Genomic DNA, 56,536 nt, shown 5'->3' with positions numbered 1-56,536 from the left:
GAGCAGCAGCCCGACCTGCACGACCGACACGACCAGCACCTGCCCGACCTTGCCGAGGAAGTACGCTGCCGCCGGCAGCGGGGTGCCGCCGAGCCGCTTGAGGCCGCCCTCGTCGCGCTCGACCGGGATCGAGACCGCCAGCGACTGGAACGACGAGAGCAGCACGCCCGTCGCGATCATCCCGGGCAGGAAGTACTGCGCGAACGGGACGCCGTCGGCGACCTCGGCGCCGTCCTGGCCGAACACCGTCGCGAAGATCGCCAGCATGATGATCGGGTACGCGAAGATGAAGATGATCGCGTCCCGCTCGCGGAAGAACCCGCGGATCTCGTACCGGGCGCGCTCGACGCCGAGGCGCAGCGTCCCGGGCAGCGGTGCCGCGGTCCGGGGGGTCAGGGTCGTGGCGGTCATCGCGAGGCCTCCGTGGTCACGAGGGCGGGCGCCGGGTGCGCCGCCGGGGTGGCCGCGTCACCGGCCTGGTCGTCGGCGATCAGCGAGAGGTAGACGTCCTCGAGCGTCGGGCGGACCACCTGCAGGCCCGGCACCTCGCCCCCGAGACGGCCGGCGAGGGCCGCGACCAGCGCGGTGGGCGCGTCGGTCTGCTCCTCGCGGTGGGCACCGGCCTCGACCCACCGGACGACCGCGCGCCGGGCGGAGCGCCCCCCGAGGTCCGCGGGGGTGTCGACCGCGACCACGCGGCCCGCGCTCACCACGGCGACCCGGTCGGCCAGGTGCTCGGCCTCCTCCAGGTAGTGCGTGGTGAGCACGATGGTCGTGCCGCCGTCGCGCAGCCCGGCGATCAGGTCCCAGAACGCGTGCCGCGCCTCCGGGTCGAACCCGGTGGTCGGCTCGTCGAGGAACAGCAGCTCGGGGCGCCCGACGATGCCGAGCGCGACGTCGAGGCGCCGCCGCTGCCCGCCGGAGAGCTGTCGCGACCGGGTGCGGGCCTTTTCCCGCAGGCCGACGGCGTCGATCACCTCGTCCGGGTCGCGCGGGTCCGGGTAGTACCGGGCGAAGTGGTGCACCAGCTCGGAGACCGAGGCCTCCGCGAGGTCGTTCGTGCTCTGCAGCACGATCCCGATCCGGGCGCGCCAGTCGCGGCCGGCCGTCTGCGGGTCCACGCCGAGCACCCGCACGTCGCCCGCGTCCCGGTGCCGGTAGCCCTCGAGGATCTCGACGGAGGTCGTCTTGCCCGCGCCGTTCGGCCCGAGCACGGCGACGATCTCGCCGCGGGCGACCGTGAGGTCCAGCCCGTCGACGGCGCGCTTCTCGCCGTACCGCTTGTGCAGCCCGGTCACCCGGACCGCGAGGTCGTTGTCGTCCATGCGGCCCAGCCTGGCCGCCGCCCTCGCGTCGCCGCGACGACCGGCGGACGGGGCCGGGGGTCCACCGGTCGGTGGACGGGAGCCTCAGCCCTGCCGCCCCGCTCAGCCCTCGGCGAGCAGCGCCTGGATCCGCCCGACACCCTCGACGAGGTCGTCGTCGCCCAGGGCGTACGACAGCCGCAGGTACCCGCTGGGCCCGAACGCCTCGCCGGGCACGACCGCGACCTCGGCCTGGTCGAGCAGCAGGGCCGCGAGCTCCGCGGAGGTGGTCGGGGTGACGCCGCGGTAGGTGCGCCCGAGCAGCCCGTCGACCGCGGGGTAGGCGTAGAACGCGCCCTCGGGCGCGGGGAGCACGACGCCCTCGACCGCGGTCAGCATCTCGACCATCGTGCGCCGTCGGCGGTCGAACGCCTCGCGCATCGTCGCGACCGCGGACAGGTCCCCGGTGAGCGCCGCGACGGCTGCGCGCTGCGACACGTTGGCGACGTTGGAGGTGAGGTGCGACTGGAGGTTGGTCGCGGCCTTCACGACGTCGGACGGACCGACGAGCCAGCCCACGCGCCAGCCGGTCATCGCGTAGGTCTTCGCGACGCCGTTCAGCACGACCGTGGTGTCCGCGAGCTCCGGGACGACGCGCAGCACCGGCGTGGCGACGACGCCGTCGTAGGTCAGGTGCTCGTAGATCTCGTCGGTGACGACCCAGATGCCGTGCTCCAGCGCCCAGCGGCCGATCTCCTCCGTCTGCTCCGGCGAGTAGACGGCGCCGGTCGGGTTGGACGGCGAGCAGAACAGCAGCACCTTGGTGCGCGGGGTCCGGGCGGCCTCGAGCTGCTCGACCGTGACCTTGTAGCCCTGGTCGACGCCGGCGAGCACCTCGACCGGCACGCCCCCGGCCAGGCGGATCGCCTCGGGGTAGGTGGTCCAGTACGGCGCGGGCAGCAGCACCTCGTCGCCCGGGTCGAGCAGCGTCGCGAACGCCTGGTACACGGCCTGCTTGCCGCCGTTGGTGACGAGCACGTCGGCCGGGGAGATCGCGTAGCCGGAGTCGCGGAGCGTCTTCGCGGCGATCGCCTCCCGCAGCACGGGCAGGCCGGCGGCGGGGGAGTACCGGTGGTTCGCGGCGTCGCGGGCGGCGGCGACCGCGGCCTCGACGACGTAGTCCGGCGTCGGGAAGTCGGGCTCGCCGGCGCCGAAGCCGATCACGGGGCGGCCGGCGGCCTTGAGGGCCTTGGCCTTGGCGTCCACCGCCAGCGTGGCGGACTCGGCGATGCCGCCGACGCGTGCGGAGACGCGGCGGGGCTCGTGCGGCTGCTGACTCGGGGCGTGCGCGCTCACGCGTCCCATCCTGGCAGAACCGGGGCGCCACGGCGGTGCGACGACGGGTCGTCCGGGGCGGGTTCGATAACTGCCCGTCGGTCGCGTACAGTGGTCCACCGGTGGTTGACGTCCGCCATGATGAGCCGTGCCCGCGAGGGTCGCGCTCCGCATGTCGGTCACGGACGCCGCCGTAGGGTAGTGGCGCAATTGGTAGCGCACCGGTCTCCAAAACCGGCGGTTGCGAGTTCGAGTCTCGCCTGCCCTGCGCGTGTGGTCACGGACCGCGAGCACCCCCGAGGTCCCCCTCGGGCGGGACCGCGTCCGACGAAAGGCGCCCGGCGACGGTCGGCGTCGCGAGACGTAGGGGAACGAATCAGGTGAGCGACTCGGCACCCGTGGCGGCGTCCGGCGCGGACGAGCCCGTCCGGCCGTCCGGCAGCGGCAAGTCCGGCCAGCCCGAGAAGCGGCGCGGCCTGTTCGCCCGCATCGCCCTGTTCGTCCGCCAGGTCGTGGCCGAGCTCAAGAAGGTCGTCCGCCCGACGCGCAACGAGCTCGTCACCTACACCGCCGTCGTGCTGGTGTTCGTGGCCGTCGTCATGGCGTTCGTGACCGTCGTCGACCTCGGCATCGGCCGCGCGACGTTCTGGATCTTCGGGGGCTGAGCCCTCCGCGCGCCCCCGCCGGCGCACGTCCTCAGCACCACCTTCCGCAGCAGAAAGCAGGTTCGCCCGTGTCGCAGGAATCGCAGGAGCCCGGTCTGGGTGCCGCCGAGTCCGAGCTCGACGACGCCCTCGCGTCGGTCGAGGCGGTCGAGGCCCCCGCAGCCGGTGACCTCGAGGACGCCGACGTGACGGACGAGGTCGCGCAGGACGAGGCCGACGCGCCCGCCGAGGACGCGGCCCCGGAGGTCGAGGACACCGAGGTCGAGGCCGACGAGCCCGACGTCGACGAGGACCCGGTCGCGGCGTTCAAGGCCCAGCTGCGCGCGCAGCCCGGCGACTGGTACGTCATCCACTCCTACGCGGGCTACGAGAACCGCGTGAAGACGAACCTCGAGAACCGCACGCAGAGCCTCAACATGGAGGACTACATCCACCAGGTGGAGGTCCCCATGGAGGAGGTCGTGGAGATCAAGAACGCGCAGCGCAAGGTCGTGCGCCGCGTCCGGATCCCCGGCTACGTCCTCGTCCGCATGGACCTCACCGACGAGTCGTGGGGCGCCGTCCGGCACACCCCGGGCGTCACGGGCTTCGTGGGGCACACCCACCAGCCGGTGCCGCTGACGCTCGACGAGGTCTTCTCCATGCTGGCCCCGACCATCGAGGCCAAGCCGACCGCCTCGTCGGCGCAGGCGCAGAAGTCCGCGACCCCGATCGAGGTCGACTTCACCGTCGGCGAGTCCGTGACCGTCACCGACGGCCCGTTCGACACGCTGCCGGCGACGATCTCCGAGATCACCCCCGAGAACCAGAAGCTCAAGGTCCTCGTCTCCATCTTCGGCCGGGAGACCCCGGTCGAGCTGTCGTTCAGCCAGGTCGCCAAGATCTGATCCCTGCTCGACGGCACTGCAACCGGGTCATCGCCCACGGCGTCGGCCCACGAACACGATTGGACGGCTCATGCCTCCCAAGAAGAAGGTCACCGGCCTCATCAAGCTCCAGATCAAGGCCGGCGCGGCGACCCCCGCCCCGCCGATCGGTCCGGCGCTGGGTCAGCACGGTGTGAACATCATGGAGTTCTGCAAGGCCTACAACGCGGCCACCGAGTCGCAGCGCGGCAACGTGATCCCGGTGGAGATCACGGTCTACGAGGACCGGTCCTTCACCTTCATCACGAAGACCCCGCCGGCCGCGGAGCTCATCAAGAAGGCTGCGGGCGTCGACAAGGGCTCGCCCACGCCGCACACCGTCAAGGTGGCGTCGCTGTCGGCCGACCAGGTCCGCGAGATCGCGCAGACCAAGCTCGAGGACCTGAACGCGAACGACCTCGCGGCCGCCGAGAAGATCATCGCCGGCACCGCGCGCTCGATGGGCATCACCGTCAAGTGACGCCCCGGTTCGACCCCCGCCCGGGAACGTCCCGGGCGGGGCAGTGGCAGGGCCCTGTGCGGCCCGACGACCACGACTGCTGAGAAGAGAAGAGAAGCAGATGGCGAAGCACAGCAAGGCCTACCGGGCCGCGGCGGAGAAGATCGAGGAGGGCGTGGTCTACAACCCGCTCCAGGCGGTCCGTCTCGCGCAGGCGACCTCGACCACGAAGTACGACGCGACCGTCGAGGTCGCGATGCGTCTCGGCGTCGACCCCCGCAAGGCCGACCAGATGGTCCGTGGCACAGTCAACCTGCCCCACGGCACCGGCAAGACCGCCCGCGTCATCGTGTTCGCGACGGGCGAGCGTGCCGAGCAGGCCCGCGCCGCCGGTGCGGACGAGGTCGGCGGCGACGAGCTGATCGAGAAGGTCGCGGCCGGGTACACCGACTTCGACTCCGCGGTCGCGACCCCGGACCTCATGGGCAAGGTCGGCCGTCTCGGCAAGGTGCTCGGTCCCCGTGGCCTCATGCCGAACCCGAAGACCGGCACCGTGACGATGGACGTGGCCAAGGCCGTGTCCGAGATCAAGGGCGGCAAGATCGAGTTCCGCGTCGACAAGCACGCGAACCTGCACTTCATCATCGGCAAGACGTCGTTCTCCGACGTCCAGCTGGTGGAGAACTACGCCGCGGCGCTCGAGGAGATCCTGCGTCTCAAGCCGTCCGCGTCGAAGGGTCGCTACATCGCGAAGGCGACCGTCTCGACCACGAACGGCCCCGGCATCCTGGTCGACCAGAACAAGACCCGGAACCTCACCTCCGAGGAGGACGCGGCCTGACGGCTGGCGTCACCGGTTCACGACCGCAGGCCCGGTCCCCCTCGGGGGGCCGGGCCTGCGGCGTTCCCGCCCTGGCGTCCGGGGGCGGGTCCGCACGGCGCCGGGGGAGCCGTCCCGGCCGGCACCGCGCGGGTCTGGGGGCGGCGGGTCAGTGCCCGCCGTGGTGGCCCTGCTCGGCGGGCAGGCCGTGGGAGCCGTGCGGCACCGCGTGGGCGCCCGCCTCGGTGGCGGCGAGGCCCGGCACGGTGACCAGGGCGACGAGCAGGGCGCCGGCGGCGAGGACGCCCGCGGTGGCGCCGGGGCCGACGGGCCGCCGGGGCCCGGGTGCGCTCGCCTCGCGCCGGGCGAGGGCCAGCAGGATCGCGGCGCCGAGCGCGAGCACGAGCGCCGCGCCGTGCGCCGCGGTGACGGCGGTCGCGGTCAGAGGGGCCGTGGCGAGCACGGCGGGCCCGAGGAGCACCAGGCCGGCCACAGCCGCCCGGGGGGCCGGCGCAGGCCCGCGCAGGGCGGCCAGCGACCACCCGACGGCGACGAGCCCGGCCGCCGAGAGCGCCAGGCCCACGGCCAGGTGGTGCGCGAGGTGCCCGGAGCCGGTGGCGGCCGTGACGAGCCCGAGACCGAGGGCCGCGGTCGCCGCCCACAGCCTCGCGGTGAGCTCGAGCGCACCCTCGACGGCCGCGTGCGTGGTGGAGCCGGCGCCCGCCGGCCGGGCGAGCGGCACCCGACCGGCGAGCGGGGCCCGGCCGACCAGGTGCGTCCGGCCGGCGAGCGGGGCGGTCATGCCCGGCGCGCCGCGGTGCGGGTCGCGCCCTTGTCGGCGGCGAGACCGACGCCGAGCAGCAGGACCGCGCTGGCGAAGTGCAGCACGTTGTCCGCGCCGTTCAGGGCGAGGATGTTGGCCGACGAGCCCACCAGGAACAGGCCCAGCAGGCCGACGAGCAGGTAGACGGCGCCGACCGAGGTGTTCGCGGCCCGCGCGGCCCGGACGGACGACGTGGCCGCGCCCAGCAGCACCGCGCCGATCAGCAGGTGGACGATGTTGTGCAGGGGGTTGACCTCGAAGAAGATCAGCGTCCCGCCCTCGGTGCCCGCGAAGTCCGCACCGGAGCTCACGAAGAAGCCGGCGATCCCGACGAGCAGGTAGACGGCGCCGAAGATCCCGCCGATCAGACGGTTGGCAGACTGGCCCATGGTGATCTCTCCTCCCGGGGTGACGTCCCCGCTCACGCTGCGTGCCGTGCGGCACGCACGACTGGTTCGGAGCCGGGGGCGGGCCGGATGGGTGGTGATCGGGACCGATCGGGGCCGATCGGGCCGAGGGGCTGGACTCCTGCGCGGGCCTGCACCAGGGTGGGAGGCATGCTCGTGGCCTTCTCCGTGTCCCCGCTCGGCGCGGGCGAGTCCGTGACCGAGGCCGTCGCCGACGCCGTGCGGATCGTCCGCGAGTCGGGCCTGCCGCACCGGACGGACGCGATGTTCACGACCGTCGAGGGCGAGTGGGACGAGTGCATGGACGTGGTCCGGCGCGCCACCGAGGCCGTCGGACGGCACGCGGGACGGGTCAGCCTGGTGCTCAAGGCGGACATCCGCCCCGGGCACACCGGTGAGCTGACGGGCAAGGTCGAGCGCCTGGAGGAGCGGCTGTCCTCCTGAGCGTCCGCGCCGACGACGCGCACCGCGTCGCCGCGTGGACATCTGGTGCAGATGGGTGGGTCCCGGGCCGCAGGCGCCCGGGCGGATGACAGACTTCCGACGGCGCGGGTCGGCCAGGCGGTGGCCGGTGCGTGCGACGGACCTTGGGGAAGGGGCGCAGCGGAACTGATGGCGATCTTCGAGCTCGACGGGGGCCGTGGCTCCGTGGTCCAGCCGATGCGGCCCCGCCCCGACTCGTTCGAGGTCGACTCCGCGACCCTGGTGGGTGACCACGCCGCTGCGCTGCTCGGCGAGCCGGTGCTCACGGTCCGTGAGGGCGGTCCCGGTGGGCCGCACCTGCTCGCGCTCGACGCGGCGTCCCGGCCCGTGGTCGTCGAGGTCGCCCAGCTGCTCGACGAGGCTGCGCTGGTCCGTGCGCTGCGGCACGCGGGCAGCGCGACGCGCCTGAGCCGCGCCGACCTCGCGCGGATGTACCAGGGCGGCGCCGAGGCGTTCGAGGCGGATCTCGCGGTGTTCCGCGACCGGGCCCCGATCCTGGCGTCCCAGCGCTCCGGCGGCGTGCGGCTCGTGGTGCTGTGCGCGGAGGTCGCCGAGGGCGTCCTCGACGCGGTCGACTTCCTCGCCGCGGGCACGCAGGTCGAGGTGCAGCGGCTCGGGGTCACGCAGGGCCCCGGCGGCCGCCGCTACGTCGAGGTCGCGCCCGTCCGGCCCGGGGGTCCCGGCCCCGCCGAGGCGCGCCGCGCCGTCGAGCCCGGGCCGCGCACCGGCGCGATCCAGGTGGCCCCGCGCGCCTCCGGCGCCGCGGTCACCGACCCGACGCCCGTGGTCCGCCGGACGACCGGGGTGCCGACCCCGCACGCGGACGCCGCGCACCGGCACGTCGCCGCCGAGCCGGCCGGGTCGTCCGGGACGCCCGCGTCCGTCGAGCCGCCCGTGCCCGCCGAGCCGCCCGTGCCCGCCGAGGCGCCGGCGCCGGCCTGGGCGCCCCTGTCCGCCGGGCCGCGCGCGGACGAGACGACGCTGCTCGCCCCGGTCGACCCCGCCGCCCCCGCACCCGACGCCGGTGACGCGACCGGTGACGGTGGTGCGCCGCTGCCCGAGCTCGCGGCGCTGGCGGCGGCCGAGCGGCAGGCGCTCGAGCTGGTCTGGCACCGGGTGCGCCGGGGGCAGCGCTTCGTGGCGACCCTGCGCGCGGACGGGTTGATCGAGCTCGAGGACGGCAGCGTGCACGCCGACCCCGGCGCGGCGGCGACCGTCGCGGCGGACCTGGAGTCGCCCGCGGACGGCTGGCGGGTGTGGCGGTTCGGCGACGACGGGCCGACGCTCGGCGAGGCGGTCGGGCTGCACGCCTGACGCGTGGCGCGTGGTCGGAGGGGCGGGCGGTCCGGGCCGGTCAGGACCAGCCGTACGCGGCCGTCCACCGGCTGATCTCGGCGTAGAGCCGCGCGCGGACCGGCGGGGCGGACAGCGTCAGGTCGTGCACGCCGCCCGCGATCCGCACCACCGACACGACCGGGCCGAGCTGCACGGACCGGCGCGCGAGCAGCTCGACGTCGAGCACCACGTCCGCGGACCGCATGTCCTCGCTCCAGCGCGGGCTGATGACGGTCCGGTCGGACGCGAGCATCAGCACCGGGGCCGCGATGTGCAGCCCGCGGGCGACCTCGGCGTGCCCCGCGAGGATCGCGGCGAGCCACCCGGCGCGTGCCGGGAACGACGGCACCGGCCGCCACGCCTCGTCGTACGTCCACTCGCCGCCGTCGGCCGCGCGCAGGGTCCGGGCGTAGAACCCGGGGTCGATGTTCGGCAGCGGCACCTTGGGCTGGATCCGCGCGAGCCGCTGCACCGCCGGCGCGCTGACGTGCCGGACGACGGCCGCGCCCTGCAGCTCCAGCCACGGGGAGTTGAGCACCAGGCCGTGCAGCCGGCCGGGGTGCCGGTTCGCCCACAGCGACGCGACGAGCCCGCCGGTGGAGTGGCCCATCAGCATCACGCGGGCCCGGGTGCCGAGGTCGCGGTGGACCTGGTCGAGCGCCGCCTCGATGTCCTCGTCGTAGGTGCGCAGGTCGTCGACGTAGCCCGGGGTCTGGTGCGGGCGCAGGCTGCGGCCGTACTTGCGCAGGTCGAGGGCGTAGAACGCGGCGCCCTGCGCGTGCCAGAACTCCGCGAGCCCGGTCTGGAAGAAGTAGTCCGACCAGCCGTGCAGGTACACCACGGCGCGCGCCGGGCGGACGGGCTCGGGCGTCGGCGGCGCGTAGCGCACGAGGCTCGCGACCACCTCGCCCTCGTCGTCGGGCGCGAGGTCGAGGGTCCGCACCCGGTAGTCCTCGCCCAGGACGTCGGTCCGCCACCGGCCGGCCATGCTGCCCCCTCAGACCTCGGCGACGATCTTGCCGAACTGCCCGCCGCCGGCCAGGCGGGCCAGGCCCTCGCCGACCCGGGCCAGCGGGACCGTCGAGTCGACGACCGGCCGCACCCCGGTCCGCGCGAGGAACGCCAGCAGCTGCTCGAGGTCCTGCTTGCTGCCCATCGTCGCGCCGAGCACCGCGATCTCGAGGAAGAAGAGCCGCTGGATCTCCATGCGCTCCGGGTCGCCGGTGGTGGCGCCGGCGACGACGATCGTGCCGCCGGGCCGGACCGACCGCACCGAGTGCGACCAGGTGGCCGCGCCGACCGTCTCGATCACCAGGTCCACGCGGTCGGGCAGCCGCTCGCCGCTGGGTACCGCGGCGGCCGCGCCGAGTGCCAGCGCGCGGGTCCGGCGCTCCGCGTCGCGGCTGGTGACCCAGACCTCGAGGCCCGCGGCGGCGGCCAGCCGGATCGCCGCCGTGGCGACGCCGCCGCCCGCACCCTGCACCAGCACCCGCTGGCCCGGCTGGGCGCGGCCGGTGGTGAACAGCATCCGGTAGGCGGTGAGCCAGGCGGTCGGCAGGCACGCGGCCTCGGCGAACGTCATGCCGGCGGGCTTGTCGACCAGGTTCCAGGTGGGGACCGCCACCTGCTCGGCGAGCGTCCCCGGGTACCGCTCGGAGAGCAGCGACCGCGGCTCGGCCGGGCCGACGCCGTGGCCGCTCGCGCCGCCGACCACGGCGTGCACGACGACCTCACGCCCGTCGGCGGTCACGCCGGCGGCGTCGGTGCCGAGCACCATCGGCAGCTGCTCCGCGCGCAGGCCGACCCCGCGCAGCGACCACAGGTCGTGCTGGTTGAGCGCGGCCGCGCGCACGTCGACCGTGGTCCAGTGCTCGCGCGGCTCGGGGGCGGCGTGCTCCCCGACGGTCAGCCCGGCGAGCGGGTCGTGGGGCGAGAACCGGGTCACGGTGGCAGCGAGCACAGCCCCCACCTCACCACCCACGACACCCTCCGCGCCACCCCATCCCCCGCGCGCCCCCGCGGGGGGAGGGGCGTCAGAGGAGGGGGAGCATGCGGCCCAGGTCGGGGACCGCGTCCGAGGGGAAGCGGGGGGCGAGCGCCGCGGCCAGGACGTCGACGTCGTAGGGCACCCGCCCGGCGGCCAGGCGCACCCAGGTCAGCGGCTGGACGATCTCGAGGTCCCAGCCGCCGCGGGCGCGGACGATCCGCAGCAGCTCGGTCGCGACGACGTCGAGCGCGTCGCCGTCCAGCGGGCCCGCGGCGGTGACGCCGTCGCCGAGCCCGCCGGACCCCACCGCCTGACCGGGCACGCCGGGCCGCGGGCCGGCGCCCGTGCCGAGCTCCGCGCGGGAGCCGGGCGCGGCGCCACGGGCCCGGGCCAGGGAGCGCTGCAGGTCGTCGGCGTGCACGACGAGCTCGGTGAGCCGGGAGGTGACCATCGTGGACAGCAGCACCGGGCCGCGCCGGGCCTGGACGACGCGGTCCGCGGGGCCGAGCTCGTCCAGCCGGGCGAACGCCTCCGCGACCAGGGCGTCCACGTGGGCGAGCAGGTCGTCGGCGATCTCCGCGGCGAGCTCCCGCGTGACGCGGTCGATGTCCGCGGCGCGGCCCGCGTACGTGCCGAGGTACTCCGCCAGGGACAGCGGGACGGTCCCGGCGGGCACGGGCTCGCAGGCGGCGAGCGCGCTCATCGCGCGCCCGAGGTGCGCGACCAGGTCCGCGACCGACCAGCCGTCGAGCACGCTGGGTGCGGTGCCCGCGCCCTCGCGGACGGCCTCGCCCACCCACGTGCGCAGCGTCTGCCACTGGCGGCGCAGCACCTCGGCCTGCGCGGCGACGTCCCCGGTTCCCGTCATGGGGTCAGACTGCCACGCCGGGTCAGCCCGCCAGGTGCGCGCGGACCAGCGGGCCGAGCTGGTCGTGCTCGATGAGGAACCCGTCGTGCCCGTAGGGGGTGCGCAGCGTCGCCAGCGGCCGGGCGCCCGGCACCCCCGCGGCGATCCGCCCGGACTGCGCGGGCAGGAACAGCCGGTCGCTGTCGACCGCCACCACCAGGGTGTCCGCGGTCACCGTGGCGAGCGCGGCCTCGACCCCGCCGCGGTCCCGCCCGAGGTCGTGGGTGATCATCGACCGGGTCAGCACGGCGTAGGTGTTCGCGTCGAACCGCCGGGCGAGCTTGTCGCCGTGGTGGTCCAGGTAGGACTGCACCGCGAACCGGCCGCCCGCCAGCGGCTCCTCGCCGCCCTGCGGGATCCGGCCGAACCGCTGGTCGAGCTCGGCGGCGCTGCGGTAGGTCTGGTGCGCGATCTGCCGGGCCAGCCCGAGCCCGGCGTGCGGGCCCTCGCCGTCCGGGGCGTCGTAGTAGTCGCCGCCCCGGAACCGCGGGTCGGCGGCCAGCGCCGCGAGCTGGGTGTGGAACGAGGCGATCTGGTCCCCGGAGGTCTGCGCGGTGGTGGCGATCGCGGCGAGCCGGTGCACGCGGTCGGGCGCGGTGACGGCCCACTCCAGGGCGCGCTGCCCGCCCATCGAGGCCCCGACGACCAGCGCCCACGACCCGATGCCCAGCGCGTCGGCGAGCCGGAGCTCGGCGGCGACCTGGTCGCGGACGGTGAGCTGGGGGAACCGGCTGCCCCACGGCGCGCCGTCCGGGGCGGGGCTCGCGGGGCCGGTGCTGCCCTGGCAGCCGCCGAGCACGTTCGGCGCGACGACGAACCAGCGGTCCGTGTCGATCGGCGCCCCGGGGCCGACCAGCGTCGACCACCAGCCGGGCGTGGGGTGCCCGGGACCGGCGTCCCCGGTGACGTGGGAGTCGCCGGTCAGCGCGTGCAGGACGAGCACCGCGTTGGACCCGTCGGGCGCGGGGGTGCCCCAGGTCTCGTAGGCGAGCCGGACGCCGGGCAGCCGGCCGCCGGCCTCGAGGTCCAGGGGCCCGAGGTCGCGGAACTGCCGCCGGCCCACGGGGTCGCCCGCGCGCCAGGCGGACGACGCGCGCGGTGGCGCGGGGTCCGGGACGCGGCGGCGGGGGGTGCTGGTGCGGTGCTCGGGCACGCGGTGGGGTCCTGACGTCGGTGCGCCGACGGGCGCCGTGGGGGTCACGGCGCCCGTCGGGGTGGTGGCGGGGGTCACGGGAGCGGTCAGGCCCCCTTCGCGGCGCGGAAGCCGGCGTCGAGGTCCGCGAGGATGTCCTCGATCCCCTCCAGGCCGACCGCGAGCCGGACCAGCCCGGGCGTGACCCCGGACAGCGCCTGCTCCTCGGGGGTGAGCTGGCTGTGGGTGGTGGACGCCGGGTGGATCACGAGCGAGCGGACGTCGCCGATGTTCGCGACGTTCGAGTGCAGCTCGAGGGCGGACACGAACGCCTGGCCGGCCTCGGCGCCGCCGGCGATCTCGAACGCGAGCACCGCGCCGGTGCCGCGCGGGCCGTACTTGCGGCCGAGCGCGTGCTGGGGGTGCGACGGCAGGCCGGCGTAGGTCACGGACAGCACGTCGTCGCGGGCCTCGAGCCACTCGGCGACCTGCTGCGCGTTGGCGACGTGCCGCTCGATGCGCAGGGACAGCGTCTCCAGGCCCTGGGCGATGAGGAACGCGTTGAACGGGCTGATCGCCGCCCCGAGGTCGCGCAGGAGCTGCACCCGGGCGCGGAGCACGTAGGACAGGTTGACGCCGAACGCGCCGCCGGAGCCGAGGTCGCGCGCGAACACCAGGCCGTCGTAGGACGGGTCGGGCTGGTTGAACGAGGGGTACCGCTCGGGGTCGGCGCCGTAGTCGAACGTGCCGCCGTCGACGATGACGCCGCCGATCGCGGTGCCGTGGCCGCCGAGGTACTTGGTGGCGGAGTGCACGACGACGTCGGCGCCCCACTCGAGCGGGCGGATCAGGTACGGGGTCGCGACCGTGTTGTCGACGATCAGCGGCACCCCGGCGGCGTGCGCGACGCCCGCGACCGCCTCGATGTCGAGGACGTCCTGGCGGGGGTTCGGCACGGTCTCGGCGAAGAACGCCTTGGTGTTCGGACGCACCGCGTCGCGCCACGCCTGCGGGTCGGTCGGGTCGGTGACGAACGTCGTCTCGATCCCGTACCGGGGCAGGGTGTGCCGCAGCAGGTTGTAGGTGCCGCCGTACAGGGACGGGCTGGCGACCACGTGGCTGCCGGCCTCGGCGACGTTGAGGATCGCGTAGGTCTCCGCGGCCTGGCCGGAGGCGACGAGCAGCGCGCCGACTCCGCCCTCGAGGGAGGCGATCCGGTCCTCGACGGCCTGGACCGTGGGGTTGCCGATGCGGGTGTAGATCGGGCCGAGGTCCTTGAGCGCGAACCGGTCGGCGGCGACGCCGGCGTCGGGGAACACGTAGGACGTCGTCTGGTAGATCGGCAGCGCCCGGGCGCCGGTGGCGCTGTCGGGGGTCTGGCCGGCGTGGATCTGGCGGGTCTCGAAGGACCACTGGGGCTGGGTCACGGGTGTCTCCTGGTCGGGCGGCGGTGCGGGACGGGGGGAGCGCACGCGGGTCGTGCCAGGAGCGGCCGGGCCGTCAGGTGCCGGTGTGCGGCTCCCGGCCGGCGTGGAGCCTGGCGGCGGGGGAGCCGGGTCCGCGGGGCCGGGTGGACCGGTCAGCGGGCACAGCCGAGCGTGCGCTGGTCAGCGACACATTCGGCAGGACATGTCGCCCACAGTACGGAGGGGGGTCGCGGTCGCGGAACGGCCGTCTCACTGGGTGGGACGGACTGTCCATTTTCGAGGCGCGGTCGGCGCTCGCGGCGGCCGTGGCCTGCTCGTGCGGGTGAAACGTGACCCCCGATGTCCGGTTCGTCCCGAACCACGCCGCTGTGACTCATGTGAACGGTGTGACTGGTGTTCACTTCTGTGAACCCAGCCGGTAGCGTTCCCGCGGGGCGAGCCGGAGGACCGGCTCCCGAGGGTCGCCGAGCGAGCCACCGCGGTGCGGTGCGCGGTGCCGGCGCCGCGGGCAGCCCGACGACGAAGGGTGTGCATGGTGCGGACGAACACACGGGCGCGAGCAGCGCGCGGAGCAGCCGCGGTGGTCACGGCGGCGGTGCTCCTCGTGCCCGCGGGCGGTGCCGCCGTCGCCGACCCCGACGTCAGCGACCAGGACGTCCGGGACGCCCGCCGCGCCGTGACCAGCGCGTCCGGCGCCGTGGCCCAGATGGAGGTCCGCCTCGCGGAGCTCAGCACCCAGGCCGAGACCGCCGAGATCGCCGTCCAGCAGGCCGGTGAGGAGTACGCCCGCGCGCAGGCCGACCTCGCCGCCGCCCAGCAGGACGCGCAGCGCGCCGCCGAGCAGGCCGCGACCGCCGCCGAGCAGTTCGAGTCCGCCCGCGCGACCCTCGTCGCGATCGCCCGCGAGGCCGCGCGGTCCGGCGGGTCGATGGACACCCTCCAGGCGCTGCTCTCCGCGGACGGGTTCCAGGACGTCGTCGAGCGCAGCGAGGCGCTGTCGCACGTCAGCACCAAGGCCGACCAGGCCGTGCAGCGCTACCTCGCCGCCGAGCAGGTCGCCACCACGCTCCAGGCCACCGCCGACGCCGCCGCGGCGACGCAGGCCGAGGCCGCCACCCAGGCCGAGTCCGCGCTCGCGGCCGCCGGGGACGCGCAGGACGCCGCCCAGGCCGCCGTCGCCTCCGCGCAGACCGAGCGGCAGGGCCTGATCGTCCAGCTCGCCGCCGCGCGCGCCACCAGCACCGAGGTCGAGCAGGCCCGGCAGGACCAGGTCGACGCCGAGCGCCGCCAGCGCGCCGAGGCCGCCGCCCAGGCCGCGCGCACCGCGACGCCGCCGCCCGCGACGGGCACGCCGGCCGCCGGCGGCACGGGCGCGGGCACCACGACGCCCCCGGCGACGAGCACGCCGCCCGCCACGTCGACGCCGCCCGCGACGTCGACCAGCACGCCCCCGGCGACCAGCACGCCGCCGGCCACGCCGACCCCGCCGCCCGCGAAGCCCGTCACCCCGCCCGCGGCCACCCCGCCGCCCGCGGCCAGCGGCGCGCAGACCGCGATCGACTGGGCGAAGGCCCGCCTCGGCCTGCCCTACCTGTGGGGCGGCACCGGCCCCAACGGCTACGACTGCTCCGGCCTGACCCAGGGCGCGTGGCGCGCCGGCGGCAAGGCGCTGAACCGCACCTCCCGCGACCAGTACCGCCAGGTCACGAAGATCGCCTACGCCGACCTCCAGCCGGGCGACCTCGTGTTCTGGGGCACGAACCAGAACGACGCGTCGTCGGTCTACCACGTCGCCATGTACATCGGCGGCGGCCAGATCATCGAGGCGCCCAGCGAGGGCAAGCCCGTCCGGATCGCCGCGATGCGCTACGCCAACACGATGGCCTACGCCGGCCGGGTCTGACCCGCCGACGACGAGAGCCCCGGCGCACCTGGACCAGGTGCGCCGGGGCTCTCGTCGTGCGGGGAGTCAGTGCTGGTCGTAGCCCGCGTCGATCGCGCGCTGGCGGGAGCGCTCGATCTCGGCCTCGGCCTCGGCGCGGCCGGTCCAGTGCGCGCCCTCGACGGACTTGCCGGGCTCCAGGTCCTTGTAGACCTCGAAGAAGTGCTGGATCTCGAGGCGGTGGAAGTCCGACACGTCGTCGATGTCCTGGCGCCACGCGGCGCGCTGGTCACCGGTCGGCACGCACAGGACCTTGTCGTCGCCGCCGGCCTCGTCGCGCATCCGGAACATGCCGAGCGCGCGGCACCGGATCAGGCAGCCCGGGAACGTCGGCTCCTCGAGCAGGACCAGGGCGTCCAGCGGGTCGCCGTCCTCGCCGAGGGTGCCGTCGATGAAGCCGTAGTCGTCCGGGTAGCGGGTCGAGGTGAACAGCATCCGGTCCAGCCGGATGCGGCCGGTGGCGTGGTCCACCTCGTACTTGTTCCGCTGGCCCTTCGGGATCTCGATCGTGACGTCGAACTCCACACCCGCTCCTTCGTCGCCGCCCGGCCGAGGCCGTGGCGGGCAGCTGCTCACGACGGCGTGCCAGGTGCCGGCACACCGCTCTCCAGCCCCTAGTGTGACGCACGGACGACGCGCGGCGGGCGTGCGACGCCGACGAGAGTGCGGAAGCGGGTGGTCCGGTGGCGGGCGCGGGCCGGGCGGTGGGCGTGACGGCGCTGGTGCTGGTGCTGGCAGGAGGCGCGTACGTCACCGCCGACGCCTACGACGTCGTGCCCGGCGTGGTGACCCTCGCACCCGAGCCCGCGCCGGCGGCCCCGTTCCCGACCGCCCCCGGGGCGAGCACGGTCCGGACGTCGGCGACGGTCCTGCCGGAGCTCGACGCCGCGGCGGCGACACCGGGCGCCGCGCAGGTGCAGGCGCTCGTGCAGGGCCTCGTCACCGACCCGCGGGTCGGCCCCACGGTCGGCGTGGTCGTCGCCGACGCGCTCACCGGCGACGTGCTCGCCGCGAACGCCCCCGAGCAGGCCCGGACCCCGGCGTCCACCGCGAAGCTCGTCACCGGCGTCGCGGCGCTCACCCGGTTCAGCCCGGACCGGACGTTCGACACCACCGTCCGCCAGGGCGCGGGCGACCAGATCGTGCTGGTCGGCGGCGGGGACATGATGCTCGCGGCCGGCACCGGCGACCCCGCGGCCGTCAACGGGCGCGCCGGGCTCGCCGACCTGGCGGCGCAGGTCGCGCTGCAGCTGCGGCTCGTCGGCCGGGACACCGTGACGCTCGCGCTGGACGACACCCTGTTCAGCGGGCCGTCGGTCTCGCCGGGCTGGAGCCCCTCGGACCTGTCCAACGGGTTCGTCGCCCCGGTCGCGCCGGTCGCGGTCGACATCGCCAAGATCACCGCCGGCGAGTACCCGCCGCGCCGCACGGACCCGGCGATGCACGCCGCCACCGAGCTCGCCGCGCGCCTCGGGGAGGTCGGCATCACCGTGACCGGCACCCCGACGCGGGTGCGCGAGCCCGCGACCGGCGACGTGCTCGGCGTGGTGTCGTCCGCGCCGGTGTCCGAGGTGACCCAGTACTTCCTCGACACCTCGGACAACACGATCACGGAGGTCGTCGCGCGGATGGTCGCGCTCGACCTCGACCTGCCCGGCTCCTTCGAGGGCGCGACCCAGGCGGTGCTGCGGACCGTCGGCACCCTGGGCGTCCCCACGACCGGCGCGGCGCTCGCGGACGCCTCGGGCCTCGCCGACGGCTCCGCACTGCCCCCGGACCTGCTGCTCGGGCTGCTGGAGCGGGTCGTCGACCCCGCGCACCCCGAGCTCCGCGAGATCGGCACGGGCATGCCCGTCGGCGGCCTGACCGGCACCCTCACCGACCGGTTCCGGGACGGCGCCGGCGCGGGCCTGGTCCGCGCGAAGACCGGCAGCCTCGCCGGCGTCACCTCGCTCGCGGGGTCGGTGCTCGACGCCGACGGCCGGCTGCTGCTGTTCGTCGTGATGGCCGACCAGACCGGCGCCGTCGGGCAGTACCAGCCGCGGCAGGCGATCGACGGGTTCGTCACCGCGCTGGCGGGGTGCGGCTGCCGGGGGTGACCGACCCCGTCGCCCGGCCTGGTTACGGTGGTCGGGTGCAGCCGGCCGTCGACTGGGACCTGGCCGCCCGGCTCGCCGCCCGCGCGGTGCGGCCCGGGCCGGTCGCCACGCGCGCCGAGCGCGAGGACGTCGTCGCGGCGCTCCGCGCGGCCGCCCCGGTCGCCGCCGAGCACGTCGCGCGGATCACCCGGCTCGGGCCGCCGGCGCGCGACCTGGACGTGCGCGTGGTCGACCGGTCCTCGTGGGCACGTGCCAACGTCCGCTCGCTCGCGGCGCTCACCGGCCGGATCGGCGTGCCCGAGCGGCGCGGGCTGCGCGGGGCGGCGGGCGCGGGGGAGGTCGCCGGGGTGCTGGGGCTGCTGTCCGGCGCGGTGCTCGGGCAGTACGACCCGTGGGCGGGCCGCGGCACGCTGCTGCTCGTCGCGCCGAACGTGCTCGTCGTCGAGCGCGCGCTCGGGGTGGACGCCGCGGACTTCCGGCTCTGGGTGACGCTGCACGAGCAGACGCACGCGCAGCAGTTCGCCGCCGCGCCCTGGTTGGCGCAGCACCTCGCCGACCGCGTCGGGACGCTGCTGGCCGAGGAGCGGGGAGGTCGGTCCGCGCGGGGCGACCGGTCCGCGCGGGGCGGCCGGTCCGTGCTGCCCCGGTCTCTGGTCGACCTGCTCGACCCGCGGCAGCGCGTCGTCCTGGACGAGGTCGGTGCCGTGATGGCCCTGCTCGAGGGGCACGCGGACGTGACGATGGACGCGGTCGGGCGCGCGGTCGTGCCGTCGGTGCGCCGGATCCGCCGCCGGTTCGAGGCCCGGCGCGGTGGCGCCCGCGGTGGCGCCCACGGTGGCGCCCAGGGCGGGGGTGGCGCCGGCGGGATGCGCCGGGTGCTGCGGGCCGTGCTCGGCACCGACGTCAAGCTCGCGCAGTACCGCGACGGCGCGCGGTTCGTGCGCGCCGTCCGCCGCGCGGTGGGCACCGACGGGCTGAACGCGGTGTTCGCGGGCCGGGACGTGCTGCCGACCGCCGCCGAGATCGCCGAGCCGGCCGCCTGGGTGCGCCGGGTGCACGGCTGACGTGGCCGGCCCGCACCCCGCGGTCGCGCAGGTCCGCGGCGCCGTCGAGGCCGCGCTGGACGACGTCCCCGAGGGCGCGCTCGTGCTGGTCGCGTGCTCGGGCGGCGCCGACTCCCTGGCGCTCGCGGCCGGCGCCGCGTTCGTGGCGTCCCGACGTGGCCGCCGGCGCTGGCGGGTCGGCGCGGTGGTGGTCGACCACGGGCTCCAGCCGGGCAGCGACGCCGTCGCCGCGCGCGCCGCGGCGGCGTGCCGGGGGCTCGGCCTCGACCCGGTCGAGGTGGTGCGGGTCGACGTCGCCGGCGCGGGCGGGCCCGAGGCCGCGGCCCGGGACGCCCGGTACGCCGCGCTGGACGACGCGGCCACCCGGCTCGGCGCCGCCGCGGTGCTGGTCGGGCACACCCGCGACGACGAGGCGGAGGGCCTGCTGCTCGGGCTCGCGCGGGGGTCCGGGGCCCGGTCGCTGGCCGGCATGGCCCCGGTGCGCGGGCTGCTGCGCCGGCCGCTGCTGACCGTGCCGCGGGCCGCGACCGTCGCGGCGTGCGCGGCGCAGGGGCTCGACCCCTGGCACGACCCGACCAACGCCCCGGCCGAGGACGACCCGACGGCCCCGCAGCGGTCGCGGGTGCGCACGCGGGTGCTGCCGGTGCTGGAGCGCGAGCTCGGCCCCGGGGTCGCGGCCGCCCTGGCCCGGACGGCCGCGCTGCTGCGCGAGGACGCGGACGCCCTCGACGCGCTCGCGGCGGAGCTGCTGCGGCGGGCGCTGGTGCCGGCGGCGGCGGGTGCGGCCGTGCCGGCGGCGGCCGGCGCGCCCGTGCCGACGGCCCCCGGGTCGGCCGTGCCGGCCGACGGTGCCGTGCTGCTCGACGTGGCCGCGCTCGAGACGGCGCCCGCGGCGCTGCTCGGACGGGTGCTGCGGTCCGCGGCGGTGCTGGCGGGCGCGCCTCCGGGCGCCGTCACGCGGGAGCACGTGCGCGCCCTCGCGGGCCTCGTCGTCGACTGGCACGGTCAGGGCCCGCTGCACCTGCCCGGCCGGGTGGGCGCGTCGCGGACGTGTGGCAGGCTTGCGCTGCGCGTCGAACCCCCGTCGACCTGACCGGGAGCGGCGTGCCCGAGGCCGCGCGGACCAGCCGGTCGCGGGGGGCGGGACCACCAGCGAGCACGAGCGAGACCACGAGGGAGACCGCAGCGGTGAACGCGGACGACATGGGCCGGGACCTGGAGCGCGTGCTCCTGACCGAGGAGCAGCTCGGCACCCGCCTGGACGAGATCGCGGCGCAGATCGACGCCGACTACGCGGGCCGCGAGGTGCTGCTGGTGGGGGTGCTCAAGGGCGCCGTCATGGTGATGGCCGACCTGGCCCGCCGGATCAGCACCCCGCTCGCGATGGACTGGATGGCGGTGTCGTCCTACGGCTCCGGCACCAAGTCCTCGGGCGTGGTGCGCATCCTCAAGGACCTCGACGCCGACCTCACCGGCCGGCACGTGCTGATCGTCGAGGACATCATCGACTCCGGCCTCACGCTGTCCTGGCTGCTGGCGAACCTGCGCAGCCGGGGCCCGGCCTCGGTCGAGATCGCGACCATGCTGCGCAAGCCCGACGCCGCGAAGGTCGAGGTCGAGGTCCGCTACGTCGGCTTCGACATCCCGAACGAGTTCGTCGTCGGCTACGGCCTGGACTACGCGGAGAAGTACCGCAACCTCCCGTTCGTCGGGACGCTCGCGCCGCACGTCTACTCGTCCTGACGGGTCCGGCGGCGCGGGGCGGTCCAGCCCTGGGCGAACAGACCCGCTGCGGCCCAGGTCCAGCGTGTAACTTCACAACCTCCACCCCTGCGACCGGAGGGACGAGGGGGCACGCCCCCGTCTGCCCATGACTCTCAAGCGCCTCACCCGCGGACCCGTCCTGTGGATCATCGTCGCCGTCGTGATCCTGTGGATCGGCGCCAGCGCCTTCATGTCCTCGGGCGTGCAGCGGATCGACACCTCCGACGGCCTCGAGCTGATCCGGGACGGGAAGGTCGAGCAGGCCAAGATCACCGAGGGGTCGCAGCGCGTCGACCTCACGCTGGCCGACGACTTCGTCAAGGACGACGAGAACCTCGGGAAGAGCGTCCAGTTCTTCTACGTGGCGCCGCAGGGCCCGTCGGTCGTCGAGGCGATCGCGGACGCCGACCCCGAGGGCGGCTACACCTCGGACGTCCCGCAGCAGTCGTGGTGGGCGAGCCTGCTCACGCTCGTGCTGCCGTTCGTCATCATCCTGGGCCTGTTCTGGTTCCTGATGTCGTCCATGCAGGGTGGCGGCTCGCGAGTGATGTCGTTCGGCAAGTCCAAGGCGAAGCTCGTGTCCAAGGAGTCGCCGCAGGTCACCTTCGCGGACGTCGCCGGCGTGGACGAGGCCGTCGAGGAGCTGCAGGAGATCAAGGAGTTCCTCTCCGAGCCCGCGAAGTTCCAGGCGGTGGGCGCCAAGATCCCCAAGGGCGTGCTGCTGTACGGGCCGCCCGGGACGGGCAAGACGCTGCTGGCCCGTGCGGTCGCCGGCGAGGCGGGCGTGCCGTTCTACTCGATCTCCGGCTCGGACTTCGTCGAGATGTTCGTCGGCGTGGGCGCCAGCCGCGTCCGCGACCTGTTCACGCAGGCCAAGGAGAACGCCCCCGCGATCATCTTCATCGACGAGATCGACGCCGTGGGCCGGCACCGCGGCGCCGGCATGGGCGGCGGGCACGACGAGCGCGAGCAGACCCTCAACCAGATGCTGGTCGAGATGGACGGCTTCGACGTCAACGCGAACGTCATCCTCATCGCGGCGACCAACCGCCCCGACATCCTCGACCCCGCGCTGCTGCGCCCCGGCCGGTTCGACCGGCAGGTCTCCGTCGAGGCGCCCGACCTCAAGGGCCGCGAGCGGATCCTGCACGTGCACGCGCAGGGCAAGCCGATGGCGACCGACGTCGACCTCGAGGCCGTCGCCCGCCGCACGCCGGGCTTCACCGGCGCGGACCTGGCGAACGTGCTCAACGAGGCCGCGCTGCTGACCGCCCGCTCCAACGCGCAGATCGTCGACAACCGCGCGCTGGACGAGGCGATCGACCGCGTCATCGCCGGCCCGCAGAAGCGCACCCGGGTCATGAAGATCAAGGAGCAGAAGATCACCGCGTACCACGAGGGCGGCCACGCCCTGGTCGCGGCGGCGCTGCGGTACACCGACCCGGTGACCAAGGTGACGATCCTGCCGCGCGGCCGCGCCCTCGGCTACACGATGGTCATGCCCACGGAGGACAAGTACTCCACGACGCGCAACGAGCTGCTCGACCAGCTCGCCTACGCGATGGGCGGCCGCGTCGCCGAGGAGCTCGTGTTCCACGACCCCACCACCGGCGCCAGCAACGACATCGAGAAGGCCTCGGCGACGGCCCGCAAGATGGTCACGCAGTTCGGCATGAGCGAGCAGGTCGGCGCGGTCAAGCTCGGGCAGGACTCGGGCGAGGTCTTCATGGGCCGCGACATGGGCCACGGCCGCGAGTACTCCGAGTCGGTCGCCGCGACGGTCGACGTCGAGGTGCGCCGGCTGATGGACGCCGCGCACACCGAGGCGTGGGAGATCCTCGTCGAGTACCGCGACGTCCTCGACGCGCTGGTCCTCGAGCTCCTCGAGAAGGAGACGCTGAACCAGGCCGAGCTCGCCACGATCTTCGAGCCGATCACCAAGCGCCCGCCGCGCGAGGTGTGGCTGTCCAGCGAGCAGCGCGCCGTGTCGCACCGCCCGCCGGTGCTCACCCCCGCCGAGCAGGCCGAGCAGAACGGCCACCCGGTCGTCCCGCAGGACGAGGCCGCGGCCGCCAAGGACGAGCACCCCGCCGTGGGCGTCGTCGAGGTGCCGCCGAACCAGACCCCGGACGCCTGACCGTGCCCGAGGACCGCGCCCCGCGGGACGTGCCCGCGTACGACGCGCCGCGCGTCGAGGCGGCGATCCGCGAGCTGCTGCTCGCGGTCGGCGAGGACCCGGACCGCGACGGGCTCCGCGACACCCCGGCGCGTGTCGCCCGGGCGTACCAGGAGATCTTCGCGGGCCTCCGGCAGGACCCGGCCGAGGTGCTGAGCGCGAGCTTCGACATCGGCCACGAGGAGATGGTCCTGGTCAAGGACATCGAGGTGTACTCCACCTGCGAGCACCACCTCGTGCCGTTCCACGGCGTCGCGCACGTCGGCTACATCCCCGGGCCGGGCGGGCAGGTCACCGGGCTGAGCAAGCTCGCGCGGCTCGTCGACGTGTACGCGCGCCGGCCGCAGGTGCAGGAGCGGCTGACCGGGCAGATCGCCGACGCCCTCGTCGAGGTGCTCCAGCCGCGCGGCGTCCTCGTCGTCGTCGAGTGCGAGCACCTGTGCATGTCGATGCGCGGCGTCCGCAAGCCCGGGTCGCACACCGTGACCTCCGCGGTCCGCGGGCAGATGCGCGACCCCGCCACCCGGGCCGAGGCGATGAGCCTCGTCATCGGGCGCTGACCGGCCTCCCGACCGGTCCCGACGACCCCCTAGGCTGACGACGTGCGTCCCCCCTCGCCGCTCCCGACCGCGCTGACCGCCGCCGGCCAGTCCGGCCGGACGCTGGTCATGGGCGTCGTGAACGTCACCCCGGACTCGTTCTCGGACGGGGGCCGGTGGTTCGCCCCCGATGCCGCGGTGGCGCACGGCCTCGCGCTGCTGGCCGACGGCGCCGACCTGCTCGACGTCGGCGGGGAGTCCACGCGGCCCGGCGCGGAGCGCGTGCCCGTCGCCGAGGAGCTCGACCGCGTGCTGCCGGTGGTGCGCGAGCTCGCCGGACGCGGTGCGGCCGTGTCCGTGGACACCACGCGGGCCGAGGTCGCCGCGGCGGCCGTCGCCGCCGGGGCGGTCGTGGTCAACGACGTGTCCGGCGGACTCGCCGAGCCGGAGATCCGCGACGTCGTGGCCCGGACCGGGGTCGTGTACGTCGCGATGCACTGGCGCGGGCACGCCGACGTGATGGACACGCTCGCCACCTACGACGACGTGGTCACCGACGTGCGGCGCGAGCTCGCGGACCGGGTCGCCGAGCTCCGGGCCGCCGGGGTCGCGGACCACCAGGTCGTGCTGGACCCCGGGCTGGGGTTCGCCAAGCCCGGTGCGGCCAACTGGCCGCTGCTCGCCCGGCTGCCGGAGCTCGTCGCCGACGGGTTCCCGGTGCTGGTGGGCGCGTCCCGCAAGCGGTTCCTCGGCCACCTGCTGGCCGGGCCTGACGGGACGCCCGCGCCCCCCGACCGGCGCGACGGGGCCACGGCCGCGGTGTCCGCGCTGGCCGCGGCGGCGGGAGCCTGGTGCGTGCGGGTGCACGAGGTGCGGGGAACGGCCGACGCGGTGCGCGTCGCGGCCCGGTGGACGGCGACGCCGTCCGGGAAGGACGACCGATGAGCGACGAGGACGTGCGGGGCCAGGGCGGTCAGCGCCTGGACCGGGTGCGGCTGACCGGCGTGAGTGCCACGGGGTACCACGGGGTGTTCGCGCACGAGCGGCGCGAGGGGCAGACCTTCGTCGCCGACGTCGTCGTGCACCTCGACACCCGTCGGGCCGCCGCGACCGACGACCTCGCGCACACGCTGAACTACGGCACGCTCGCCGAGCAGGTGGTCACCGTGCTCGCCGGCGAGCCCGCCGACCTGATCGAGACCGTCGCGGAGCGGATCGCCGCGACCGTGCTCGCGTACCCGCAGGTGCAGGCCGTCGACGTCGCCGTGCACAAGCCGCAGGCGCCCATCACCGTGCCGTTCGGCGACGTCGTGGTCGAGGTCCGCCGCGACCGCACCCGCCTGCCCGCCGCCGAGCCCGTGCCCGCCGACGCCCCGCGCTGGGTGCCGGAGGGCGGCAGCGGGTCGGTGCCGGCGGTCGCGGCAGCGCCGTCCGAGCCGCTGCCCGCGGTGCCGGTGCCGCCGGTGCCGGTCGCGTCGGTGCCGCTGTCGTCCGGTCCCGAGGCGCCGGTGCCCGTGCCGCCCGTGTCCGACGCGGCCGCCACCGCGGTGCTGCCGCTCGGCGCGCTGCTCGCGGCGCCCGGGTCGGACGCCGTCGCCGAGGCGCCCGCGCCGCCCGTCGGGGACCGCGTCGTCCCCGACCGCGCGCCCGAGGACGCGTCCGACGAGGTGGTCGACGTCGAGCTGGTCCAGGACGCCCTCGACACCGCGCCCGACGCGCCCGTGGAGGTCGTCCTCGCGATCGGCTCGAACCTCGGGGCCGCGCAGGACACGCTCCGTGACGCGGTCGCCGACCTCGCGGAGTCGCCCGGCATCGAGGTGCTGGACGTCTCGGCGCTGGCCCGCACCGCCCCCGTCGGCGGGCCGGACCAGCCCGACTTCCTCAACGCCGTCGTCATCGCCCGCACCACGCTGTCGCCCCGCGACCTGCTGCGGGCGACCGCCGAGGTCGAGCGGCGGCACGGCCGGGAGCGCACCGTGCACTGGGGGCCGCGGACCCTGGACGTCGACATCGTGGTCTACGGGCAGGTCTCGGCCGTGACCGACGACCTCGAGCTGCCGCACCCCCGGGCCCACGAGCGCGCCTTCGTCCTGCAGCCCTGGGCGCAGGTGCGCCCGGACGCCGTGCTGCACGGGCTCGGCGGCGGACCCGTCTCCGTCCTCGCCGCCACCGCGCCCGACCGCGACGGGGTGCGCTGGCTCGCGCTCGACTGGCTGACCGCGCCCGTTCCGGCGGCGCAGCACGACGCCGACGCCGCCGCGGGCGCCCCGGACGGCGCGCGGCTGGACGCACCGCTCGACGCCCCGCTGGACGCGCCCCTCGACGGGCCTCTCGACGCCCCGCTGGACGTCGGCACCGGCCCGGGCGTTCCCGGCGACCGGTACGACCCGCTCGACCGGGGGGCCCCCTGATGCAGCGGACCCGGGTCCGCACCCTGGTCCTGATCGCGGTGCTCGCCGCCGGGGCGGGGTGGTTGCTCGTCCGCGTGCTCGGCAGCCGCGGCCTCACCCTGCCGCAGGTGCCGTGGCCGATGGTCGCCGTGCTGGTCCTCATCGCCGCGGTCGTCCTCGGCATGGGCTGGTCGGTGCGGCAGTACCTGCGCGGCAAGCACCCGACGCTCGACCCCGTGCGCGCCGCGCGCACCGTCGTGCTCGCGAAGGCGTCGTGCTACACGGGCGCGCTGCTCGCGGGCTGGTACGCGGCGCAGGTGCTCGACGTGGTCGGGGACCTCGCCATCGAGGCCCAGCGCGACCGCGCGGGGTCCGCGGGCCTGGCCGTCGTCGGCGCGCTGCTGCTGGCGGCGACCGGTCTGGTCGTGGAGTGGATGTGCCGCGTCCCGCCGCCCGAGGACCCGGACGCCACCGAGCCGCGCCCCGACCCGCACCCCGGCACCGCCCCGGACGCTGCGGCGGGCTGACCGGCCTCTCGGGACGGGTCGCCCGGGACCTCGAGGCCGCGCGAGGTCGGTCCGCGGTGGAAGGATGGCCGCATGACCACGCCCGACGGTGACGTCGCCCAGCCGCAGCCCGACTCCCCGGCGGTGCCGGCAGCGGGACCCGTCGCACCTGCCGCACCCGTCGGACCCGTCGCACCTGCCGCACCCGTCGTGCCCGGGGTGCCCGCCGCACCCGGGTCCGCCGCCCCGGCGTCCGCCCCGGTCCGGGAGAGCGAGCCGTTCGAGCCGGCCGGCGTCGTCTGGACGCCGGTGTCCCGGCGGCTGGCGACCGCCCGGTTGATCTCGGGCGTCTCCTGGCTGGCCGTCCCCCTGGTCGGTCTCGTGGTCGCCGCGGCGCTGACCGGCATCCTCGGGCTGTGGCTCGGTGCCGTGGGCGTCGCGCTGCTGACCGCGTGGACCGCGTGGCTGGTGCCGCGCCAGGTGCGGGCGATGGCCTACGCCGAGCGCGCCGACGACCTGCTGCTCCGCAAGGGGATCCTGTTCCGGTCGATGGTCGTGGTGCCCTACGGCCGGATGCAGTACGTCGACGTCTCGGCCGGGCCACTGGCCCGCCGGCTGGGGATCGCGTCCGTGCAGCTGCACACGGCGTCGCCCGGCACCGACGCGTCGATCGACGGCCTGCCGACCGCGGAGGCCGCGCGGCTGCGCGACCAGCTCGCGTCGCGCGGCGAGGCCCGGCTGGCGGGGCTGTGACCGGCGAGCAGCCCGCCGCCGTCCCCGCGGCCCCCGCGCCGGAGCCGCCGACCGACGGGCTCGAGTGGCGGCGGATGCACCCCGTGACACCCGCGGTGAAGGGCTGGAAGGTCCTGGCCGCGGTGCTCGCGGTGATCGCGTGGAACGCCGCCGACGAGGTGCGTGAGCTCGCCGAGGTGCTCGGCGCGCAGGTGTGGCTGTTCGTGGTCGGTGCGGTCGTCGTGGTCGCCCTCATCGGGTTCGGCTACTCCGCGGTCGCGTGGCGGATGACCCGGTACGCCGTCACCGACGACGCCGTGCACCTGCGCACCGGCGTGCTGTTCCGCCAGCAGCGGCAGGCCCGGCTCGACCGGCTGCAGGCCGTGGACGTCGTCCAGCCGCTGCTCGCGCGCATCCTGGGGCTGTCCGAGCTGCGGCTCGAGGTCGCGGGAGGGGCGGGCTCCGCGGTGTCGCTGGCGTTCCTGCGCGAGGCCGAGGCCGAGCAGCTGCGCGCCGAGCTGCTGGCGCGCGCCGCCGGGGTGCACCGCGGGCGCCGGCCCGCGGCAGCGCCGGCCGCCGCCGCCCCCGACGGGCACGTCGTCGACGCTGCGGTCCCGCACGCCCCGACCGGCCTGGTCCCCGCGCCGGGTGCGCCGGACCTCGCCCCGGGTGCGTCGGACCTCACCCCGGGTGCTCCCGTCCCCGCGCCGGGTGCGCCCGAGGACGACTGGGACGCCCCCGCGCCGGTCGCGCCCGAGCAGCCCGTCTACGAGGTCCCGGTCGGCCGGCTGGTCGGCGCGACGCTGCGGTCGTCGGCGACGATCTGGCTGCTCGTGCTGGTGGTCGTCCTCGTCGTGGTCGTCGCGTCGTCGGGGGAGCTCGGCGCCGCGTTCGCGGTCCTGCCCGGACTGCTCGGCGTCGCGTCGTACACCTGGACCCGGTTCAACCGGGGCGCGAACTTCCGCGCCGCGATCTCGCCCGACGGCATCCGCCTGCGGCACGGGCTGACGGAGTCCCGCGCGCAGACCGTGCCCCCGGGGCGGGTTCAGGCGGTCCAGATCACCCAGGGCCTGCTGTGGCGGGGCCCGGACTGGTGGCGGGTCGAGGTGAACGTCGCCGGGTACGGCTCCGACGGCGACCAGGCCGACACCGCCAACGTCCTGCTGCCGGTGGGCACCCGCGAGGACGCGCTGCTGGCGCTCTGGCTGGTGCTGCCCGACCTCGGGACCGCGGACCCGCGCGCCCTGGTCGACGCCGGGCTGTCCGGCCGGGAGGCCGCCGACGACTGGGCGGTCGCCCCGCGGCGCTCGCGGTGGCTCGACCCGATCGGCTGGCGGCGGCACGGCGTGAGCGTCACCGAGCGCGCCCTGGTGCTGCGCTCCGGGGTGCTGATCCGGCGGCTCGTCGTCGTCCCGCACGAGCGGACCCAGTCGCTCACGCTCGCCCAGGGCCCGTGGCAGCGGCGGCTCGGCCTCGCGTCGTTCCAGCTGCAGTCCACCGCGGGTCCGGTGTCCCCGGCCGTCGCGCACCTGGACGCGCGCGTCGCCGCCGGCCTGCTCGACGAGCAGGCCAGCCGCGCCCGCACCGCCCGGGCCGGCGCCGGCCCCGAGCAGTGGATGCGTCGCTCGTGACGCGCCTGGGGATCGGCGTCGTGGGCGCCGGCCGGGTCGGCGCCGTGCTCGGCAGCGCGCTGCGCGCGGCCGGCCACCCGGTGGTCGGCGTCAGCGCGGTGTCGCAGGAGTCGCTGGAGCGCGCCGACGCGCTGCTGCCCGGCGTGCCCGTCCTGCCGGTGCCCGAGGTCGTGCGGCGCGCGGAGCTCGTGCTGCTCGCGGTCCCCGACGACGCGCTCGCGGACCTGGTGGCCGGCCTCGCCGCGACCGGGGCGTGGCAGGCGGGGCAGATCGTCGTGCACACCGCCGGGCGGTACGGCACCGCCGTCCTCGACCCGGCGCGCGCGGCGGGCGTCATCCCGGTCGCGCTGCACCCGGCGATGACGTTCACCGGCACGTCGCTGGACCTGTCGCGCCTGGTCGGCTGCACGTTCGCGGTCACCGCGCCGACGCCGGTGCTGCCGATCGGGCAGGCGCTGGTGGTCGAGATGGGCGGTGAGCCGGTCGTCCTCGACGAGGCCGTGCGGCCGCTGTACCACGCGGCACTCGCGCACGGCGCGAACCACCTCGTGGCGCTGGTCGCGCAGGCCGGGCAGGCGCTCGCGGACGCCGGGGTCGCGGACCCGGGTGCCGTGCTGCGGCCCCTGCTGTCCGCCGCGCTGGACGGTGCCCTGCGCGCGGAGTCGGCCGCGGGGGAGGGCCGCGCCGCCGGCGACCGCAGCACCGGCGCGGTGACCACGCTGACCGGGCCGGTGCGCCGCGGCGACGCCGGCACGGTCCGCGACCACCTCGACGTGCTCACCGGCCTCGGCGTGCGGACCGGGGCCACCGACGTCGCGGCGTCGTACCGGGCGCTGTCCCGCGCGGCGACGGGGCGCGCGCTCGCCGCCGGGCTGCTCCGCGCCGACCAGGGCGAGGCGCTGCTGGACGCGCTCGCCGCGGGGGAGCCGGACGCCCCGGCTCACGCACCGGGTCCGGACGGGAGTACGGTGCACGGCGCGCACGACGACGAGGGCGACGGGGACGGCGGGTCCGCCCCCGGCGCCGACCAGGAGGACCAGGCATGACCGAGGCACGGACGGGTGCCCCCACGGTGGCGCGCACCCGCGCGGAGCTCGAGCGGGCGCTCGCGGCCCGCACGGGACGGCGGGCCGTCGTGATGACGATGGGCGCCCTGCACGCCGGGCACCTGGCGCTGGTGCGCGAGGCCCGCGCCCGCGGCGAGCACGTGGTCGTGACGATCTTCGTCAACCCCCTGCAGTTCGGGCCCACCGAGGACCTCGACCGCTACCCCCGCGACCTGCCGGGCGACCTCGCGCGGCTCACCGCGGGCGACCTGCTCGGCGACGCCGACGTGGTGTTCGCCCCGGGCCCGGACGTCGTCTACCCCGACGGACCCCCGCTGGTGCGCGTCGACGCCGGACCGGTCGGCACCGTCTACGAGGGCGCGACCCGGCCCGGGCACCTCGACGGCGCGCTGACCGTCGTGCTCAAGCTGCTGCACCTCACCGCGCCCGACGTCGCCCTGTTCGGCCGCAAGGACGTCCAGCAGCTCGTGGCCGTGTCCCGGATGGTGCGGGACCTGGACGTGCCGGTCGAGGTCGTCGGCGTGCCCACCGTCCGCGACGCCGACGGGCTCGCCCTGTCCTCGCGCAACGTCTACCTGTCCGCCGCCGAGCGGGAGCAGGCACTCGCCCTCAGCCGCGGCCTGGCCGCCGGGCGCGCCGCCGCGGAGGCCGGCGCCGACCCCGCCGCGGTGCGCGCCGCGGCCCGCACGGTGCTGGACGCCGCCGGGGTCGACACCGACTACGTCGCGCTGGTGGACGCCGGGACGTTCGCGGACGTCCCGGAGCTGCCCGCCGCCGGCACCGCCGTGCTGGCCGTCGCCGCGACCGTCGGCGCGACCCGCCTGATCGACAACTCCGACGTGAGGTGGCCGCGATGAGCTCGCTGCTCCGGCCGATGATGATCGGCAAGATCCACCGCGCCACCGTGACCCAGGCCGACCTGCACTACGTCGGCTCGATCACCGTGGACGCGCACCTGCTCGCCGCCGCGGACCTGCTCCCCGGCCAGCAGGTCGACGTCGTCGACGTCACCAACGGCGCCCGGCTCACCACCTACGTCATCGCGGGTGAGGCCGGCTCCGGGCAGATCTGCATCAACGGGGCCGCCGCGCACCTGGTGCACCCGGGCGACGTCGTCATCCTCATCGCCTACGGGATGCTCCCCGACGCCGAGGCGCGCACCTACGAGCCGCACGTCGTCCTGGTGGACGCCGACAACCGGATCATGGACACCGGCCACGACCCGGGCACCGTCCCGGAGTCCTGGACCGCCGCGTCCGGGCTGCACCCGAGCGGGGTGCCGTTCGACGAGGGCCGCGTGCTCGTCCAGGACGACGTGGCGACGGCCCCGCCGGCCGCGCCGCGCGTGCGCGACGACCTCGGCACGGGTGCCGGCACGGGCACGGCTGCCGGGCCGGGCGCGGGTGCCGGGACGCGCACGGGGACCGGGACGGGGGCGACGGACGCCGGGCGGGACGCGGGCGCCGACCGGTGACCGTCCGCCTCGCCCGCCGCCTCGCGGCCCCGGCCCCCGGCTGGACCGCCCGCGCGGACGCCGTGGTCGTCGGCTCCGGCATCGCCGGGCTGACCGCCGCGCTCGAGCTGCGCACCCGCGTGCCCCGGGTCCTGCTGGTCACCAAGGGCGAGCTGGTCTCCGGGTCGACGGTGTGGGCGCAGGGCGGGATCGCCGCGGCGCTCGCCCCCACGGACTCCCCGGCGGCCCACCTGCGGGACACCCTCGTCGCGGGCGTCGGCCTGTGCGACCCGCGCGCCGTCGAGGTGCTGGTCACCGAGGGGCCCGCCCGGGTGCGGGAGCTGGTCGCGCGCGGCGCCGTGTTCGACACCGAGCCCGACGGCGCGCTCAGCCTCACCCGCGAGGGCGGCCACCACGCCGACCGGGTCGCGCACGCGGGCGGCGACGCCACCGGCGCGGAGATCTCCCGGGCGCTGGTCGCCCAGCTCGAGGCCGTCCGGGCCGACCCCGGCATCGAGGTCATCGAGCACGCGCTGGTGCTCGACGTGCTCACCGGCGCCCCCGGCCGCGACGGACGCCCCGGACCCGTCTGCGGCGTCACGCTGCACGTGATCGGCGCGGGCAGCCGGGACGGCGTCGGGGCCGTGCTCGCGCCCGCGGTGGTGCTCGCCACCGGCGGCATCGGCCAGGTCTTCCGGTCCTCGACCAACCCCGTGCAGGCCACCGGCGACGGCATCGCCGCGGCGCTGCGGGCCGGTGCGACGCTCGGCGATGTCGAGTTCGTCCAGTTCCACCCGACGGTCCTGTGGCTCGGTGCCGGCGCCAAGGGGCAGCTGACCCTGGTCTCCGAGGCCGTCCGCGGGGAGGGCGCGCACCTGGTCGACACCGACGGCCACCGGTTCATGCCCGCCGTGCACCCGCTCGCCGAGCTCGCCCCGCGCGACGTCGTCGCCAAGGCCATCGTCCGGCAGCTCGCCCGCACCGGCTCCGACCACGTGCTGCTCGACGCCCGGCACCTCGGCGCCGACCGGCTGCGCCGCCGGTTCCCGACCATCGCCGAGCGGCTCGCCGAGCACGGCCTCGACCTGGCGACGGACCTGGTACCCGTCGCCCCCGCGCAGCACTACCACTCGGGCGGCGTCGTCACCGACCTCGTCGGGCGGTCCACCCTGCCCGGCCTGTACGCGGTCGGGGAGGTCGCCTGCACCGGCGTGCACGGCGCCAACCGGCTCGCGTCGAACTCCCTGCTCGAGGGCCTGGTGTTCGCCCACCGTGCCGCCCACAACATCGCCCACCGGGTCGAGTCCGGTGCCCTGCGCCCCGCCGAGCCCGTCGAACGGCCCGGCGCCGAGGCCCTGGTCGCCGGCGCCGCACGGTCCCGGATCCAGCGGATCGCGACCGACGGCGCCGGGGTGCTCCGGTCCGCCGCGGGCCTGGCCGCCGCCGCCGCCGCGCTCGCCGGCGTCCGGACCGACGCGCACCGCGCCCCCGACGGCGACGGCTCGCAGCCGGTCGCCGGCCCGCAGGTCGCCGAGTGGGAGACCACCAACGTGCACCAGGTCGCGACGGTCCTCGCCGCCACCGCCGCCACCCGCCGCGAGACCCGCGGCGGCCACCTGCGCAGCGACCACCCCGACACCGACGACGCCTGGCTCCTGCGCGTCGAGGCCACCCTCGCCCCCGACGGCACCCTCACCCAGCACCCCACCCCCCTGACCTGACGGACCCCGCGGGCCCCGGCCCCCACCCGCCCACCCGCCCCACCCCCCACCCGCCCCGAGTGGATCCACCCCGCGCGACGCGCCCGCGTGCCGCCCCGTGTGGATCCATCCCGCGTGTGACGCACCCCCCGCCACCGGCCCGGGTGGATCCATCCCGCGCGACTCGCGGGTGTGTCGGCCCGGGTGGATCCACTCGGGCGGGGCGGGGCAGGGGCAGGGCGAGGTCCGGTGGGGCGGGGCGGCGGAACTAGGGTGGGGGCGTGAACCAGGCAGACGTCCTCGACCCCGGGTGGCTGGTGCGGACCGTCGCCGTCGCCCTCGACGAGGACCTGGGGGCCGCGCCCGGGAGGGACGTCACCACGCAGGCCACGGTCGACCCCGACGTCCCGGGCGTCGCGCACCTGGTGGCCCGTGAGGCGGGCGTCGTCGCGGGGCTGCCCGTCGTCGCGGAGGTGCTGCGGCAGGTGTGCGACCGGCTCGGTCTCGCCCCCGCCACCGTCGAGCTGCGGGTGCCGGACGGGTCGGCGGTCGGGCGCGGGGACGTCCTGGCGGTGCTCTCCGGGCCGGTGCAGGCGCTGCTGGTCGCGGAGCGCACGGCGCTCAACCTCGCGTCGCGGGCGTCCGGGGTCGCGACGCACACCCGCCGCTGGGCCGACGCGCTCGCCGGGTCGGGCGCGCAGGTGCTCGACACCCGCAAGACCACCCCGGGCCTGCGCGAGCTGGAGAAGTACGCGGTGCGGCGCGGCGGCGGCACGAACAAGCGGATGGGCCTGCACGACGTCGCGATGGTCAAGGACAACCACGTGGTCGCCGCCGGCGGGATCGCCGCGGCGGTCGAGGCGGTGCGCGCGCGGTTCCCGGACGTCACGATCCAGGTCGAGGCCGACACCACCGAGCAGGCGCTGGAGGCCGTGTCGGTGGGTGCCCGGTTCCTGCTGCTCGACAACATGCCGACGCCGGTGCTGGCGGCGACCGTGGCGGCGGTCCGCGCGGGGGAGGGGCGGACCGGGCGCGTGGAGCTCGAGGCGACCGGCAACCTGACGCTGGACCGGGCCGCGGAGGTCGCCGCGACGGGGGTCGACTACCTGTCCGTGGGCGCCCTGACGCACTCGTCGCCGATCCTCGACCTGGCGCTCGACCTCGTGGCCGGGGTGCGCGCCCAGGCGTGAACCGCGAGGGCGCGGCCGGTCGATAGGATCGCCGGGTGACCGAGCCCCAGACCGCCGCGCCCGTGACCGCAGACGACCTCCCGGAGCAGCTCCGGGTCCGTCGCGAGAAGCGCGACCGGATGCTGGCCGAGGGCGTCGAGCCGTACCCGGTCGGCGTGCCCCGCACGCACACGATCGCGGCGGTCCGCGCGGCGCACCCCGACCTGGAGCCCGGTCAGGAGACCGAGGACGAGGTCGGCGTCGCCGGTCGCGTCGTGTTCCTGCGCAACACCGGCAAGCTCTGCTTCGCGACGCTCCAGGACGGCGAGGGCAACCGCCTGCAGGCGATGCTCAGCCTCGCCAACGTCGGCGAGGACCGGCTCGCGGCGTTCAAGGCCGACGTCGACCTGGGCGACCACCTGTTCGTGCACGGTGTCGTGGTGGCGTCCCGCCGCGGCGAGCTCTCCGTGATGGCCGACTCCTGGCAGCTCGCCGCGAAGTCGCTGCGCCCGCTGCCGAACCTGTACGCGAAGGGCGACGAGGAGGCCCCGGAGCTCTCCGAGGAGCTGCGCGTCCGCCAGCGGTACGTCGACCTCATCGTGCGCCCGGCCGCGCGCGACGCGGTCCGCCTGCGCGCGGGCGTGGTGCGCTCGCTGCGGGAGAACTTCCACCGCCGGGGCTACCTCGAGGTCGAGACCCCGATGCTGCAGACGCAGCCCGGCGGCGCCGCGGCGCGGCCGTTCGTCACGCACATGAACGCGTTCGACATCGACCTGTACCTGCGCATCGCGCCGGAGCTGTTCCTCAAGCGCGCCGCGGTCGGCGGGCTGGAGCGCGTGTTCGAGATCAACCGGAACTTCCGCAACGAGGGCGCGGACTCCACGCACTCGCCGGAGTTCGCGATGCTCGAGGCGTACGAGGCCTACGGCGACTACGACACGATGGCCGCGCTCACGCAGGACCTCGTGCAGACCGCCGCCCAGGACGTCCTCGGCACCACCTCGATCGTCCTGCCCGACGGCGCGGACTACGAGCTCGGCGGCCGGTGGGCGCAGCTGACGATGTACGGCTCCCTGTCGGAGGCGCTGGGCGAGGAGATCACGCCGGAGACGTCGGTCGCCGACCTGCAGCGGATCGCCGACCGGCTCGACGTCGCCCTCGACCCGAAGCGCGTGAGCCACGGCAAGCTCGTCGAGGTGCTGTGGGAGCACCTGGTCGGTGACCACCTGCACGCCCCGACGTTCGTCCGCGACTTCCCGGTCGAGACCAGCCCGCTCACCCGCGACCACCGGAGCATCCGCGGCCAGGTCGAGAAGTGGGACCTGTACGTGCGCGGCTTCGAGCTCGCGACGGCCTACTCCGAGCTGGTGGACCCGGTGATCCAGCGGCAGCGGTTCGAGGCGCAGGCGATTCTCGCGGCCGCCGGCGACGACGAGGCCATGCGGCTCGACGAGGACTTCCTGGCCGCCGTCGAGTACGCGCTGCCGCCGACCGGTGGCATGGGCATGGGCGTCGACCGCCTGCTCATGGCGCTGACCGGTCTCGGCATCCGGGAGACGATCCTGTTCCCGCTCGTGAAGCCGCAGGCCTGAGCCGGCCGCCCATTCGCGCGGCGTACCCTGGCTGCCATGAACATCGGACCGGCGCTCGCGGCGCTGCTCCCGTCGGTCGGCGTGGGGCTCATCTTCTGGCTGGTGATCCGTTCTCTCATGAACGCGGATCGCACGGAACGCGCGGCTCTGGCGCGGATGGATGCTGCAGAAGCGGCCGAGTCCGAGCGCACGAATGGCACGGAGAACGCTTCCTGAATCTCCCGATTCATCGCGTCGCCTTTGACGCGGGTCGGATATGGTGTCATCCTTTCGCGGAACGCAGTTCCTTGCCGCCATCGATGCACGGGGGCGTAGCGGCCACACAGCTCGGGAGGGCGACACAATGGCACAGAAGGTTCAGGTCCTGCTTGTCGACGACATTGACGGCGGCACCGCCGACGAGACGGTGACGTTCGGGCTCGACGGGGTCTCCTACGAGATCGACCTGACGACCGCGCACGCCGCCGAGCTCCGTGACGCGCTCGCCACCTGGGTCGGCCACGCCCGCAAGGTCGGCGGCCGGTCCTCCTCGGGCCGTGGCACCAGCGGCGCCGCGAGCCGTCCGCGCCGGTCCTCCGACGCCGGTGCCGTGCGCACCTGGGCGAAGGAGAACGGCTACGACGTCTCCGAGCGAGGCCGCATCTCGGCCGAGATCCGCGAGGCCTACGAGGCCGCGCAGGGCTGACGCCCCGCAGCACGCACGACGGCCCGGCACCCCTGGTGGGTGCCGGGCCGTCGCACGTCCGGCGCCGGGCCTACGGGCGGGTGGCCGTGAGGTCGCGGACGTCGGCGTAGCGTGCGCGGACGTCCGGCGTCGGGTCGGCCTCGTAGGTCGTCGACTCCGCGGCGGCGGTCCACATCGGGGGTTCGGCGCCGCCGCCGAGGACCCAGGCGGCCTGGCGTGCTGCGCCGTCCGCGACGTACTCGCCGGGGGTCGGGACGCCGACGGCGGTGCCGAGCACGGCGGGCGCGATCCGCCGGACCGCCTCGGACTGCGCGCCGCCGCCGATCAACCGCACTCGTTCGACCGGCACGCCCTGCGCGCGCAGCGCGTCGAGCCCGTCGGCCAGCGCGCACAGCATCCCCTCGACCGCGGCGCGGGCGAGGTGCGCCGGCGTCGTGTTCGCCAGCCGCATCCCGTGCAGGGCGCCGGTGGCGTCGGGCTTGTTGGGGGTCCGCTCGCCCTCGAGGTAGGGGACCAGCACGAGGCCGTCGGCGCCGGCGGGGGCGGACAGCGCGAGCGCGGACAGCCCGGCGTGGTCGACGCCCAGCATCCGGGCGGCGGCGTCCAGCACCCGGGAGGCGTTCAGGGTGCACGCGAGCGGCAGGTAGGCGCCGGTGGCGTCGGCGAACCCGGTGACCAGGCCCGACCCGTCGGCGGTCGGCGTGGCGGAGATCGCGGAGACGACGCCGGAGGTGCCGATGGAGATCGCGACGTCGCCGGCCACCATGCCGAGGCCCAGCGCGGCGGCGGCGTTGTCGCCGGCGCCGGGGCCGAGCCGCGTCCCGGCCGGGACCAGGCCGGTCTCGCCCGCGACCCCCGCGACCGAGCCGGGAGCCACGACGCGCGGCAGCACGATCCCGTCGGCGTCCCGTCCGAGGGCGAGCGCGAGCAGGTCGCGCCGGTAGTCCTCGGTGAACGGCGACCAGTAGCCGGTGCCGGAGGCGTCGGAACGGTCGGTGGTGAGCGCGGACAGGTCGCCGCCGGGGCCGTGGCCGGCCAGGCGCCAGGTCAGCCAGTCGTGCGGCAGGGCGACGGCGGCGACCCGGGCGGCCGCGTCGGGCTCGTGGTCGCGCAGCCAGCGCAGCTTCGTGACGGTGAGCGACGCGACGGGCACGGAGCCGATCGCGTCCGCCCACGCCTGCGGGCCGCCGAGCTCCGCGATCAGGTCGTCGGCGGACGGCGCGGACCGGGTGTCGTTCCAGAGCAGCGCGTCGCGGATGACCTCCCCGTCGGCGTCCAGCGCGACCAGGCCGTGCTGCTGGCCGCCGACGGCGACCGCGGACACGTCGTCCAGGCCGCCGGCGTCCCGCACCGCGGTCTGCAGCGCGTCCCACCAGTGCCGGGGGTCGATCTCGGTGCCGTCGGGGTGCGACGCGCGGCCGGAGCGGACCAGCGCCCCGGTCTCGGCGTCGCGCACGACGACCTTGCAGGACTGCGTGGAGGAGTCCACGCCGGCGACGAGGGCCATGAGGGTGCGTCCTTGCTCTGCTCAGGTGGGGGTGGATGCCGCGAGGTCGGGGGGTTCCACGTGGAACCCCCCGACCTCGCGGCGCGGTGCGGTCGGTCAGCGGGCGCCGAGCGCGTGCTCCAGCGCGAGCTGGTTCAGGCGGACGAAGCCGAAGCCGCGCTCCGCGACGCCGTCCACGTCGAAGTCCTCGAACGCCGACCGGTCGGCGAGCAGGTCGGCCAGCGTCTCGCCCTCGGCGATCGTCGGCTGCGCGAGCTCGAGGACGCCGGACGCCTCCAGGGCCTCCTGCACCTCGGGGTCGGCGCGGAACGCCTGCGCCCGCTCCTTCAGCAGCAGGTAGGTGGCCATGTTGGCGCGCGCGGACTCCCACACGCCGTCGAAGTCCTCGGTGCGCGAGGGCTTGTAGTCGAAGTGCCGGGGGCCGTCGTAGCGCGGGCCGCCGGCCGGGAAGCCGTTCTCGATCAGGTCGACGGTCGCGAACGCCGAGAACAGGTCGCCGTGGCCGAACACCAGGTCCTGGTCGTACTTGATGGACCGCTGGCCGTTCAGGTCGATGTGGAACAGCTTGCCCGCCCACAGCGCCTCGGCGATGCCCTGCGTGTAGTTGAGGCCGGCCATCTGCTCGTGGCCGGTCTCCGGGTTCAGGCCGACGATGTCGCCGTGCTCGAGCTTGGCGATCAGGCCGAGCGCGTGGCCGATGGTCGGCAGCAGGATGTCGCCGCGGGGCTCGTTCGGCTTCGGCTCGATCGCGATGCGCAGGCCGTAGCCCTTCTCCTTGATGTACGCCGCCACGGTGTCGATGCCCTCGGCGTACCGGTCGTGCGCGGCGTTGAGGTCCTTGGCGGAGTCGTACTCCGCGCCCTCGCGCCCGCCCCACATCACGAACGTGTCGGCGCCGAGCTCGGCGGCGAGGTCGACGTTCCGGATGACCTTGCGCAGGCCGTAGCGGCGCACGCGGCGGTCGTTCGACGTGAACGCGCCGTCCTTGAAGATCGGGTGGCTGAACGTGTTGGTGGTGACCATCTCGACGGTCACGCCGGTGTCGGCCAGCGCCTGCTTGAACCGGGCGAGGATGCGGTCGCGCTCGGCGGCGTCGGAGCCGAACGGCACCACGTCGTCGTCGTGGAACGTCACGTGCGCGGCGCCGAGCTCGGCGAGCTTGTGCACCGACTCCACCGGGTCGAGCCAGGGGCGGCTCGCGGAGCCGAACTGGTCCTGGGCGTTCCAGCCGACGGTCCAGAGACCGAAGGAGAACTTGTCGTCACGGGTCGGGGTGCGCACCATCGTCTACTCCTCGTCGAGGTTTGTCTTACGAGTGAACTTATCGGGGTGAGCGGCTAGGGTCAACCGTGTGACGCCGACCGGGAGCACCCCCGCCGCCGCACGTCGTCGCGCCCCGGCCCGGCAGGGCAGCCTCCGCGAGCACAACCTCGCGCTGGTCCTGCGGCACGTGCTGGACGCCGCGGCTCCGGCCGCCGCGGCGGCGTCCGGCGCCGAGGGGGAGGGCGGCCTCGCGACGAGCGCCCCCTCCCGTGCGGACGTCGCGACCGCCACCGGGCTGACTCGCGGCTCGGTGTCCGCGCTGGTCGACCTCCTGATCGGCGCCCGCCTGGTCGCCGAGCTGCCCCCGGTCGTCACGGCCCGCGCCGGCCGCCCCGCCGTGCCGCTGGTGCCCGCCGAGGGCACCGTCGCCGGTCTGGGCGCCGAGGTGAACGTCGACTACATCGGCGTGCGGGCGCTCGACCTCGCGGGGCGGGTGCTGGCCCACCGCACCACCGCGGGCGACTTCCGGCACAGCGACCCCGCGCGGGTGCTCGGCCTGCTCGCCGGCCTGGTCGGGGAGGTCCGCGCCGCGCTGCCCGCCGAGGCGCGCGTCGCCGGGATGTGCCTCGCGCTGCCCGGACTCGTGGACCGCGTCACGGGCCCGCTGCGGCTCGCGCCGAACCTCGGCTGGCGGGACGTGGACGTCGTCGCCCTGCTCGCCGCGCACCCGGAGGTCGACGGCCTGTCCGTCCGCCTCGCCAACGAGGCCAACCTCGCGGCCCGCGCCGAGGTGCGCGCCGGCGCGGCGGGGGACAGCTTCCTCTACGTCTCCGGCGAGGTCGGCATCGGTGCCGCCGTCGTGCTCGACGGCGAGGTGTTCGCCGGCCGGCACGGCTGGAGCGGCGAGCTCGGGCACACCGTCGTCGACCAGCAGGGCCCGCGGTGCACCTGCGGGGCGCGCGGCTGCCTCGAGCAGTACGCCGGCAAGGACGCGATGCTGCGCGCGGCCGGGCGCGACGTGGAGGAGCCCGTCGACACGCTGCTGGACGCCGCCGCCGCGGGGGACGAGCGCGCCGCCCGTGCCCTGCGCTCGGCCGGGGACGCCCTCGGGGTGGCGCTCGCGAACTTCGTCAACCTGGTCGACGTGGACCACGTGGTGCTCGGGGGCATCTACGCGCCGCTGGCGCCGTGGCTCACCGACGCGGTGGTCGCGCAGCTGCGGTCGCGCGTGCTCGCGGCCCCGTGGGCCGATGCCGGGGTGGGTGTCGCGTCCGGGGGACCGTACGCGGCGATGACGGGCGCGGCGGTGGTCGTGCTGCGCGCGGTCGCCGACGACCCCGCCGACTGGCTCGACCCCACCCCCTGACCCCGGACCCCCACCCGCCCCCCGCCCCGTCCCGCCCCGCCCCTCCGGCCGCGCGCCGAGACAGGGCCTCCGCGTCGAGACAGGGCGTCCGGAGGCCCTGTCTCGCCGGGACGGTCCTATCTCGGCGCCACGCACGCGCGGCCCGCACGCCCGCAGGCGCCGCGGGTGGAGGCCGTCGGTCGGGTTGCGTACAGTCCTCGCCGTGACGGAGCACCTGCGCGACCTGTGGATCGGGACGTACCCCTCGGCCGGCGCGGGCACCCCCGCCGGGCTCGGCGAGGGCATCTGGCGGGTCGGGCTCGACCCCGACACCGGCCGGCTCGGCGAGCCGGAGCTGGTCGTGGCCACCCCCGCGCCGTCGTTCCTGGCCGTCGACCGGCAGGCGGACCTGCTGCTCGCCGTGGGTGAGGACGCCGACGGCACCGTGTCCGCGTTCCGGACCGGCGCCTCGGGTGGCCGCCGCACGCTGGACCTGCTGGGCACCGTCGCCAGCGGTGGCGCGGACCCGTGCCACGTGCTGCTCGACCCGGCGTCGCCCGCGGCGTACGTCGCCAACTACTCGTCGGGCACCCTGGCGGTGCTCGACCGGACCGCGGACGGCCTCGCCCCCGGTGGTCCCGCGCAGGTCCTCGGGCACGCCGGATCCGGGCCGGTCGCCGACCGCCAGGAGGGCCCGCACGCGCACTCCGCGGCGCTGGCACCCGGCGGTGGGCACGTGCTGGTCTGCGACCTGGGCACCGACGAGATCCGCCGGTACCGCCGTGACCCGGAGACCGGGCACCTCACCGACGACGGCGTGGCGGCGACGCTGCGACCAGGCTCGGGACCGCGCCACCTGGTGTTCTCCGCGGACGGCCGGATCGCCTACGTGTCCTGCGAGCTGGACGTGACCGTCGCCGTGCTGGCGTGGGACGTCGCCCGCGCGACCGGCCGCGTCGTCCAGCACGTGCCCGCCGCCGAGGACGGCTCCGGCCCCGGGCGCCAGGCCCTGCCGTCGCACATCGACCGGGTGGGCGACCGGGTGCTGGTCGCCACGCGCGGCACCGACGTGCTCGCGACGTTCGCCGCCGGCCCCGACGGCACGCTCGCGCCCGCCGGTCAGACCGCGCTGCCCGGCGCGTGGCCGCGGCACTTCGCCGTCGTGGAGGGCTGGACCGTCGTCGCCGACCAGGTGGGCGACAGCCTGACGGTCCTGCGCGACGGCGCCGTGGTGCACACCGTGGCGCTGCCGGCCCCGGCCTGCGTCGTCGCGGCGTGAGCGCCGTGGACGCGTCCTCGGCGGCACCGGCCCCGCGCCGCCCCCTGCCTCCGATGCTGCCGGGCCCGCACCTGCGCCGGCTCGACGTCATCACGGTCGTCGCGACGTTCGGCGGCCTGCTGTTCGGGTACGACACGGGTGTCATCAACGGCGCGCTCGACCCGATGGTGGCCGACCTGGGGCTCACGCCCGCGACCGAGGGCCTGGTCACCAGCAGCCTGCTGGTCGGCGCCGCGATCGGCGCGCTGCTGGGCGGTCGGCTCGCGGACCGGCTCGGCCGGCGGCGGACGCTCGTGGCGCTCGCGGTGGTGTTCTTCCTCGGCGCGGTCGGCAGCGTGGTCGCGCCGTCGTTCGAGGTCATGGCCGTGGTGCGGTTCCTGCTCGGGGTGGCCGTCGGCGGGGCGTCCGTCACCGTGCCCGTCTACCTGGCGGAGCTGGCGCCCACCGAGCGCCGCGGTGCGATCACGGGACGCAACGAGATCGCGATCGTGGTCGGGCAGCTCGCGGCGTTCGTCATCAACGCGGTGATCGGCACCGTCTGGTCGGACCACCCCGGGGTGTGGCGGTACATGCTCGCCGTCCAGGCGGTGCCGGCGGTCGCGCTGTTCGTCGGGATGCTGCGGATGCCGGAGTCGCCGCGCTGGCTGCTGGCGCGCGGGCGCGACGACGAGGCGCTCGCGGTGCTGCGCCAGGTGCGCGACCCGGGCCGCGCCGCCGCCGAGCTGCTGGAGGTCCGCACGGCGGTCGAGGCCGAGCAGGCGGCGGGGGAGCGCGGGAACGGCGGCTGGGCCGAGCTGCGGCTGCCGTGGGTGCGCCGGCTCGTGCTGATCGGCGTGGGCGTGGCCGTGGTCAACCAGCTCGGCGGCATCAACGCGGTCATGTACTACGGCACCCAGCTGCTGCGGCAGTCCGGGTTCAGCGGCGACGTGGCCCTGGTCGCGAACGTGCTGAACGGCGTGTTCTCGGTGCTGGGCATGCTGATCGGCCTGCGCGTCATCAACCGGGTGACCCGGCGCGGGCTGCTGCTCGTCGGGCTCACCGGCATCATCGGGTCGCACCTGCTGATCGCGCTGAGCTCCGCGGCGCTGCCGGAGGGCACGGGCCGGTCGGTCGCGGTGACGGCGTTCCTGGTGCTGTTCGTGGGGTTCAACCAGTCGTCCGTCGGGCTGGCCTGCTGGGTGATCCTGGCCGAGCTGTTCCCGCTGCGGGTCCGGGGGTTCGCGATCGGGCTCAGCGTGTTCTGGAACTGGACGGCGAACGCGATCATCTCCGGGTTCTTCCCGAGCGTGGTCGCGGGGATCGGCGTCAACGGGACGTTCCTGCTGTTCGCGGGCGTGAACGTGCTGTCGTGGCTGTTCGTGCGGTTCGTGCTGCCGGAGACCCGCGACCGCTCGCTCGAGCAGCTCGAGGCGGACTTCCGGGCCGCCCGGGCCTGATCCGCCGCCCGTCCCGGCGTCCCGGGGGTCGGTCGTCCCGCGCGCGACCCCGTCCAGATGGTCGACAATGGGGAGCAGTCCACCCCCGTCCCGCAGGAGCCGTCGTGCCGTCCGACCCGCAGCGCATCGCCATGCTGTCGGTGCACACCTCCCCGCGGGACCAGCCGGGGACCGGCGACGCCGGGGGCATGAACGTCTACGTCGCCGAGCTGTCCCGGGCGCTGGCCCGCCGCGGTGCCGGCGTGGAGATCTTCACGCGCGCCACCTCCTCGACGCTCCCGGACACGGTCGAGCTCGACCCGGGCGACGACCGCGTGCTCGTGCACCACGTCCCCGCCGGTCCGTACGAGGGCCTGGACAAGAACGACCTGCCCGCCCAGCTGTGCGCCGTCACCGCGGGCGTCGTCCGGCACGCGGCCACCCGGCCGGCCGGCTGGTTCGACGTCGTGCACGCGCACTACTGGCTGTCCGGCCAGGTCGGCTGGCTCGCCGCCGAGCGCTGGGACGTCCCGCTGGTGCACACGATGCACACGATGGCGCGGGTCAAGAACGCCGCGCTGGCCCCCGGCGACAGCCCGGAGCCGCCCACGCGCGTGATCGGGGAGGAGCAGGTCGTCTCCGCGGCGGACGCGCTCGTCGCGAGCACCGCCGAGGAGGCCCAGGACCTGGTCGGGATGTACGGCGCGGACCCGGCCCGGGTGCACGTGGTGGCGCCGGGCGTGGACCTCAGCACCTTCCGGCCGTGGGCCGGGGACCGCGCGGCGCTGCGGCGCGACCTCGGCCTGCCGGTCGACCGCGACGTGGTGCTGTTCGCCGGCCGGGTGCAGCCGCTGAAGGCCCCCGACGTGCTGGTCTACGCCATCGGGGTGCTCCGGGCGACGGGCCGGCCGGTACCGCTGCTCGTCGTGCTCGGCGGCCCCAGCGGACGACCCGCGGCGCTGCGGGAGCTGCAGGCCCTCGCGGTCGCGCTGGGCGTCGAGCAGGACGTGCTGTTCCGGCCGCCGGCGTCGCGCACCGAGCTGGCCCGCTGGTTCGCCGCCGCGGACCTGGTGGCGATGCCGTCGCGGTCCGAGTCGTTCGGCCTGGTCGCCGTCGAGGCCCAGGCGGCCGGCACCCCCGTGGTCGCGTCCGCCGTGGGCGGTCTGCGGTCCGTGGTGCACGACGGGGTCTCGGGCCGACAGGTCCGCGGCCACGACCCCGCCGTGTGGGCGGACGTGCTGGCGAGCACCCTCGCGGACCCGGCGGTCCGGGGCCCGTGGCGCGCCGCGGCCCGCCGGGTCGCGGAGCAGTACGGCTGGGACGCGACCGCCGAGCAGGTGCTCAAGGTCTACGCCCTCGCCGCCGAGCGCCGCGCCCGCGGCTGACCCCGGTCAGGCCGGGACCGGCTCCAGCAGCAGCACCGGGATCACCCGGTCGGTCCGCGTCTGGTAGTCCGCGTAGTCGGGGTACGCCGCGACCGAGCGGTCCCACCAGAGGGCGCGCTCGTCCCCGGTGACCTCGCGGACCGTGTACTCGCCGCGCGCGGGTCCGTCCTGGAGCTCGACCTGCGGGTGCGCGAGCAGGTTGTGGTACCAGACGGGGTGCTTCGGGGCGCCGCCGAGGGACGCGACGACCGCGTAGACCCCGTCGTGCTCGACCCGCATCACGGGGATCTTGCGGACCTTGCCGGACTTCGCGCCCAGCATCGTGACGACGACGACGGGCATCCCGCGCATCGTGGTGCCGCGGGTCCCGCCGGAGCTCTCGATCAGCTCCACCTGCTCACGGGTCCGGGTGTCGGTGGACGGCTCGTACTCTCCGGTGATCGGCATACCAGCCCGAACGCGCCGCGGGCCGTCCGTTGTTCCGCGGGCCGAACGTCCCCCGACGTCCGCGCGCCGGGTGCGGCAGGATGGACCCCATGACCTACACCCTCGTTCTGCTCCGCCACGGCGAGAGCGAATGGAACGCCAAGAACCTGTTCACCGGCTGGGTCGACGTCGCGCTCTCCGAGAAGGGCGTCGCGGAGGCCAAGCGGGGCGGCACCCTGCTGACCGACGCCGACGTGCTCCCGGACGTCGTTCACACGTCGCTGCTGCGCCGCGCCATCACCACCGCGAACTACGCGCTGGACGCCGCGGACCGCCTGTGGATCCCGGTCAAGCGCTCGTGGCGCCTGAACGAGCGGCACTACGGCGCGCTCCAGGGCAAGGACAAGAAGCAGACGCTCAACGAGTACGGCGAGGAGCAGTTCATGCTCTGGCGCCGGTCCTACGACGTGCCGCCGCCGGACATCGAGCTCGGCTCGGAGTTCTCGCAGGACACGGACGCCCGCTACGCCGGCGAGCCCATCCCGCGCGCCGAGGCCCTCAAGCAGGTGCTCGACCGCGCGCTGCCCTACTGGGACGCCGAGATCGTGCCGGACCTCCAGGCCGGGAAGACGACCCTGGTCGCCGCCCACGGCAACTCGATCCGCGCGATCATCAAGTACCTCGACGACGTCGACGACGCCACGATCGCGGGCATCAACGTCCCGACCGGCATCCCGCTCGTCTACCACCTGGACGAGGAGACGCTGAAGCCCACGAACCCGGGCGGCACGTACCTCGACCCCGACGCCGCGGCCGAGGCCATCGCCGCGGTGGCGAACCAGGGTCGCTGACCTCCCGCTGCACCGCAGCACGACGCAGGGCCCGGACCGAGTCGGTCCGGGCCCTGCGTCGTGCCTCCCGCAGCGTGCGGGGGAGGAGCTGCGTCAGCGGGTGATGCCGCCGGGGCGCTCCTGCGAGAAGTCGCCGGTCACCAGGTACACGATCCGGCGCGCGACCGAGACGGCGTGGTCGCCGAACCGCTCGTAGTACCGGCCGAGCAGCGTCACGTCGACGGTCTGCTGGGGGGTGCCCGTCCAGCCCGGGCTCAGCAGCACGCGGAACGTGTCCTCGTGCAGCGAGTCGAGCAGGTCGTCGTCGCGCTCGATGCCCTCGGCCTCGGTGAGGTCGTGGGTGGTGAGCACCTGCGTGGTGCGCTGGGCCACGCGGCGGGCTGCGTCGTTCATCTCGGTGAACACGCCGGTCAGCGCCGGGTCGACGGCGGCACGGGGGTACCGGCCGCGGGCGACCTGGGCGACGTGCCGGGCGAGGTCGCCCATCCGCTCCAGGGTCGCGCTCATCCGCAGCGCCGACACCACGACACGCAGGTCGGTGGCGACGGGCTGCTGCTGGGCGAGCAGCAGGACGCAGCGCTCGTCGAGGTCCCGCTCGAGGGCGTCGATCGCCAGGTCGTCGGCGATGACGGACTCCGCCAGGGCGAGGTCCTGGTGCAGCAGCGCCTCGCCGGCGGCCGTGATCGCGTGCTCGACCCGGCGGCTCATCGCGACCAGGTCGTCCTGGAGCTGCTTGAGCTCGGCGTCGAAGATCTCCCGCATGACTTCCTCTCGTGGGCGCGCTCGCGTGTCGCGCATCATCGGTCCGGCGGCCCACGCTCGCACGCGGAGGTGAACGCCTGGGTGAACGGCACGCCGCGCCCCGGTGAACGGCGGTGAACATCTGCCGCCACCTCGCGGCCGGGACGCGTCCGGGGGCCGAGCACGTCGGATGCGACCGTACTCTGACGGCGTGGAGGGTCTCAACGGTCTGATCGTGCTGGCCGCCGGTGCGCTCGGTCTGGTGACCGGCATCGGCGCGACGCTGGCGTTCCGGTTCAGCGAGCGCGCGCAGCACCGGGTGCCGGAGCCGCCGGAGCGCGCGCTCGACGACGGCCTGGTCCGGGTGCTCGCGGTGCTGCGGTCCGCGGCCGTGGTCCTCGACGACGAGGACCGGGTGGTGCGGGCGAGCCCGCCGGCGTACGCGCTCGGCGTCGTGCGGGACGGCGCGGTCGAGCACGCCGCGGTCCGGGACCTCATCGCGGACGTCCGTCGCACCGGCGTGATCCGGGACGAGGAGCTCGAGCTGCCGCGCGGCCCGCTGGGCCCGGGCACGGTGATGCTGCAGGTGCGCGTCGCCCAGGTCGGCCCGGGGTTGCTGCTGGTCCTCGCGGAGGACCGGACGCAGGCCCGCCGGCTGGAGGCGATCCGCCGGGACTTCGTGGTGAACGTGTCGCACGAGCTGAAGACGCCGGTCGGGGCGCTGTCGCTGCTGGCCGAGACCGTGCAGGACGCCGCGGACGACCCCGAGGCCGTGCGCCGGTTCGCCGGCCGGATGATCAACGAGTCGCACCGGCTGTCCGCGCTGGTGCACGAGATCCTCGAGCTGTCCCGCCTGCAGGTCGCCGGTGCGCTGAAGGAGATCGTCGTCGTGGACGTCGACGCGGTCGTCGCGGAGTCCGTGGACCGCGCCGGCACCGGTGCGGCCGCGAAGCAGATGGCGTTCGACGTCGGCGGCGAGAGCGGCGCGCGGGTGTTCGGCGACCAGACGATGCTGGTCCAGGCGGTGCGCAACCTGCTGGACAACGCGGTCGCGTACTCCCCGGAGGGCACCCACGTCGGCGTCGGCGTCCGGGTCCGCGACGGCCTGGTCGAGATCGCGGTCGTCGACCAGGGCGTCGGCATCTCCGCCGAGGAGCAGGACCGGGTGTTCGAGCGGTTCTACCGCGTCGACCCGGCCCGCAGCCGCGACACCGGCGGCACCGGCCTGGGCCTGTCGATCGTCAAGCACGTCGCGGCCGACCACGGCGGCGACGTGCAGGTCTGGTCGCAGCCGGGCCGCGGCTCCACGTTCACCCTGCGGCTGCCGGTCGCGACGGGCCCCGTGCCCGGCGCGGTGCCGGAGCCGGCGGCGCTGCCCGCGCCCGTCCCCCCGTCCGCCGGCGCCGTGCGCGCGCCGGGCACCGTCGACACCGCCCCGGAGGCCTGACCCCGTGACCCGCATCCTGCTCGTCGAGGACGAGGAGTCGTACCGCGACCCCCTGGCCTACCTGCTCGGCCGCGAGGGCTTCGAGGTCACGACCGCCGCCACCGGCCCGGACGCGCTGGTGGCGTTCGAGGAGCACGGCGCCGACCTCGTGCTGCTCGACCTCATGCTGCCGGGGCTGTCCGGGACCGAGGTGTGCCGCCGGATCCGCCAGCGCAGCGACGTGCCGGTCATCATGCTGACCGCGAAGGACGGCGAGATCGACAAGGTCGTCGGACTGGAGCTCGGCGCGGACGACTACGTGACCAAGCCGTACTCGTCGCGGGAGCTGCTGGCGCGGGTGCGCGCGGTGCTCCGGCGCCGGCAGCCCGCGGCCGCGGGCGGCGACGGCGCCGACGACGAGCCGGACGACGGCGTGCTCGTCGCGGGCCCGGTGCGGATGGACGTCGAGCGGCACACCGTGACCGTCGGCGACCAGCCGGTGGCGTTCCCGCTCAAGGAGTTCGAGCTGCTGGAGCTGCTGCTGCGCAACGCCGGCCGGGTGCTGACCCGCGGCCAGCTGATCGACCGGGTGTGGGGGACCGACTACGTCGGCGACACCAAGACCCTCGACGTCCACGTGAAGCGGGTCCGCGCGAAGATCGAGCCCGACCCGGGCACCCCGACGCTCCTGGTCACCGTGCGGGGCCTCGGCTACAAGCTGCTCGACGACGACCCGTCCTGAGCCCCGCGGTGCCGCGGCGCGCGCTGCGCAGGATTGGCCGGTCGTTCACCTCCGGTTCACCCGTGCAGGGCAGGCTCGTCACCTGCGCTCCCTAGCGTCGGCGTCACCGGCGCGCACAGACGGGTGCGCGCTGCGCCACGACAGGACGGAAACACTGTGAAGCTCAACCGCGGTCGTACGGGTGCTCTCGCCCTCGCAGGCGTCGTCGCCCTCTCCCTCACGGCATGTGGTTCGGACAACCCGACCGGCGCGACGACGGAGACCTCCGGTGGCGACACCGCCGCGAGCTCGCTGTCCGGCGAGCTGGTCGGCGCCGGTGCGTCGTCGCAGGAGTCCGCGATGGAGGCCTGGCGCGCCGGGTTCCAGAGCGCGAACCCCGACGTCACGGTCTCGTACGACCCGGTCGGCTCCGGTGGCGGCCGCACCTCGTTCCTCGAGGGCTCCACGGCGTTCGCCGGCTCGGACTCGGCCCTGGACGAGGAGGAGCTGGTCACCGCCCAGGAGCGCTGCTACGGCACCTCCGCGGTGGACCTGCCGGTCTACGTCTCCCCGATCGCGGTCGTGTTCAACCTCGACGGCGTCGACAGCCTGAACATGTCGGCCGCCACGATCGCGGGCGTCTTCAACAACACGATCACCACGTGGAACGACCCGGCGATCGTCGCGGAGAACCCCGACGCGACCCTGCCGGACCTGGCGATCACCCCCGTGCACCGCCTCGACGAGTCGGGCACCACCAAGAACTTCACCGACTACCTGTCCAAGGCGTCGGGCGGCGTGTGGACCGAGGAGCCCTCGGGCGACTGGGCCCTCGAGGGCGGCGAGTCCGGCCAGGGCACGTCCGGCCTGGTGCAGACCGTCCAGTCCGGCCAGGGGACCATCGGCTACGCCGACTTCTCCAAGGCCGGCGACCTGGGCGTCGCGTCGATCAAGGTCGGCGAGGAGTGGGTGGCCCCGTCCGAGGAGGGCGCCGCGACCGCGCTCGACGTCTCCCCGCGCGACGACTCCCGCGCCGAGGGCGACATCGTGATCAAGCTCGACCGCGAGACCACCGAGGCCGGCGCCTACCCGATGGTCCTCGTGTCCTACCTCGTCGCCTGCCAGGCGTACGAGACGCAGGAGGAGGTCGACCTGATCCAGGCGTTCCTCACCTACGTCGCGTCCGCCGAGGGCCAGTCGGCGTCCGAGACCGCCGCGGGCTCCGCGCCGATCTCCGACGCGCTGCGCACCGACGTCCAGGCGTCGATCGACGCGATCACCGTCGCGTCCTGACCCACCGGGCGGGGACGGCGGCCGCGACCCGGCCGCCGCACCCGCCCGGGCCACGGCCGGTCCGCCCTCGGGCGGGCCGGCCCTCGGCGCGAAGAACGCCCTCTCTCCTCCCCCTCCCCCTGGAGACAGCGTGACCAGCACTCAGCCCCGCCCCGCGGGGTCCCTCGACCCGGCGGCGCCCCCCGGCGCGACCGCGAAGCGCCTGCGCTCCGGCCACGGCGACCGCGGTGGCAGCCGCGTGTTCCGCTGGGTCTCGACCGCCGCGGGCGTGCTGATCCTCGTGATCCTCGCCGCGGTCGCGATCTTCCTGGTGCAGCGCGCGTGGCCGGCGCTCACCGCGGACGCGGCGGTGCTGTCGGACAAGATCAGCTGGTTCCCGGACGACACGAGCCTGCTCGGGTTCATCGGGCCGCTGGTGTTCGGCACGCTGCTCGCCGCCGCGGTGTCGCTGCTGATCGCGACACCGATCGCCATCGGGATCGCGCTGTTCATCTCGCACTACGCGCCCCGGCGCCTCGCGAGCGCGCTCGGCTACGTGGTCGACCTGCTCGCCGCGATCCCGTCGGTGGTCTACGGCCTGTGGGGCGGCCTGGTGCTCAGCCCGGTCGTGCAGCCGCTGTGGGAGGTGCTGGGTCGCTGGTTCGGCTGGATCCCGTTCTTCAGCGGCACCGTGTCGCCCACGGGTCGCGTGATGATGACCGTCGCCGTGGTGCTCGCCGTCATGATCCTGCCGATCATCACCGCCATCTGCCGCGAGGTGTTCCTCCAGACGCCCCGCCTGCACGAGGAGGCCGCCCTGGCCCTCGGCGCCACGCAGTGGGAGGTCGTGCGGATGGCCGTGCTGCCGTTCGCCCGGTCCGGGATCGTGTCCGCCGCGATGCTCGGCCTCGGCCGCGCGCTCGGCGAGACGATGGCCGTGCTGATGATCCTGTCGCCCGGGTTCCTCTACTCGTTCCAGCTCCTCGCCGCCGGCCAGCAGCAGACGATCGCCGCCAACATCGCGGCGCAGTTCCCGGAGGCGAACCAGACCGGCGTCGCCACGCTGATCGCCACCGGCCTCGCGCTGTTCGTCATCACCCTGGCCGTGAACATGGCCGCCCGCGCGATCGTCGCGCGGCGCAAGGACTTCTCGGGGGCCAACTGACATGACGACGACGACCCCCGCCCCGCAGTCCTCGGAGACCGGCTCCGCGTCCCTGCGCGAGCTGCTGCAGACCACCGACACCCGGCGCCGTCGCACCGACGTCACGATGCGGGTGCTCATCACCGCGGCGTTCGTGCTCGCGATGCTGCCGCTGCTGTCCCTCACGTACACCGTCGTGTCCAAGGGCATCGGCCGGCTCGACGGCTACTTCCTGCTCAACTCGATGCGCGGCGTCTTCGGCGGGATGGACGCCGGCGGCATCTACCACGCGATCGTCGGCACGCTGGAGATCACGCTGTTCGCGGCGCTGATCTCGGTGCCGATCGGCCTGCTCGCCGCGATCTACCTGGTCGAGTACGGCGGCGGCAAGACGCTCGCCAAGGTCATCACGTTCCTCGTGGACGTCATGACCGGCATCCCGTCGATCGTCGCGGGCCTGTTCGCCTACGCCCTGTTCGCGCTGCTGCTCGGCCCGGGTGCGAAGTTCGGCATGATCGGCTCGGTCGCGCTGTCCGTGCTGATGATCCCGGTGGTGATCCGGTCCAGCGAGGAGATGCTGCGGCTCGTCCCGAACGAGCTCCGCGAGGCGTCGCTCGCGCTCGGCGTGCCGCGCTGGCTGACCATCATCAAGGTCGTGCTGCGCACCTCGGTCGCCGGCCTGACCACCGGCGTGATGCTCGCGATCGCCCGCGTCATCGGCGAGACGGCCCCGCTGCTGCTCACCGTCGGCGTGGTCGACTCGATCAACTTCAACCTGTTCGAGGGCCGGATGATGACCCTGCCGGTCTACGTGTACCGGCAGTACTCTCAGGGTCTGGTCCCGTGCTCCCCGGGCGACGCCGCCTGCATCCCGGACATCAACTTCCAGCGTGCCTGGGCCGCCGCGCTCACGCTGTTCCTCATCGTGATGCTGCTGAACCTCGTCGGCCGCCTCGTCACCCGGTTCTTCGCCCCGAAGATCCGCTGACGGCGCCACCCCCCTTCCCCCTCCCCGACAGACCTCCCAAGGAGACCGAGATGGCTCAGCGCATCGACGTCAAGGACCTCAACATCTTCTACGGCAGCTTCCGCGCCGTCGCCGACGTGAACATGGCCATCGAGCCCCGCTCGGTGACCGCGTTCATCGGCCCGTCCGGCTGCGGCAAGTCGACCTTCCTGCGCACCCTCAACCGCATGCACGAGGTCATCCCCGGCGCGCGCGTCGAGGGCACCGTCGCGGTCGAGGGCGTGGACCTGTACGGCTCGGACATCGACCCGGTCGCCGTCCGGCGCCAGGTCGGCATGGTGTTCCAGCGGCCCAACCCGTTCCCGACGATGTCGATCGCGGAGAACGTCCTGGCGGGCATCCGGCTGAACAACCGGAAGATCTCCAAGAGCGACGCGAACGACCTCGTCGAGCAGTCGCTGCAGGGCGCGAACCTCTGGAACGAGGTCAAGGACCGCCTCGACCGCCCCGGCTCCGGCCTGTCCGGCGGCCAGCAGCAGCGGCTGTGCATCGCCCGCGCCATCGCCGTGAAGCCGCAGGTGCTGCTCATGGACGAGCCGTGCTCCGCGCTCGACCCGATCTCGACGCTCGCCATCGAGGACCTGATCGCCGAGCTCAAGTCGCAGTACACGATCGTGATCGTCACCCACAACATGCAGCAGGCGGCGCGCGTCTCCGAGAAGACGGCGTTCTTCAACATCGCCGGCACCGGCCAGCCCGGCCGGCTGATCGAGATCGACGACACCGCCACGATGTTCTCGTCGCCCAAGGAGCAGGCGACCGAGGACTACATCTCCGGCCGCTTCGGCTGAGCCGCGGGGGGTCCGCCGGGGCGACGTGACGGGAGGGGATCGTCGCCCCGCGGGGGCCGGTACGACGCAGGCCCTGCCCGGGCGACCGGGCGGGGCCTGCGGTGCGTCCGGGGCCACCTAGTCGGCCGGGGCCGGCGGACCTGAGTGGTGCCTGAGTGGTGCGGCGGGCCGTCTAGCGTGGCGGCGCGCCGGCGTCGCGGGACTGGAGGGTACCGCCGCCGACCGGCCGGGACGCAGCAGGCCCCGTCCGGGGTGACCTGGACGGGGCCTGCTGCCGACCCGCGGGACGCGGTGCTGACGGGGGCTACGGGGCGGTGGTCGGCTCGGCGGTCGTGGCCTCGGTCGGCGCGGGCTCCTCGGTCGCCTGCGTCGTGATTTCGGGCTCGGGCTCCGGCGTCGGGACCAGGTCCGTGTACTCCGGGAGCGTCCCGTCGAGCACCGGCACCTGCACCGTCTGGGTGCCGCCGGCGCCGGTCGCGATCGTGACCTCGGTCGTGGCGCCGGGGGCGTCGGGCGTCTCCAGGACGACGTCCTCGCCGTCCTGCCCGCCGAGCAGCACCGTCTCGCCCGCCGCGACCCGCACGCGCTCGGTGGACCCGGTGGTGGACACCTCGACGGTCAGGGCGTCGTCGCCGCGGTTGGTGAAGGCACCCTGCAGGGCGGCGGGGCCGTCGGCCGCCTCGGCGACGAGCAGCAGGTTCTCCGCGGTGAGGTCGCCGAGGGTCGCGCGGACGCCGTCGGACGCGGCGTACGGCTTCTCGGTGGTGATCTGGTTCGTCACGGAGCAGCCGGACAGCACGGCCGCCAGGACGGCGGCGCCGATGACGACGGGGCGGGCGGACGAGCGGCTGCGGGCCACGGTGACTCCTCGGTGCGAGCGGGGGCTGGCGCGTCGGTGCGCGCAGGGGTCGGGCGCACGCGCGCGGCGTGCTGCGCCGAGCCTACGTGGGGCGGGGCGCGGTGCGCACGAGCGTCCCGCCGAGGGCGACGAACCCGCTGGTCAGGCGCGCGCCACGGGGGTGCCGGAGGTCGCACGGGGGCCTGGTCGCAGACTAGCCACGCCGGGCCCGTCCAGCACCTCCGCCGCTCGGCGTGTCGGATCGCTGACGCGGCACGCAACGCGCTGACCTGCGCAAACGCTGGAGATCTCCACCAAGTCCCCCCGAGTCCGCGTGGTAGACTGGCCGTCCGCGAAAGGGGACACCTGCAGATGACTTTCACTGTTGGGGAGACGGTTGTCTACCCGCACCACGGTGCAGCGTTGATCGAGGAGATCAAGACCAGGACCATCCGCGGCGAGGACAAGATCTACCTCAAGCTGAAGGTCGCCCAGGGTGACCTGACCATCGAGGTGCCGGCGGAGAACGTCGACCTCGTGGGTGTGCGTGACGTCGTGGGCCAGGAGGGCCTGGAGCGCGTGTTCGACGTGCTGCGCGCCCCGTACACGGAGGAGCCGACCAACTGGTCGCGCCGCTACAAGGCCAACCTCGAGAAGCTCGCCTCCGGCGACGTGATCAAGGTCGCCGAGGTCGTGCGCGACCTCTCCCGCCGGGACGCCGACCGCGGCCTGTCGGCCGGGGAGAAGCGCATGCTCGCCAAGGCTCGTCAGATCCTCGTCTCGGAGCTCGCGCTCGCCGAGCACACCGAGGAGGAGAAGGCCGAGGCCATCCTCGACGAGGTGCTCGCGTCCTGACACCGGACGCCTGACCTCACCGAAGCCCCGCACCCCGACCCGCGTGCCCACCGCCGCCGTCCTCACCGCCGCCGGCAGCGGCACGCGGCTCGGGCTGCCCGGGCCGAAGGCCCTCGTCGAGCTCGCCGGGGTGCCGCTGGTCGTCCACGCCGCCCGACGCCTCGCTGCGTCGGGCGTCGTGCTGTCCGTGGTCGTCACCGTCCCGCCCGGGCGCGGCGGCGGGTTCCGCGCGCTCCTCGGCGGCCCGGTCCGCCCCGGGATCGGGATCCCGGTGACCGTCGTCGAGGGCGGCGGCTCCCGCCAGGCGTCCGTCGCGGCCGGCCTCGCGGCGCTGGCGGACGACGTCGACGTCGTCCTCGTGCACGACGCCGCCCGCGCCCTCGCCAGCCCCGCGCTGATCCGGTCCGTCGAGGCGGCGGTCCGCGCCGGGCACCGCGCCGTCGTCCCGGGGCTGCCGGTCGCCGACACCATCAAGCAGGTCGGCGAGCCCGTCGACGGGGCCGCACCCGTCGTCGCCACCGTCCCGCGCGCCACGATGCGCGCCGTGCAGACCCCGCAGGGCTTCGACCGCGCGCTCCTCGACGCCGCGCACGCCGCCGGTGCGCACCGCGCCGCCGACGAGACCACCGCGGCCACCGACGACGCCGCGCTGGTCGAGGCGCTCGGCGAGCAGGTCTGGGTCGTCCCCGGCGAGGAGTCCGCCATGAAGATCACCACCACCCGGGACCTCGCGGTCGCCGAGCTGCTGGCCCGCACCGACGGCGCGGCGGTGCGGTCGTGAGCGGCGGCGGCCTCCCGCGCGTGGGCACCGGCGTGGACGTGCACGCCTACGACCCCGACCCCGCGCCCGACGCCGTGCTGCACCTCGCGGGCCTCGCCTGGCCGGGGGAGCGGCCCCTCGCCGGGCACTCCGACGCCGACGTCGCCGCCCACGCCGCCGCCGACGCGCTGCTCGCCGCCGCGGGGATCGGGGACCTCGGGTCGCAGTTCGGCACCTCGCGCCCCGAGTGGGCCGGGGCGGCCGGGGTCGTGCTCCTCGCCGAGGCCGCCCGCCTGGTGCGCGCGGCGGGGTTCACGATCGGGAACGTCGCGATCCAGGTGATCGGCAACCGCCCGAAGATCGGTCCCCGCCGCGCCGAGGCCGAGGCCGCGCTGTCCGCCGCGGCCGGCGCCCCGGTGTCCGTCTCCGCCACGACCACCGACGGCCTCGGCCTCACCGGCCGCGGCGAGGGCGTCGCCGCCGTCGCGACGGCCCTGGTCGCCCCACCCGCCTGAGCCCCCGGCCCTCCCGCCCGCGCGCCCGCGCGCCACGCGCCACGAGAGGTCACGACACGCGGGTGCGGTGCCTCGGTGGTCAGCGTGTCGTGACCTCTCGCCGCCCGCGCCGGGCTCAGCGCCGGGTCGCCGGGCGGGTGCGTCGGCGAGATGGCAGTGCGCGCCTGCGCGGGGCGCAGGGTGCAGAGGCGCGGAGTGTCATCTCGGCGCCGGGGTGGCCGCGCGGACTCCTCTCACGCCGCCCCTGCCCCCGCGCCCCCGCACCCGCACCCCCGCACCCGCCCGCGCACCCGCACCCCCGCACCCGCCCGCGCGCCGCACGAGTGGTCACGACACGCGGGCGGGCTGCCTCGGTGGTCAGCGTGTCGTGACCTCTCGCCACCCGCGCCGGGCTCAGCGCCGGGTCGCCGGGCGGGTGCGTCGGCGAGATGGCAGTGCGCGCCTGCGCGGGGCGCAGGGTGCAGAGGCGCGGAGTG

The 56,536-nt window shown here is 75.6% G+C and carries 55 protein-coding genes, 1 tRNA gene and 1 pseudogene (1 of these 57 cut by a window edge); 41 read left to right on the top strand and 16 right to left on the bottom strand.

Annotation, left to right across the window (positions count from 1 at the left end; translation table 11 throughout):
- The 3 genes from ACFVXN_RS13440 to ACFVXN_RS13430 all read right to left on the bottom strand — a co-directional run.
- Nucleotides 1–411, bottom strand: partial view of an ABC transporter permease gene (locus ACFVXN_RS13440; RefSeq protein ID WP_389233130.1) — the beginning only. It extends 432 nt beyond the left edge of the window; only the first 411 of its 843 coding nucleotides appear in the window; its start codon is at nt 409–411; the stop codon falls past the left edge of the window.
- Nucleotides 408–1,325 carry an ABC transporter ATP-binding protein gene (locus ACFVXN_RS13435; RefSeq protein WP_389233127.1) on the bottom strand — a complete coding sequence of 306 codons (918 nt, stop codon included), beginning with the start codon at nt 1,323–1,325 and terminating at the stop codon, nt 408–410. The genes ACFVXN_RS13440 and ACFVXN_RS13435 overlap by 4 nt, the downstream gene beginning before the upstream one ends.
- Nucleotides 1,326–1,427: 102 nt before the next feature.
- Complete coding sequence (locus tag ACFVXN_RS13430; RefSeq protein ID WP_389233124.1) at nt 1,428–2,669, bottom strand: pyridoxal phosphate-dependent aminotransferase; 1,242 nt, start codon at nt 2,667–2,669, stop codon at nt 1,428–1,430.
- A gap of 165 nt (nt 2,670–2,834) precedes the next feature.
- Here ACFVXN_RS13430 and ACFVXN_RS13425 point away from each other — a divergent pair.
- The 5 genes from ACFVXN_RS13425 (at nt 2,835) to rplA (ending at nt 5,510) form a co-directional block, all read left to right on the top strand.
- A tRNA-Trp gene (locus ACFVXN_RS13425) sits at nt 2,835–2,907 on the top strand.
- Between the two features lie 112 nt (nt 2,908–3,019).
- Nucleotides 3,020–3,304, top strand: coding sequence for a preprotein translocase subunit SecE (gene secE / locus ACFVXN_RS13420; RefSeq protein WP_389233121.1), 285 nt, complete (start codon nt 3,020–3,022; stop codon nt 3,302–3,304).
- Between the two features lie 68 nt (nt 3,305–3,372).
- Nucleotides 3,373–4,191 carry a transcription termination/antitermination protein NusG gene (gene nusG / locus ACFVXN_RS13415; RefSeq protein WP_389233118.1) on the top strand — a complete coding sequence of 273 codons (819 nt, stop codon included), beginning with the start codon at nt 3,373–3,375 and terminating at the stop codon, nt 4,189–4,191.
- Nucleotides 4,192–4,261: 70 nt separating this feature from the next.
- Nucleotides 4,262–4,690, top strand: a complete 429-nt coding sequence (rplK, locus tag ACFVXN_RS13410) for a 50S ribosomal protein L11 (protein ID WP_389233115.1) — start codon at nt 4,262–4,264, stop codon at nt 4,688–4,690.
- Nucleotides 4,691–4,790: 100 nt separating this feature from the next.
- Complete coding sequence (gene rplA, locus ACFVXN_RS13405; RefSeq protein WP_389233112.1) at nt 4,791–5,510, top strand: 50S ribosomal protein L1; 720 nt, start codon at nt 4,791–4,793, stop codon at nt 5,508–5,510.
- A gap of 148 nt (nt 5,511–5,658) precedes the next feature.
- Here the strand turns inward: rplA and ACFVXN_RS13400 are convergent, their stop codons facing one another.
- Nucleotides 5,659–6,291, bottom strand: coding sequence for a hypothetical protein (locus ACFVXN_RS13400; protein ID WP_389233109.1), 633 nt, complete (start codon nt 6,289–6,291; stop codon nt 5,659–5,661).
- Nucleotides 6,288–6,701, bottom strand: a complete 414-nt coding sequence (locus tag ACFVXN_RS13395) for a DUF4383 domain-containing protein (protein WP_389233105.1) — start codon at nt 6,699–6,701, stop codon at nt 6,288–6,290. Before ACFVXN_RS13395 ends, ACFVXN_RS13400 begins: the two co-directional genes overlap by 4 nt.
- Nucleotides 6,702–6,869: 168 nt before the next feature.
- Between ACFVXN_RS13395 and ACFVXN_RS13390 the strand changes: the two genes are divergently transcribed.
- On the top strand, nt 6,870–7,163 hold the full coding sequence (locus ACFVXN_RS13390) for an MTH1187 family thiamine-binding protein (protein ID WP_389233102.1): 294 nt from the start codon (nt 6,870–6,872) through the stop codon (nt 7,161–7,163).
- Nucleotides 7,164–7,331: 168 nt separating this feature from the next.
- Nucleotides 7,332–8,516, top strand: coding sequence for a hypothetical protein (locus ACFVXN_RS13385; RefSeq protein WP_389233099.1), 1,185 nt, complete (start codon nt 7,332–7,334; stop codon nt 8,514–8,516).
- A gap of 40 nt (nt 8,517–8,556) precedes the next feature.
- On the opposite strand, the gene ACFVXN_RS13380 is transcribed toward ACFVXN_RS13385, so the two are convergent.
- From ACFVXN_RS13380 to ACFVXN_RS13360, 5 genes are all read right to left on the bottom strand, one after another.
- The gene (locus ACFVXN_RS13380; protein ID WP_389233096.1) at nt 8,557–9,525 is read right to left on the bottom strand and encodes an alpha/beta hydrolase; all 969 of its coding nucleotides are present in this window, start codon (nt 9,523–9,525) and stop codon (nt 8,557–8,559) included.
- A gap of 9 nt (nt 9,526–9,534) precedes the next feature.
- Nucleotides 9,535–10,497, bottom strand: a complete 963-nt coding sequence (locus ACFVXN_RS13375) for a zinc-binding dehydrogenase (RefSeq protein WP_389233093.1) — start codon at nt 10,495–10,497, stop codon at nt 9,535–9,537.
- Between the two features lie 73 nt (nt 10,498–10,570).
- Nucleotides 10,571–11,392, bottom strand: coding sequence for a maleylpyruvate isomerase N-terminal domain-containing protein (locus ACFVXN_RS13370; RefSeq protein ID WP_389233090.1), 822 nt, complete (start codon nt 11,390–11,392; stop codon nt 10,571–10,573).
- Between the two features lie 22 nt (nt 11,393–11,414).
- Nucleotides 11,415–12,584, bottom strand: coding sequence for a homoserine O-acetyltransferase (locus ACFVXN_RS13365; protein ID WP_389233087.1), 1,170 nt, complete (start codon nt 12,582–12,584; stop codon nt 11,415–11,417).
- An 86-nt stretch (nt 12,585–12,670) separates the two neighbouring features.
- Nucleotides 12,671–13,990: a bifunctional o-acetylhomoserine/o-acetylserine sulfhydrylase gene (locus ACFVXN_RS13360; RefSeq protein WP_389233084.1), complete on the bottom strand. Its 1,320-nt coding sequence runs from the start codon at nt 13,988–13,990 to the stop codon at nt 12,671–12,673.
- A gap of 532 nt (nt 13,991–14,522) precedes the next feature.
- On the opposite strand from ACFVXN_RS13360, the gene ACFVXN_RS13355 reads away from it, so the two are divergent.
- The gene (locus tag ACFVXN_RS13355; RefSeq protein WP_389233081.1) at nt 14,523–15,893 is read left to right on the top strand and encodes a C40 family peptidase; all 1,371 of its coding nucleotides are present in this window, start codon (nt 14,523–14,525) and stop codon (nt 15,891–15,893) included.
- A gap of 66 nt (nt 15,894–15,959) precedes the next feature.
- Here the strand turns inward: ACFVXN_RS13355 and ACFVXN_RS13350 are convergent, their stop codons facing one another.
- Complete coding sequence (locus tag ACFVXN_RS13350) at nt 15,960–16,457, bottom strand: inorganic diphosphatase (RefSeq protein ID WP_213281274.1); 498 nt, start codon at nt 16,455–16,457, stop codon at nt 15,960–15,962.
- 158 nt (nt 16,458–16,615) lie between these two features.
- Between ACFVXN_RS13350 and dacB the strand changes: the two genes are divergently transcribed.
- From dacB to ACFVXN_RS13255, 19 genes and pseudogenes are all read left to right on the top strand, one after another.
- Nucleotides 16,616–18,031, top strand: coding sequence for a D-alanyl-D-alanine carboxypeptidase/D-alanyl-D-alanine-endopeptidase (gene dacB / locus ACFVXN_RS13345; protein WP_389233077.1), 1,416 nt, complete (start codon nt 16,616–16,618; stop codon nt 18,029–18,031).
- Between the two features lie 35 nt (nt 18,032–18,066).
- A complete protein-coding gene (locus tag ACFVXN_RS13340) occupies nt 18,067–19,095 on the top strand; it encodes a zinc-dependent metalloprotease (protein WP_389233074.1) in 1,029 nt (342 codons plus the stop codon).
- 1 nt (nt 19,096) lies between these two features.
- Nucleotides 19,097–20,188: a tRNA lysidine(34) synthetase TilS gene (gene tilS / locus ACFVXN_RS13335; protein WP_389233071.1), complete on the top strand. Its 1,092-nt coding sequence runs from the start codon at nt 19,097–19,099 to the stop codon at nt 20,186–20,188.
- Between the two features lie 95 nt (nt 20,189–20,283).
- Nucleotides 20,284–20,838: a hypoxanthine phosphoribosyltransferase gene (hpt, locus tag ACFVXN_RS13330; protein ID WP_389233068.1), complete on the top strand. Its 555-nt coding sequence runs from the start codon at nt 20,284–20,286 to the stop codon at nt 20,836–20,838.
- A 127-nt stretch (nt 20,839–20,965) separates the two neighbouring features.
- Nucleotides 20,966–22,996 carry an ATP-dependent zinc metalloprotease FtsH gene (gene ftsH, locus ACFVXN_RS13325; protein WP_389233065.1) on the top strand — a complete coding sequence of 677 codons (2,031 nt, stop codon included), beginning with the start codon at nt 20,966–20,968 and terminating at the stop codon, nt 22,994–22,996.
- Between the two features lie 2 nt (nt 22,997–22,998).
- A complete protein-coding gene (folE, locus tag ACFVXN_RS13320) occupies nt 22,999–23,595 on the top strand; it encodes a GTP cyclohydrolase I FolE (protein WP_389233062.1) in 597 nt (198 codons plus the stop codon).
- A 108-nt stretch (nt 23,596–23,703) separates the two neighbouring features.
- Nucleotides 23,704–24,519: a dihydropteroate synthase gene (gene folP / locus ACFVXN_RS13315; protein ID WP_389234047.1), complete on the top strand. Its 816-nt coding sequence runs from the start codon at nt 23,704–23,706 to the stop codon at nt 24,517–24,519.
- Nucleotides 24,516–25,985, top strand: coding sequence for a 2-amino-4-hydroxy-6-hydroxymethyldihydropteridine diphosphokinase (folK, locus tag ACFVXN_RS13310; protein WP_389233059.1), 1,470 nt, complete (start codon nt 24,516–24,518; stop codon nt 25,983–25,985). Before folP ends, folK begins: the two co-directional genes overlap by 4 nt.
- Nucleotides 25,985–26,491, top strand: coding sequence for a DUF3180 domain-containing protein (locus tag ACFVXN_RS13305; protein WP_389233056.1), 507 nt, complete (start codon nt 25,985–25,987; stop codon nt 26,489–26,491). The genes folK and ACFVXN_RS13305 overlap by 1 nt, the downstream gene beginning before the upstream one ends.
- Before the next feature lie 198 nt (nt 26,492–26,689).
- Nucleotides 26,690–27,223 (top strand): PH domain-containing protein, encoded by a 534-nt coding sequence (locus ACFVXN_RS13300; RefSeq protein WP_389234045.1) that lies wholly within the window; start codon nt 26,690–26,692, stop codon nt 27,221–27,223.
- Complete coding sequence (locus ACFVXN_RS13295; protein WP_389233053.1) at nt 27,220–28,833, top strand: PH domain-containing protein; 1,614 nt, start codon at nt 27,220–27,222, stop codon at nt 28,831–28,833. The genes ACFVXN_RS13300 and ACFVXN_RS13295 overlap by 4 nt, the downstream gene beginning before the upstream one ends.
- Nucleotides 28,830–29,879, top strand: a complete 1,050-nt coding sequence (locus tag ACFVXN_RS13290; RefSeq protein WP_389233050.1) for a Rossmann-like and DUF2520 domain-containing protein — start codon at nt 28,830–28,832, stop codon at nt 29,877–29,879. The genes ACFVXN_RS13295 and ACFVXN_RS13290 overlap by 4 nt, the downstream gene beginning before the upstream one ends.
- Nucleotides 29,876–30,757: a pantoate--beta-alanine ligase gene (gene panC, locus ACFVXN_RS13285; protein ID WP_389233047.1), complete on the top strand. Its 882-nt coding sequence runs from the start codon at nt 29,876–29,878 to the stop codon at nt 30,755–30,757. The genes ACFVXN_RS13290 and panC overlap by 4 nt, the downstream gene beginning before the upstream one ends.
- Nucleotides 30,754–31,191 (top strand): annotated as a pseudogene (panD, locus tag ACFVXN_RS13280) (aspartate 1-decarboxylase); the annotation flags it as partial. The gene panC and the pseudogene panD, both read left to right, overlap by 4 nt.
- Nucleotides 31,192–31,370: 179 nt before the next feature.
- A complete protein-coding gene (locus ACFVXN_RS13275) occupies nt 31,371–33,074 on the top strand; it encodes an L-aspartate oxidase (RefSeq protein ID WP_389233044.1) in 1,704 nt (567 codons plus the stop codon).
- Between the two features lie 260 nt (nt 33,075–33,334).
- Nucleotides 33,335–34,243 carry a carboxylating nicotinate-nucleotide diphosphorylase gene (gene nadC / locus ACFVXN_RS13270; RefSeq protein WP_389233041.1) on the top strand — a complete coding sequence of 303 codons (909 nt, stop codon included), beginning with the start codon at nt 33,335–33,337 and terminating at the stop codon, nt 34,241–34,243.
- Nucleotides 34,244–34,278: 35 nt separating this feature from the next.
- Nucleotides 34,279–35,814, top strand: a complete 1,536-nt coding sequence (gene lysS, locus ACFVXN_RS13265) for a lysine--tRNA ligase (RefSeq protein ID WP_389233038.1) — start codon at nt 34,279–34,281, stop codon at nt 35,812–35,814.
- 36 nt (nt 35,815–35,850) lie between these two features.
- A complete protein-coding gene (locus tag ACFVXN_RS13260) occupies nt 35,851–36,030 on the top strand; it encodes a hypothetical protein (protein WP_389233035.1) in 180 nt (59 codons plus the stop codon).
- A 127-nt stretch (nt 36,031–36,157) separates the two neighbouring features.
- Entirely contained in the window at nt 36,158–36,499 is a 342-nt protein-coding gene (locus tag ACFVXN_RS13255; protein WP_389233032.1) for an Lsr2 family protein, read from the top strand.
- A 70-nt stretch (nt 36,500–36,569) separates the two neighbouring features.
- On the opposite strand, the gene xylB is transcribed toward ACFVXN_RS13255, so the two are convergent.
- Nucleotides 36,570–38,006 carry a xylulokinase gene (xylB, locus tag ACFVXN_RS13250; RefSeq protein WP_389233029.1) on the bottom strand — a complete coding sequence of 479 codons (1,437 nt, stop codon included), beginning with the start codon at nt 38,004–38,006 and terminating at the stop codon, nt 36,570–36,572.
- Nucleotides 38,007–38,102: 96 nt separating this feature from the next.
- On the bottom strand, nt 38,103–39,290 hold the full coding sequence (gene xylA / locus ACFVXN_RS13245; protein WP_389233026.1) for a xylose isomerase: 1,188 nt from the start codon (nt 39,288–39,290) through the stop codon (nt 38,103–38,105).
- Between the two features lie 67 nt (nt 39,291–39,357).
- On the opposite strand from xylA, the gene ACFVXN_RS13240 reads away from it, so the two are divergent.
- From ACFVXN_RS13240 to mshA, 4 genes are all read left to right on the top strand, one after another.
- A complete protein-coding gene (locus ACFVXN_RS13240; RefSeq protein WP_389233023.1) occupies nt 39,358–40,635 on the top strand; it encodes an ROK family protein in 1,278 nt (425 codons plus the stop codon).
- A 202-nt stretch (nt 40,636–40,837) separates the two neighbouring features.
- Nucleotides 40,838–41,893: a lactonase family protein gene (locus tag ACFVXN_RS13235; protein ID WP_389233020.1), complete on the top strand. Its 1,056-nt coding sequence runs from the start codon at nt 40,838–40,840 to the stop codon at nt 41,891–41,893.
- Nucleotides 41,890–43,329, top strand: a complete 1,440-nt coding sequence (locus ACFVXN_RS13230; protein ID WP_389233017.1) for a sugar porter family MFS transporter — start codon at nt 41,890–41,892, stop codon at nt 43,327–43,329. Before ACFVXN_RS13235 ends, ACFVXN_RS13230 begins: the two co-directional genes overlap by 4 nt.
- A 131-nt stretch (nt 43,330–43,460) precedes the next feature.
- The gene (gene mshA, locus ACFVXN_RS13225; RefSeq protein ID WP_389234042.1) at nt 43,461–44,693 is read left to right on the top strand and encodes a D-inositol-3-phosphate glycosyltransferase; all 1,233 of its coding nucleotides are present in this window, start codon (nt 43,461–43,463) and stop codon (nt 44,691–44,693) included.
- 6 nt (nt 44,694–44,699) lie between these two features.
- On the opposite strand, the gene ACFVXN_RS13220 is transcribed toward mshA, so the two are convergent.
- Complete coding sequence (locus tag ACFVXN_RS13220; protein ID WP_389233014.1) at nt 44,700–45,140, bottom strand: nitroreductase family deazaflavin-dependent oxidoreductase; 441 nt, start codon at nt 45,138–45,140, stop codon at nt 44,700–44,702.
- Nucleotides 45,141–45,229: 89 nt separating this feature from the next.
- Here ACFVXN_RS13220 and ACFVXN_RS13215 point away from each other — a divergent pair, with 89 nt between their 5' ends.
- Entirely contained in the window at nt 45,230–45,970 is a 741-nt protein-coding gene (locus tag ACFVXN_RS13215; protein ID WP_389233011.1) for a phosphoglyceromutase, read from the top strand.
- Nucleotides 45,971–46,063: 93 nt separating this feature from the next.
- Here the strand turns inward: ACFVXN_RS13215 and phoU are convergent, their stop codons facing one another.
- Nucleotides 46,064–46,732, bottom strand: coding sequence for a phosphate signaling complex protein PhoU (phoU, locus tag ACFVXN_RS13210; RefSeq protein WP_389233008.1), 669 nt, complete (start codon nt 46,730–46,732; stop codon nt 46,064–46,066).
- 190 nt (nt 46,733–46,922) lie between these two features.
- Between phoU and ACFVXN_RS13205 the strand changes: the two genes are divergently transcribed.
- From ACFVXN_RS13205 to pstB, 6 genes are all read left to right on the top strand, one after another.
- Nucleotides 46,923–48,158 carry a sensor histidine kinase gene (locus ACFVXN_RS13205; RefSeq protein WP_389233004.1) on the top strand — a complete coding sequence of 412 codons (1,236 nt, stop codon included), beginning with the start codon at nt 46,923–46,925 and terminating at the stop codon, nt 48,156–48,158.
- A 4-nt stretch (nt 48,159–48,162) separates the two neighbouring features.
- A complete protein-coding gene (locus ACFVXN_RS13200; RefSeq protein ID WP_389233001.1) occupies nt 48,163–48,879 on the top strand; it encodes a response regulator in 717 nt (238 codons plus the stop codon).
- Nucleotides 48,880–49,035: 156 nt separating this feature from the next.
- Complete coding sequence (locus ACFVXN_RS13195) at nt 49,036–50,151, top strand: phosphate ABC transporter substrate-binding protein PstS (RefSeq protein ID WP_389232998.1); 1,116 nt, start codon at nt 49,036–49,038, stop codon at nt 50,149–50,151.
- A gap of 130 nt (nt 50,152–50,281) precedes the next feature.
- A complete protein-coding gene (pstC, locus tag ACFVXN_RS13190) occupies nt 50,282–51,295 on the top strand; it encodes a phosphate ABC transporter permease subunit PstC (protein ID WP_389232995.1) in 1,014 nt (337 codons plus the stop codon).
- Nucleotide 51,296: 1 nt separating this feature from the next.
- Nucleotides 51,297–52,262, top strand: a complete 966-nt coding sequence (pstA, locus tag ACFVXN_RS13185) for a phosphate ABC transporter permease PstA (RefSeq protein ID WP_389232992.1) — start codon at nt 51,297–51,299, stop codon at nt 52,260–52,262.
- A gap of 50 nt (nt 52,263–52,312) precedes the next feature.
- Nucleotides 52,313–53,092: a phosphate ABC transporter ATP-binding protein PstB gene (gene pstB, locus ACFVXN_RS13180; protein ID WP_389232989.1), complete on the top strand. Its 780-nt coding sequence runs from the start codon at nt 52,313–52,315 to the stop codon at nt 53,090–53,092.
- Nucleotides 53,093–53,396: 304 nt separating this feature from the next.
- On the opposite strand, the gene ACFVXN_RS13175 is transcribed toward pstB, so the two are convergent.
- Complete coding sequence (locus ACFVXN_RS13175) at nt 53,397–53,951, bottom strand: hypothetical protein (protein WP_389232986.1); 555 nt, start codon at nt 53,949–53,951, stop codon at nt 53,397–53,399.
- Between the two features lie 351 nt (nt 53,952–54,302).
- On the opposite strand from ACFVXN_RS13175, the gene ACFVXN_RS13170 reads away from it, so the two are divergent.
- From ACFVXN_RS13170 to ispF, 3 genes are read left to right on the top strand one after another with little or no spacing between them, the layout of a single operon-like run.
- Nucleotides 54,303–54,785: a CarD family transcriptional regulator gene (locus tag ACFVXN_RS13170; protein WP_122148867.1), complete on the top strand. Its 483-nt coding sequence runs from the start codon at nt 54,303–54,305 to the stop codon at nt 54,783–54,785.
- A gap of 43 nt (nt 54,786–54,828) precedes the next feature.
- On the top strand, nt 54,829–55,566 hold the full coding sequence (ispD, locus tag ACFVXN_RS13165) for a 2-C-methyl-D-erythritol 4-phosphate cytidylyltransferase (protein WP_389232983.1): 738 nt from the start codon (nt 54,829–54,831) through the stop codon (nt 55,564–55,566).
- Nucleotides 55,563–56,060 (top strand): 2-C-methyl-D-erythritol 2,4-cyclodiphosphate synthase, encoded by a 498-nt coding sequence (gene ispF / locus ACFVXN_RS13160; RefSeq protein ID WP_389232980.1) that lies wholly within the window; start codon nt 55,563–55,565, stop codon nt 56,058–56,060. The genes ispD and ispF overlap by 4 nt, the downstream gene beginning before the upstream one ends.
- Nucleotides 56,061–56,536 lie beyond the last annotated feature (476 nt).

This window comes from Cellulomonas sp. NPDC058312 (genome assembly GCF_042880135.1).
Classification (GTDB): Bacteria; Actinomycetota; Actinomycetes; order Actinomycetales; family Cellulomonadaceae; genus Cellulomonas.
This window is presented reverse-complemented; position numbering and strand designations above follow the sequence as displayed.

Coding starts and splice junctions, on each gene's coding strand:
- ACFVXN_RS13435 (WP_389233127.1), bottom strand. CDS start 1,325: ATGGACGACAACGACCTCGCGGTCCGGGTGACCGGGCTGCACAAGCGG.
- ACFVXN_RS13430 (WP_389233124.1), bottom strand. CDS start 2,669: ATGGGACGCGTGAGCGCGCACGCCCCGAGTCAGCAGCCGCACGAGCCC.
- rplK (WP_389233115.1), top strand. CDS start 4,262: ATGCCTCCCAAGAAGAAGGTCACCGGCCTCATCAAGCTCCAGATCAAG.
- rplA (WP_389233112.1), top strand. CDS start 4,791: ATGGCGAAGCACAGCAAGGCCTACCGGGCCGCGGCGGAGAAGATCGAG.
- ACFVXN_RS13400 (WP_389233109.1), bottom strand. CDS start 6,291: ATGACCGCCCCGCTCGCCGGCCGGACGCACCTGGTCGGCCGGGCCCCG.
- ACFVXN_RS13395 (WP_389233105.1), bottom strand. CDS start 6,701: ATGGGCCAGTCTGCCAACCGTCTGATCGGCGGGATCTTCGGCGCCGTC.
- ACFVXN_RS13390 (WP_389233102.1), top strand. CDS start 6,870: ATGCTCGTGGCCTTCTCCGTGTCCCCGCTCGGCGCGGGCGAGTCCGTG.
- ACFVXN_RS13385 (WP_389233099.1), top strand. CDS start 7,332: ATGGCGATCTTCGAGCTCGACGGGGGCCGTGGCTCCGTGGTCCAGCCG.
- ACFVXN_RS13380 (WP_389233096.1), bottom strand. CDS start 9,525: ATGGCCGGCCGGTGGCGGACCGACGTCCTGGGCGAGGACTACCGGGTG.
- ACFVXN_RS13370 (WP_389233090.1), bottom strand. CDS start 11,392: ATGACGGGAACCGGGGACGTCGCCGCGCAGGCCGAGGTGCTGCGCCGC.
- ACFVXN_RS13355 (WP_389233081.1), top strand. CDS start 14,523: ATGGTGCGGACGAACACACGGGCGCGAGCAGCGCGCGGAGCAGCCGCG.
- ftsH (WP_389233065.1), top strand. CDS start 20,966: ATGACTCTCAAGCGCCTCACCCGCGGACCCGTCCTGTGGATCATCGTC.
- folP (WP_389234047.1), top strand. CDS start 23,704: ATGGGCGTCGTGAACGTCACCCCGGACTCGTTCTCGGACGGGGGCCGG.
- folK (WP_389233059.1), top strand. CDS start 24,516: ATGAGCGACGAGGACGTGCGGGGCCAGGGCGGTCAGCGCCTGGACCGG.
- ACFVXN_RS13305 (WP_389233056.1), top strand. CDS start 25,985: ATGCAGCGGACCCGGGTCCGCACCCTGGTCCTGATCGCGGTGCTCGCC.
- panC (WP_389233047.1), top strand. CDS start 29,876: ATGACCGAGGCACGGACGGGTGCCCCCACGGTGGCGCGCACCCGCGCG.
- ACFVXN_RS13260 (WP_389233035.1), top strand. CDS start 35,851: ATGAACATCGGACCGGCGCTCGCGGCGCTGCTCCCGTCGGTCGGCGTG.
- ACFVXN_RS13255 (WP_389233032.1), top strand. CDS start 36,158: ATGGCACAGAAGGTTCAGGTCCTGCTTGTCGACGACATTGACGGCGGC.
- xylB (WP_389233029.1), bottom strand. CDS start 38,006: ATGGCCCTCGTCGCCGGCGTGGACTCCTCCACGCAGTCCTGCAAGGTC.
- xylA (WP_389233026.1), bottom strand. CDS start 39,290: ATGGTGCGCACCCCGACCCGTGACGACAAGTTCTCCTTCGGTCTCTGG.
- mshA (WP_389234042.1), top strand. CDS start 43,461: ATGCTGTCGGTGCACACCTCCCCGCGGGACCAGCCGGGGACCGGCGAC.
- ACFVXN_RS13220 (WP_389233014.1), bottom strand. CDS start 45,140: ATGCCGATCACCGGAGAGTACGAGCCGTCCACCGACACCCGGACCCGT.
- ACFVXN_RS13215 (WP_389233011.1), top strand. CDS start 45,230: ATGACCTACACCCTCGTTCTGCTCCGCCACGGCGAGAGCGAATGGAAC.
- phoU (WP_389233008.1), bottom strand. CDS start 46,732: ATGCGGGAGATCTTCGACGCCGAGCTCAAGCAGCTCCAGGACGACCTG.
- pstA (WP_389232992.1), top strand. CDS start 51,297: ATGACGACGACGACCCCCGCCCCGCAGTCCTCGGAGACCGGCTCCGCG.
- pstB (WP_389232989.1), top strand. CDS start 52,313: ATGGCTCAGCGCATCGACGTCAAGGACCTCAACATCTTCTACGGCAGC.
- ACFVXN_RS13170 (WP_122148867.1), top strand. CDS start 54,303: ATGACTTTCACTGTTGGGGAGACGGTTGTCTACCCGCACCACGGTGCA.